General features: G+C 62.3%; 47 protein-coding genes and 1 pseudogene (2 of these 48 only partly in view). 29 read left to right on the top strand and 19 right to left on the bottom strand.

The annotated features are described in order from the left end of the window. Positions 1 to 618: the 3' portion of a LysR family transcriptional regulator gene (locus DNK50_RS18880; protein ID WP_099586886.1), read on the top strand. Its footprint begins 264 nt before the window's first position; only the last 618 of its 882 coding nucleotides appear in the window; the start codon falls outside the window, past its left edge; it ends in the stop codon at positions 616 to 618. Here DNK50_RS18880 and DNK50_RS18875 read toward each other — a convergent pair. Further along, on the bottom strand, positions 605 to 1,642 hold the full coding sequence (locus tag DNK50_RS18875) for an AraC family transcriptional regulator (protein ID WP_112195760.1): 1,038 nt from the start codon (positions 1,640 to 1,642) through the stop codon (positions 605 to 607). The two genes, DNK50_RS18880 and DNK50_RS18875, sit on opposite strands and share 14 nt — an antisense overlap. A gap of 1 nt (position 1,643) precedes the next feature. Further along, a complete protein-coding gene (locus DNK50_RS18870; RefSeq protein ID WP_112195758.1) occupies positions 1,644 to 2,558 on the bottom strand; it encodes a GGDEF domain-containing protein in 915 nt (304 codons plus the stop codon). 417 nt (positions 2,559 to 2,975) lie between these two features. On the opposite strand from DNK50_RS18870, the gene DNK50_RS18865 reads away from it, so the two are divergent. From DNK50_RS18865 to DNK50_RS18845, 5 genes are all read left to right on the top strand, one after another. Further along, the gene (locus tag DNK50_RS18865; protein ID WP_112195756.1) at positions 2,976 to 5,489 is read left to right on the top strand and encodes a TonB-dependent receptor; all 2,514 of its coding nucleotides are present in this window, start codon (positions 2,976 to 2,978) and stop codon (positions 5,487 to 5,489) included. A gap of 143 nt (positions 5,490 to 5,632) precedes the next feature. Then, entirely contained in the window at positions 5,633 to 7,498 is a 1,866-nt protein-coding gene (locus DNK50_RS18860) for a phytase (RefSeq protein WP_112195754.1), read from the top strand. Between the two features lie 46 nt (positions 7,499 to 7,544). After that, entirely contained in the window at positions 7,545 to 8,237 is a 693-nt protein-coding gene (gene tolQ / locus DNK50_RS18855; RefSeq protein WP_099586881.1) for a protein TolQ, read from the top strand. Positions 8,238 to 8,251: 14 nt separating this feature from the next. After that, on the top strand, positions 8,252 to 8,698 hold the full coding sequence (gene tolR, locus DNK50_RS18850) for a protein TolR (protein WP_112195752.1): 447 nt from the start codon (positions 8,252 to 8,254) through the stop codon (positions 8,696 to 8,698). Then, the gene (locus tag DNK50_RS18845) at positions 8,695 to 9,462 is read left to right on the top strand and encodes an energy transducer TonB (RefSeq protein ID WP_112195750.1); all 768 of its coding nucleotides are present in this window, start codon (positions 8,695 to 8,697) and stop codon (positions 9,460 to 9,462) included. The genes tolR and DNK50_RS18845 overlap by 4 nt, the downstream gene beginning before the upstream one ends. 237 nt (positions 9,463 to 9,699) lie before the next feature. On the opposite strand, the gene DNK50_RS18840 is transcribed toward DNK50_RS18845, so the two are convergent. The 6 genes from DNK50_RS18840 to DNK50_RS18815 form a co-directional block, all read right to left on the bottom strand. Then, complete coding sequence (locus DNK50_RS18840; protein ID WP_112195748.1) at positions 9,700 to 10,647, bottom strand: D-isomer specific 2-hydroxyacid dehydrogenase family protein; 948 nt, start codon at positions 10,645 to 10,647, stop codon at positions 9,700 to 9,702. Then, positions 10,644 to 11,822, bottom strand: a complete 1,179-nt coding sequence (locus DNK50_RS18835) for an acyl-CoA dehydrogenase family protein (protein ID WP_112195746.1) — start codon at positions 11,820 to 11,822, stop codon at positions 10,644 to 10,646. Before DNK50_RS18835 ends, DNK50_RS18840 begins: the two co-directional genes overlap by 4 nt. Beyond that, the gene (locus DNK50_RS18830) at positions 11,819 to 13,162 is read right to left on the bottom strand and encodes an LLM class flavin-dependent oxidoreductase (RefSeq protein WP_112195745.1); all 1,344 of its coding nucleotides are present in this window, start codon (positions 13,160 to 13,162) and stop codon (positions 11,819 to 11,821) included. The genes DNK50_RS18835 and DNK50_RS18830 overlap by 4 nt, the downstream gene beginning before the upstream one ends. Positions 13,163 to 13,173: 11 nt before the next feature. Next, positions 13,174 to 14,148 (bottom strand): ABC transporter substrate-binding protein, encoded by a 975-nt coding sequence (locus DNK50_RS18825; protein WP_112195743.1) that lies wholly within the window; start codon positions 14,146 to 14,148, stop codon positions 13,174 to 13,176. Positions 14,149 to 14,491: 343 nt separating this feature from the next. After that, positions 14,492 to 16,075 (bottom strand): rhodanese-related sulfurtransferase, encoded by a 1,584-nt coding sequence (locus DNK50_RS18820; RefSeq protein ID WP_112195741.1) that lies wholly within the window; start codon positions 16,073 to 16,075, stop codon positions 14,492 to 14,494. Then, positions 16,072 to 16,683, bottom strand: a complete 612-nt coding sequence (locus DNK50_RS18815) for a cysteine dioxygenase (protein WP_112195739.1) — start codon at positions 16,681 to 16,683, stop codon at positions 16,072 to 16,074. Before DNK50_RS18815 ends, DNK50_RS18820 begins: the two co-directional genes overlap by 4 nt. Before the next feature lie 213 nt (positions 16,684 to 16,896). Here DNK50_RS18815 and DNK50_RS18810 point away from each other — a divergent pair, with 213 nt between their 5' ends. Then, entirely contained in the window at positions 16,897 to 17,802 is a 906-nt protein-coding gene (locus DNK50_RS18810) for a LysR family transcriptional regulator (protein ID WP_099586870.1), read from the top strand. Positions 17,803 to 17,909: 107 nt separating this feature from the next. Continuing rightward, a complete protein-coding gene (locus DNK50_RS18805) occupies positions 17,910 to 18,704 on the top strand; it encodes a class II aldolase/adducin family protein (protein ID WP_099586869.1) in 795 nt (264 codons plus the stop codon). Positions 18,705 to 18,768: 64 nt separating this feature from the next. Here DNK50_RS18805 and DNK50_RS18800 read toward each other — a convergent pair whose 3' ends face one another. The 3 genes from DNK50_RS18800 to DNK50_RS18785 form a co-directional block, all read right to left on the bottom strand. Further along, positions 18,769 to 19,851 (bottom strand): LLM class flavin-dependent oxidoreductase, encoded by a 1,083-nt coding sequence (locus tag DNK50_RS18800; RefSeq protein ID WP_099586868.1) that lies wholly within the window; start codon positions 19,849 to 19,851, stop codon positions 18,769 to 18,771. 278 nt (positions 19,852 to 20,129) lie between these two features. Next, positions 20,130 to 20,555, bottom strand: a complete 426-nt coding sequence (locus DNK50_RS18795) for a phage infection protein (RefSeq protein ID WP_112195737.1) — start codon at positions 20,553 to 20,555, stop codon at positions 20,130 to 20,132. 146 nt (positions 20,556 to 20,701) lie between these two features. Next, positions 20,702 to 21,424, bottom strand: a complete 723-nt coding sequence (locus DNK50_RS18785; RefSeq protein ID WP_112195735.1) for a pirin family protein — start codon at positions 21,422 to 21,424, stop codon at positions 20,702 to 20,704. A 181-nt stretch (positions 21,425 to 21,605) separates the two neighbouring features. On the opposite strand from DNK50_RS18785, the gene DNK50_RS18780 reads away from it, so the two are divergent. Further along, positions 21,606 to 22,556 carry a GlxA family transcriptional regulator gene (locus DNK50_RS18780; RefSeq protein ID WP_112195733.1) on the top strand — a complete coding sequence of 317 codons (951 nt, stop codon included), beginning with the start codon at positions 21,606 to 21,608 and terminating at the stop codon, positions 22,554 to 22,556. 150 nt (positions 22,557 to 22,706) lie between these two features. Further along, positions 22,707 to 24,176 carry a winged helix-turn-helix domain-containing protein gene (locus DNK50_RS18775; protein WP_112195731.1) on the top strand — a complete coding sequence of 490 codons (1,470 nt, stop codon included), beginning with the start codon at positions 22,707 to 22,709 and terminating at the stop codon, positions 24,174 to 24,176. On the opposite strand, the gene DNK50_RS18770 is transcribed toward DNK50_RS18775, so the two are convergent. Both DNK50_RS18770 and DNK50_RS18765 read right to left on the bottom strand, forming a co-directional pair. Further along, positions 24,123 to 26,885, bottom strand: coding sequence for a winged helix-turn-helix domain-containing protein (locus DNK50_RS18770; protein WP_112195729.1), 2,763 nt, complete (start codon positions 26,883 to 26,885; stop codon positions 24,123 to 24,125). The genes DNK50_RS18775 and DNK50_RS18770 overlap by 54 nt on opposite strands. Positions 26,886 to 26,943: 58 nt before the next feature. Further along, positions 26,944 to 27,342 (bottom strand): helix-turn-helix domain-containing protein, encoded by a 399-nt coding sequence (locus tag DNK50_RS18765; protein WP_099586840.1) that lies wholly within the window; start codon positions 27,340 to 27,342, stop codon positions 26,944 to 26,946. 204 nt (positions 27,343 to 27,546) lie between these two features. Between DNK50_RS18765 and DNK50_RS18760 the strand changes: the two genes are divergently transcribed. The 7 genes from DNK50_RS18760 (at position 27,547) to uvrA (ending at position 39,405) form a co-directional block, all read left to right on the top strand. Then, positions 27,547 to 28,458, top strand: a complete 912-nt coding sequence (locus tag DNK50_RS18760; RefSeq protein WP_112195727.1) for a LysR family transcriptional regulator — start codon at positions 27,547 to 27,549, stop codon at positions 28,456 to 28,458. A gap of 908 nt (positions 28,459 to 29,366) precedes the next feature. Further along, entirely contained in the window at positions 29,367 to 29,984 is a 618-nt protein-coding gene (lexA, locus tag DNK50_RS18755) for a transcriptional repressor LexA (RefSeq protein ID WP_112195725.1), read from the top strand. Next, positions 29,984 to 30,598, top strand: coding sequence for a translesion DNA synthesis-associated protein ImuA (gene imuA / locus DNK50_RS18750; RefSeq protein ID WP_099583175.1), 615 nt, complete (start codon positions 29,984 to 29,986; stop codon positions 30,596 to 30,598). The genes lexA and imuA overlap by 1 nt, the downstream gene beginning before the upstream one ends. A 7-nt stretch (positions 30,599 to 30,605) precedes the next feature. Then, the gene (locus DNK50_RS18745; protein ID WP_112195723.1) at positions 30,606 to 32,018 is read left to right on the top strand and encodes a DNA polymerase Y family protein; all 1,413 of its coding nucleotides are present in this window, start codon (positions 30,606 to 30,608) and stop codon (positions 32,016 to 32,018) included. Continuing rightward, entirely contained in the window at positions 31,994 to 35,086 is a 3,093-nt protein-coding gene (locus DNK50_RS18740) for an error-prone DNA polymerase (protein ID WP_218565068.1), read from the top strand. Before DNK50_RS18745 ends, DNK50_RS18740 begins: the two co-directional genes overlap by 25 nt. Positions 35,087 to 35,176: 90 nt before the next feature. Then, on the top strand, positions 35,177 to 36,877 hold the full coding sequence (locus DNK50_RS18735) for an ATP-binding protein (protein ID WP_112195719.1): 1,701 nt from the start codon (positions 35,177 to 35,179) through the stop codon (positions 36,875 to 36,877). A gap of 8 nt (positions 36,878 to 36,885) precedes the next feature. Further along, positions 36,886 to 39,405, top strand: a complete 2,520-nt coding sequence (uvrA, locus tag DNK50_RS18730; RefSeq protein ID WP_112195716.1) for an excinuclease ABC subunit UvrA — start codon at positions 36,886 to 36,888, stop codon at positions 39,403 to 39,405. 171 nt (positions 39,406 to 39,576) lie between these two features. Here the strand turns inward: uvrA and tkt are convergent, their stop codons facing one another. Continuing rightward, positions 39,577 to 41,631, bottom strand: coding sequence for a transketolase (gene tkt / locus DNK50_RS18725; protein WP_112195714.1), 2,055 nt, complete (start codon positions 41,629 to 41,631; stop codon positions 39,577 to 39,579). A 175-nt stretch (positions 41,632 to 41,806) separates the two neighbouring features. Between tkt and DNK50_RS18720 the strand changes: the two genes are divergently transcribed. Next, positions 41,807 to 42,031 (top strand): DUF465 domain-containing protein, encoded by a 225-nt coding sequence (locus DNK50_RS18720; RefSeq protein ID WP_112195712.1) that lies wholly within the window; start codon positions 41,807 to 41,809, stop codon positions 42,029 to 42,031. A 50-nt stretch (positions 42,032 to 42,081) separates the two neighbouring features. On the opposite strand, the gene DNK50_RS18715 is transcribed toward DNK50_RS18720, so the two are convergent. Beyond that, entirely contained in the window at positions 42,082 to 43,458 is a 1,377-nt protein-coding gene (locus tag DNK50_RS18715) for a VOC family protein (RefSeq protein ID WP_099583182.1), read from the bottom strand. Positions 43,459 to 43,657: 199 nt separating this feature from the next. On the opposite strand from DNK50_RS18715, the gene DNK50_RS18710 reads away from it, so the two are divergent. After that, the gene (locus tag DNK50_RS18710) at positions 43,658 to 46,285 is read left to right on the top strand and encodes a glucosidase (RefSeq protein ID WP_177411549.1); all 2,628 of its coding nucleotides are present in this window, start codon (positions 43,658 to 43,660) and stop codon (positions 46,283 to 46,285) included. 126 nt (positions 46,286 to 46,411) lie between these two features. Here the strand turns inward: DNK50_RS18710 and DNK50_RS18705 are convergent, their stop codons facing one another. Both DNK50_RS18705 and DNK50_RS18700 read right to left on the bottom strand, forming a co-directional pair. Next, on the bottom strand, positions 46,412 to 46,726 hold the full coding sequence (locus DNK50_RS18705; protein ID WP_099583184.1) for an SCP2 sterol-binding domain-containing protein: 315 nt from the start codon (positions 46,724 to 46,726) through the stop codon (positions 46,412 to 46,414). 56 nt (positions 46,727 to 46,782) lie between these two features. Continuing rightward, positions 46,783 to 47,493, bottom strand: a complete 711-nt coding sequence (locus DNK50_RS18700; protein ID WP_112195708.1) for a histidine phosphatase family protein — start codon at positions 47,491 to 47,493, stop codon at positions 46,783 to 46,785. A 194-nt stretch (positions 47,494 to 47,687) separates the two neighbouring features. Between DNK50_RS18700 and sohB the strand changes: the two genes are divergently transcribed. Further along, positions 47,688 to 48,713, top strand: coding sequence for a protease SohB (sohB, locus tag DNK50_RS18695; protein WP_112195706.1), 1,026 nt, complete (start codon positions 47,688 to 47,690; stop codon positions 48,711 to 48,713). A gap of 374 nt (positions 48,714 to 49,087) precedes the next feature. Then, the gene (locus tag DNK50_RS18690; RefSeq protein WP_112195704.1) at positions 49,088 to 50,656 is read left to right on the top strand and encodes a TerC family protein; all 1,569 of its coding nucleotides are present in this window, start codon (positions 49,088 to 49,090) and stop codon (positions 50,654 to 50,656) included. Between the two features lie 85 nt (positions 50,657 to 50,741). On the opposite strand, the pseudogene DNK50_RS29605 reads toward DNK50_RS18690, so the two are convergent. Both DNK50_RS29605 and DNK50_RS18680 read right to left on the bottom strand, forming a co-directional pair. Then, positions 50,742 to 50,894 (bottom strand): annotated as a pseudogene (locus tag DNK50_RS29605) (thioredoxin); the annotation flags it as partial. Positions 50,895 to 51,040: 146 nt separating this feature from the next. Next, positions 51,041 to 51,289: a hypothetical protein gene (locus DNK50_RS18680; RefSeq protein ID WP_112195700.1), complete on the bottom strand. Its 249-nt coding sequence runs from the start codon at positions 51,287 to 51,289 to the stop codon at positions 51,041 to 51,043. A gap of 321 nt (positions 51,290 to 51,610) precedes the next feature. On the opposite strand from DNK50_RS18680, the gene DNK50_RS18675 reads away from it, so the two are divergent. From DNK50_RS18675 to DNK50_RS18640, 8 genes are all read left to right on the top strand, one after another. Further along, complete coding sequence (locus DNK50_RS18675; protein ID WP_099583189.1) at positions 51,611 to 52,459, top strand: transporter substrate-binding domain-containing protein; 849 nt, start codon at positions 51,611 to 51,613, stop codon at positions 52,457 to 52,459. A gap of 52 nt (positions 52,460 to 52,511) precedes the next feature. Continuing rightward, positions 52,512 to 53,174, top strand: a complete 663-nt coding sequence (locus DNK50_RS18670) for an amino acid ABC transporter permease (protein WP_112195698.1) — start codon at positions 52,512 to 52,514, stop codon at positions 53,172 to 53,174. Between the two features lie 11 nt (positions 53,175 to 53,185). Continuing rightward, positions 53,186 to 53,848, top strand: coding sequence for an amino acid ABC transporter permease (locus DNK50_RS18665; RefSeq protein WP_099583191.1), 663 nt, complete (start codon positions 53,186 to 53,188; stop codon positions 53,846 to 53,848). Beyond that, positions 53,845 to 54,627 carry an amino acid ABC transporter ATP-binding protein gene (locus DNK50_RS18660; protein WP_099583192.1) on the top strand — a complete coding sequence of 261 codons (783 nt, stop codon included), beginning with the start codon at positions 53,845 to 53,847 and terminating at the stop codon, positions 54,625 to 54,627. The genes DNK50_RS18665 and DNK50_RS18660 overlap by 4 nt, the downstream gene beginning before the upstream one ends. A gap of 14 nt (positions 54,628 to 54,641) precedes the next feature. Continuing rightward, positions 54,642 to 55,031 (top strand): RidA family protein, encoded by a 390-nt coding sequence (locus DNK50_RS18655; RefSeq protein WP_010210958.1) that lies wholly within the window; start codon positions 54,642 to 54,644, stop codon positions 55,029 to 55,031. A gap of 167 nt (positions 55,032 to 55,198) precedes the next feature. Further along, positions 55,199 to 55,963, top strand: a complete 765-nt coding sequence (locus DNK50_RS18650) for an IclR family transcriptional regulator (protein WP_032886547.1) — start codon at positions 55,199 to 55,201, stop codon at positions 55,961 to 55,963. An 8-nt stretch (positions 55,964 to 55,971) separates the two neighbouring features. After that, complete coding sequence (locus DNK50_RS18645; RefSeq protein ID WP_112195697.1) at positions 55,972 to 57,180, top strand: amino acid deaminase; 1,209 nt, start codon at positions 55,972 to 55,974, stop codon at positions 57,178 to 57,180. 47 nt (positions 57,181 to 57,227) lie between these two features. Further along, a protein-coding gene (locus tag DNK50_RS18640; protein ID WP_112195695.1) for a sugar kinase crosses the window boundary here: on the top strand, positions 57,228 to 57,671 show its 5' portion. Its footprint extends 465 nt past the window's final position; the window shows 444 of its 909 coding nt (coding positions 1-444); the start codon lies at positions 57,228 to 57,230; the stop codon falls past the right edge of the window.

Raw genomic sequence — 57,671 nt, 5'->3', positions numbered from 1 at the left:
GAGCCGCGGGGCACCATTCGCCTCAGCGCGCCGTTGTCATTTGCCATGGCTCACCTGGGTTGCCTGTTGCCGTTGTTCTTGCAGCGCCATCCCCAAGTGTCGGTGGAAGTCGACCTCAGCGACCGTCCCGTGGACCTGATCGGTGAAGGCTACGACCTGGTGCTGCGGATCGGCACCCTGGAAGATTCCACCCTGATTGCCCGCCGTATCGCCAGCATCCAGCGGGTGTATTGCGCCAGCCCCGACTACCTGGCCCTGCGCGGCACTCCCGTGCAACCCGACGACCTGGCTCAACACGACTGCCTGCCTTACGGCCACGGCCGCCAGGTGCAATGGCGTTTCAAGGGCAAAGTGCAGGCGCTGAACGTCAGCGGCCGCATGCGGGTCAACAACGGTGAACTGTTACGCGACACGGCCATTGCCGGCCTGGGCGTCACCTACTTGCCGACTTTTATCGTCGGCGGCGCCTTGAAGGACGGTAGCCTGGTCACGATTCTCGACGACTTTGCCCCCGAAGCCCTGACCCTGTCGGCGGTGTATCCCCAGCATCGACAAAGCTCACGGCCGGTGCAGGCGCTGGTGGAGTTCCTGCGCGAGCGCCTGGCTAGCGGCTGTTGAACAATTGGCGGATCAGGCTCGGCGTACTGCCGGTCCAGCGCTTGAATGAGCGCCGAAAGTTCGCCGCATCATTGAAGTTCAGGTACGCCGCCACTTCATCATTGCTGTAGCCCTTGACCTGGTACAGGTGCAGCGCCACCTGCTTGCGCACCCGGTCCACTTGCTGCTGAAAGCCAGTGTCGTGTTTGTGCAGCTTGCGCTTGAGGGTCGCCGGGCTCATGGCAAAGGCCTGGGCCGCCTGTTCCAGGCTCGGCGGCTGACGCACCTGCTCGCGCAGGTAGTCGTAGAGGCAATCGAGAAAACTGCCGGCAAATCCCAGTTGTTCGATCTGTTCCCGGGCCTGTCGGCGCGCAACCTGGCCGGCGGTGGCCGAAGCCCCCTGCCAGGCGCGTGTGAGGTGCTCGCGGGGGATGCACATCATGTCCAGTGGGCGCTCGAAGCGCGTGTCTTCGCCCAGGTGCACCCAATACTGTTCGACATACCGCGGTTCGGCATGGCTGAAACTGCACACCCACGGCAAGCGCTCGCCGCTGAGCCATTGGCTCATGGCAACCAGCGACGTCATGCTCGCCTCCAGCAAAAACCGCCACTGCTCGCCGGCCCCGCAACTGTCCAGCCAATACAGGTAGGCGTGGTGCTCATCCAGCTCCAGTTGCAGGGTGACCAAGGGGCTGAGCAGCACCTGTTGCTGGATCAGGATCTCCAGCGCCTGATGCAGATTCTGGGCATGGCCCAAGGCATGGCTGGCCGCACCGTAATAGCCGGGCAGCAAGCGTTGGCCGAACAGAAAGCTGCTGTCATCGGCATCCAGTAGCTTGCGACTGTTACCGATCAGCGCCAGGAATTGTTGCGGGCTCAAGCGCGCCGTGCCGGCGAGGATATCCTCGTGGAACAGCCCGGTGCCGCGCAGCAATCGGTGGCTGTCGATGTCACGGGACAGGGCCAGGTCGATCAGCGTGGCGGGTTGGTTGTGTCCTGGGATGAAGCGGCTGTCGGCCTCATACCAGTTGGTTTTTACCGCCATCTCAGGCGCTTTTCGCGAGAGGCTGCTTGGCCCTGGCCAGCGCCAGGTTCAGGCGCTTGAGCAGGTCTTGGGGCGGCTCGTCGAGGGCCATCACCACCGCCGTCGTCGCGCACAATTGCAGGCGTTCGCCCTGTTGCCGGGTCTTGTGGGCGAGGCCACGCACGGCGTGCTGCAACTCCAGGGCAAGTTCCTTGGCCTGGCGTTCGCCGGTATTGGGCAGCAGCACCACAAAGCGGTCGCCGGCCAGTCGACACAGCAAATCCTGACGACGCAGGTTGAGCAACAACAGATGGCTGAGGGCCTGGAGCACTGCGTCGCCCTCGGCATGCCCATAGGCCTGGTTGATGGCGGCGAAGTGATCCAGGTCCAACGCCAGCAACGACAGCGGTTGCTGCTGTTCGCGGCTGTCCTGCAGGCTGTCGGCGAGTTGGCGCTTGAGGTAATCGGCACCGGCCAGGGGCGTGAGCTTGTCGAACAGGCGATGTTCGCGGAACAGCCGTTCGCGTTTTTCCATCTGCGCGCTGATTGCCAGTTGTTCGCGGTGCCAATGGTAGATGCCGATGGTCAGCAGGATCATGCCCACCGGCATCGGCCCGGATTCGAGCCAGTGGTCCCAGGTGATGCTGTCGGGCAGGCGGATGAACTCGTCAAGGCTGTCGATCCACCACGAGAAAAAGATGCACGACAGCCCCAACGCCAGGTAATTGGTGACGCGCCCGGCGGGCCGGCTTTTGAGCACCAGGCCCAGCCACACCAGGGCGAGCAGGGCGGAACCGCCTTCGCCGATGATGTCCAGCCAAACCCACTCGCTGACGCTTTTCAATTCGCCACAGGCCAGGTGCAGGATCAGCCCGAGGTTGGCGGCGATCAGCAGCAAGGCGAGTTTCCAGCGGTGGGGTTTGAGCACGGAAAACATGGCCGCGAGTCCTTGGGGAAATAAGCGATGGGCGCCAGCACAGCAGATGGATGTGACCGTTGGATGACGGTGGAGGAGGGTCGAATCAGCTCATCTCACCTACGCCGCAAATTGAAAAATGTGGGAGGGGGCTTGCTGTGGTGAGGGGGCTTGCCCCCCGACGGGTTCACTGAGGATCCTCTGGGTCTGCTTCGCAGACCAGCGCGGGGCAAGCCCGCTCACCACAGCAAGCCCCCTCCCACATTTGAACTCCACAGGTCATTTCAGCTCATTCCAAGTCGAGAGCCCGGTGAAACCCCCCGGTTTACGGGCCCCGCCGCCAACCCCTGTCACAGAACCGTCATCCCCCACCCCTAGCTTGCCCTCCCAGTTGCCGGGCCACTTGCCTGGCGCCAACGGATTCTTGGGGAGGATTTCATGTACAAGCGCACCGGGCTCGTCAGCTTCACGCTCACCGCCTTGGCCCTGGCGATTGCCAGCGAACGGTTGAATGCGGCCGAGGCCACCACCACCGAGCACGTTGAAGTGGTCGGCCAGGCCGCCGCCATTGATCAGGCGCTCAAAGAGCAGCGCAGCTCTGACAGCATCAAGAGCGTGGTGCATGCCGATGGCGTGGCCCAGTTGCCGGATGAAAACGTCGCCGAAGCGGTACAGCGTTTGCCCGGTATCAGCGTCGAGCGCGACCAGGGCGAAGGCCGTTTTGTCAGCGTGCGTGGCCTTGGCCCGGACCTCAACAGCGTGACCATTAACGGCACCCTGGTGCCCGCCCCGGAAAGCGCACGCCGCGCCGTGGCCCTCGATGTATTGCCGTCGGAACTGGTGCAATCGCTGTCGGTGATCAAGACCCTCACCCCGGACATGGACGCCAACTCCCTCGGCGGCACCGTCGATGTGCAAAGCCTGTCGGCCTTCGACCACAAAGGCCTGTTCTACACCGGCAGTACCGAAGCCAGCTACGACAAGAATACGAGCCAGACCAGCCCCAAATTTTCCGGTGCCGCGAGCAATCGCTTCAGCCTCGGCGACGGCATCGACAACTTCGGCGTCGCTGCGGCCCTGAGCTGGCAGAAGCGCGACTTCGGCTCGGACAACGTCGAAACCGGCGGCGCCTGGGACTTCACCGACGGCGCCAAACTCAACGAGTTTGAACAGCGCGACTACGACATCAGCCGCGAACGCGCCGGCGGTGGCCTGAACTTCGACTACAAGCCCGATGATCTGAGCAGCTACTACCTGCGCACCCTCTACAGCCGCTACAAGGACACCGAGACCCGCAACTCCACCAGCCTCGAATTTGCCGACCCCCAGGCCGCCGGTGAACTGGGCGATGCCGAAGCCAAGCGCAAGCTCAAGAACCGGGAGGAAACCCAGGAAATCCAGTCCTACGTGTTTGGTGGCGAGCGCATGCTTGGCCTATGGACCCTCAGCGGCCAGGCCGGCTACAGCCAGTCCAGCGAAGACAGCCCGGCGCATATCGCCGGGGCCACGTTCGACGGCGGCGACTTTGCCAACAGCGGGTTCTACGACAAGGACAAGCCACGCCCGATCATCGGTGCGGGCTTCTATGACCCCAGCAACTTCACTCTCGACAAGGTCGACTGGGAAAAACAGAACACCAAGGACACCGAGAAAAACCTGCGCCTGGACCTGGCCCGCGACTACGACCTGAGCGGCTACGCCTCCCAAGTCAAATTCGGCGGCAAGGTCAGCCGCCGTAACAAGGACAACGATCTGGAGGCCTGGGTCTACAAGGACTTCGACACCCTCGGCTACACCGCCGACCAGCTCAACCTGACCCAGTTCCAGAAGGGCAGCGTCGACTATCGCCTCGGTAACTACGGCCCCGGCATCAGCGCCAGCAGCATCAAGCAGTTGATCGGCAGCCTCAACGCGGCGGACTTCTATGACGAGACCGAATCCAGGGTCAACGACTTCACCATTCGTGAAGACATCAACGCCGGCTACCTGATGAACACCATCGATATCGACGACTGGCGCTTTATCGCCGGGCTGCGCTACGAGGGCACCGAGTTCGAAGCCAAGGGCACGGGCGCCACCGATGGCGTGTTCACTGCCACCGAGACCAAGCGCCAGTACCACCACTGGTTGCCGGGCCTGCATGCGCGCTACCAGATCGACAAGAACACCCAGGTGCGTGCGGCGTGGACCAAATCCGTGGTGCGCCCGACCTTCGGCCAACTGGCGCCGGGCTTTGTGATCGACGATGACGAAGCCACCTTCGGCAACCCGGACCTCAAGCCCCTGGAGTCGAGCAACCTGGACCTGGGCATCGAGCACTTCATGGGCCGCGCCGGTACCGTGTCGGCGTTCGTGTTCTACAAAGACATCAAGAACTTCGTCTACAACACCGACGTGGCCGGCACCGGCGCCTGGGCCAACTTCTCCGAGGCCCACACCTACGCCAACGGCGACAGCGCCAAGCTCTACGGCCTGGAACTGGCCTATTCGCAGAAATTCGACTGGCTGCCCGCGCCGTGGAACGGTCTGCTGATCGGTGCCAACAGCACCTTCAGCCGTTCCAGTGCGGATATCGAAGGCTTCGACGCCGCCAGCGGCACGAATCGCAAACGCAACATCAGCCTGCCCAATCAGTCGGACACCGTCGGCAACCTGATGCTCGGCTGGGAAGACGACAAACTCAGCCTGCGCCTGTCGGCCAACTACAAGTCGGCCTACCTCTATGAGTTGGCCTCGATCAACGACAAAGCCCATGACCTGCATGTGGATGCGCAGACCTTCGTCGATTTCAGTGCGCGTTACTCGCTGACCAAGAACCTGCAAGTCAGCTTCGAGGCCCAGAACCTCACGGACGAGTCGTACTTCGTCTACACCGGCCACCGCAGCTACAACGGCCAGTACGAAGAGTACGGCCCGACCTACAAAGTGGGCCTGACGTTCACCCACTTTTGAATCCAACCACTTTCCAAATGTGGGAGGGGGCTTGCCCCCGATAGCGGTGGATCAGTGAAAGATTGATCAACTGACACACCCTCATCGGGGGCAAGCCCCCTCCCACATTGGATCTCCACTGTTTTCGAAGGATTTACTTGTTCATGAGAATTTCCAAGCTGTACTTGCTGATCGCCCTGATCACCAGCGGCACTGCATTCGCCACCGATCTGGCCCTGAGCCCGTGGGCGCCGTCCTTGAACGCCGAAGCCGTGGCCTTCCTGCCCACTGGCGCCGAACGCCTGGCCGCCAGCACCCGCGACGGCCTGCAACTGCTCGACGCCAAAGGCACTGAACTGACCCGCTTCAAGGGCCACTTCAGCAGCCTCGATACCCGCGCTGGCGGTGCCCAAATCCTGGTCGCCAGCCTCGACAATGATCGGCAACAAGCGCTGCTGATCAACCTCGATCCCGCCAGCAAGACCTGGGGCAAGCCGCTGTACCTGCCGCCCCGCGATTACCCGGTGAACGGCCTGTGCCTGTACCGCGATTCGGCGGCCAACCTGTTTGTGTTTCTGGTCGGCGAAGAGGGCAAGGGCGAGCAATGGCTGGTGGGCAATGGCTCGACACTGCTAACCGAACCCCAGCGCGTGCGCGGGATCCCGTTGCCGCCGTCGGCGCAGTTCTGCCAGGTCGATGACGCTTCCAATCAGTTGGTGGTGAATGAAGAAAATGTCGGCTGGTGGGCCTACCCCGCGCACCCGGAAGCAGACGTGAAACGCACGCCGGTGGCCGTGTTCGACGATCCGAAGCGTGAAGCCGGCGCCATCGCACTGGTACCGGGCGGCCTGGTTGCGTTGGACCCGAAAACCGCACAGCTGCATCTGTTCCAACAGACCGGCGAACGTTGGGTCGAGCAATCGAGCCTGCGCCTGCCAGGTTTGAAAGAACCGGAACAATTGAGCGTCAACGGCCAGCAACTGCTGGTACGCGACGACGACAGCGGCAAGCTCTACCAGGGCAAACTCAACTGGCAGGCCAAACCGGTAGCAGCCGAGCCGGCGCTGCCGCAAGTCGCCGCCGTGCGTCAAACCGACCCGGTCGGCCGCCAGGGCGATGCGGCGGATGACCCGGCGATCTGGATTCACCCTGAGCAACCGTCGAAAAGCCGCGTGCTCGGCACCAACAAAAAACAGGGCCTGCTGGCTTACGACCTCGACGGCAAGCTGTTGCAGGAACTGGCAGTCGGGCGCCTGAACAACGTCGATGTGCGCCCCAACTTCAAGCTGGGCGCGCAGACCGTCGACCTCGCCGTCGCCAGCAATCGTGATCACAACAGCCTCAGCCTGTTCAGCATCGACCGCCAGAGCGGCGAGTTGCGCGAGGCCGGTGAAGTGCCCACGCCGCTCAAGGACATCTACGGCATCTGCCTGTACCAGCCCGCCAGCGGCGAGATCTATGCCATCGCCAACGGCAAGGACGGCACCTTTCTGCAATACCTTCTCAGCGCCCCGGACGGCCGCGTGCAGGGTGAGTTGGTGCGCCAGTTCAAGGTCGACAGCCAACCCGAAGGCTGTGTGGCCGACGATCAGCGCCAGCGCCTGTTTATTGGTGAGGAGGACGTGGGCGTCTGGGCGGTGGACGCCCGCGCTGATCAACCGGCCATGCTCACCAGCGTGATCAAGGTCGGCCCGCAACTGCATGCGGATGTCGAAGGCCTGGCGCTGTACCAGAGCAATAAACGCGACTACCTGGTGATCTCCAGCCAAGGCAACGACAGCTACCTGGTGGTGGATGCCGAGCCGCCATTCGCCATTCACGGCGGGTTTCGTGTCGGTCTGAATGCCGCCGCCGGTATTGACGGCGCCTCGGAAACCGATGGCCTTGAAGTCACCGCGATCAACCTTGGCGGGCCGTGGAGCCAAGGCATGCTGGTGGTGCAGGACGGGCGCAAGCGCATGCCGGAGCAAACCCAGAACTTCAAATTCGTACCGTGGGCCGACGTGACCCGCGCGCTGAAGTTGCCGTGAACCGTCATCACCCGGTCATCACTTTTTAATCGAATAGGACATCACCATGCACGCGACGATGGAACATATGACGATCTGGGGCCTTATCAGTGACGCCAGCCTGTTGGTCAAGGCGGTCATGATCACTTTACTGCTGGCGTCGCTGCTCAGTTGGTACCTGATCATCCAGCGCGGCAGCGTCCTGCGCCGCCTGGAGCGCCAGTTGAACGGCTTTGTGCAGCGCTTTCGCGCGGCCCCCGACTTACAACCGCTGTACCGCGAAACCGTGCAGGCAGGCGAGGGCGGGATTGCGCCGATCTTTATCGCCGGCGTCCAGGAATACCAGCACTTGCACAGCCATGACCCGGCGGTGCTCGAAGGGGTTGAGCGTGCCTTGCAGGTGGCGATCACCGAGCAGGAAATCGAGTTGGAAAAGGGCCTGCAGTTTCTCGCGACCGTGGGTTCGGTCAGCCCGTATATCGGTTTGTTTGGCACCGTGTGGGGGATCATGAATTCCTTTATCGGCTTGTCCCAGGTGCAACAGGCCACGCTGTCGACGGTGGCGCCGGGTATTGCCGAAGCGCTGATCGCCACGGCCATCGGCCTGTTTGCAGCCATCCCGGCGGTGATCGCCTACAACCGCTTCGCCGCACGCGGCCAGACCTTGCTCACTCGCTACTACGCCTTCGGCAACGAACTGCAAGTGCGCCTGCACCGTACCCTGCGCGGCGCGCCGATCAACCTGGCCGTGGCGGCCTGAACAGGAGCATTCCGATGTTAGTCAGGCCGCAACGCAAACACGGGCCCAAGGCCGAAATGAACGTGGTGCCGTACATCGATGTGATGCTGGTGCTGCTGGTGATCTTCATGGTGACCGCGCCGATGCTGACCCAGGGCGTGAAGATCGACCTGCCCAAGGTCGCCGCCGAGGCGCTGGCCACCGATACCCGCCAGCAGATCCTGACGCTGTCGGTAAAAGCCGACGGCGGCTACTACTGGAACCTTGGCGGCGAGCTCGACACCCGCCACCAGACCGACAGCGCCGTAAGCCTGGACGAAATGGGCGCCAAGGTCATGCAGGTGGTAGCGGCGCGCAGTGACACCCAGGTGTATATCCGCGCCGACGACAATGCCGGCTACGGCAGTGTGGTCGCTGCCATGGCGGTGTTGCAAAAAGGCGGTGTGAGCAACCTGGGGCTGGTGACCGAGGCCCCGCAATGACGGCGATGATCATGCACAGTCCACAGCTTGCGATGGAACCCAGGGATACGTCCGGCGTGTGGCGCAACAGCCTCGCCGCCAGCCTGGCGGTGGCGCTGCACGCGGGCGTGCTGGCGGCGTTGATGGTGGGTTGGTCGACGCAAAAGCCGCTGGTGGAGGCGCCTCGGGTGATGCACACCCAGTTGGTCATGCTGCCGCCTGCGCCTGCGCCGGTGCCAGAACCGGTGGCCGTTGCACCCGCGCCGCCAGAGCCGGTAGTGGTCCCGGCGCCGGTCAAGCCTGCGGTGGACCCACAAATCCAGGCACAAAAGCTGGAGAAAGCCGCCTTGGCGCGTAAACGTGTCGAAGAAAAGAAGGTCGAGCAACAACAGGAACGCCTGGCGAGCGAGCAACGCAACCGCGAGCTGGAACAGCAACGCGTGGCCCAAGAGCGCCAGGCCGCCGAAAAAGCCCGCGTCGCAACACCCACCCCAGCAGCGGCACCGGCTTTTGACAGCCGCCAATACCAGCCCCTGAGCAAGGAAGCACCGGACTACCCCGAGCGCGCCCTGGACAAGAACATCGAAGGCGATTGCACCCTGGAGTACAGCGTCAACACCCAGGGCCGCGTGGAAAATCCCAGGGTGCTGGACGGCTGCCATCCGTTGTTCATGCGGCCGTCATTGACGGCGGCGAACACCTTCCGCTATCAGCCCAGGATCGTTGATGGCAAGGCTGTTGCGGTGCCGGCGGTGCGCAACACGTTCCACTACCGCATCAAATAACACCGGGGTGGCAATGCTGCGGTTGTGGTGATCGGGCTTTTGTGGTGAGCAGGTTGTTAGGGTGATGGGGCTTTTGTGGTGAGCGGGCTTGCCCGCGCAGGGCTGCGAAGCGGCCCCAAAACCGGCCAATGGGTTATGACTGAAAAAACGCGGAGCCTGGATTGGGGCTGCTTCGCAGCCCTGCGCGGGGCAAGCCCGCTCACCACAACAAGCCCCCTCCCACATTTTTAAACTGCGTCAGGCGTTAACGAGATTTGCCAGTTCGGTACCCGAAATGTAGCGCTCCAGATTCGCCAAAAACGTATCGGCAATTTCATTGCGGCTGTTGGTCGAGATCGCCGACGTATGCGGCGACAACCTCACCCTTGGATGGCTGTACAACGGGTGCCCATCCGGCAACGGTTCCGGCTCGGTCACGTCCAGCGATGCCAGGCCGATCTGCCCGTTGTCCAGTGCTTCCAGCAGCGCCTCCTGATCAAGCAGGCCACCCCGCGCAATGTTGATTAAATGCAGCCCCGGCTTGGCGCTGCCCAACACGTCGCGGTCGACGATGTTGCGCGTCGCATCGGTCAGCGGCGCCGCCAGCACCAGGTGGTCGGCGCGGGCGAACAGGTCGTGGATGTCCCTTGCCGCTTCAACCCCGTCGACCCCGAACGGCGTCGGGCTCTGGCGCAGCGCCACCACGTTGATCCCCAATGCGTGGGCCTTCTGCGCCAGGCTTTCACCAATCGCACCAAAGCCGAGGATGCCCAAAGTGGTGCCCTTGAGTGGACGCAGCGCGGTGAAATTCCACTGTGAGTCTTTCACCCAGATGTCCGGCAAGTGCTTGGACGCGGCAAAGATCGCCGCCAGGGCGAACTCGGCGAGGTTGTCGGCGGCGCTGCCACGGGAGGTCGTCACCGGCGGGCCATTGAACAGCCACTGCGGGTAGAAATCGATCCCCGACGACACCAGGTGCACCCATTTCGCGGCGTACGGCCAGCCTGGGGGCGGGGTGTCCGGGGAGGTGTAGCCGCGCACATTGATCGGGCGCAGCAGCAGGATGTTCGCGTGGGGCGGCAGGTCGCTGGGGACGCCGATGGGGACGTCGATCACCTGGGCGTCGGGGTGCAGCGGCGCCAGGCGTTCGCGGATCACTTGATTGAAATCTTCGCCCAGTTGGCTGGCGATAATCACCTGAGTCATGTGCGTTCCTTCTGGCGTTGGGCGAACACGGCCTTGCCGACACCTTGCAGCACGGCGTCGTTCTGCGGGGTGTGGACGCGGCTGCACAGCACGTCGCGGTAGTGCCGTTGCAGGGGGCTGTGGCGTGACAGGCCGGGGTTGCCCGAGGCTTCGATGGCCAGCTCTACCGCACGGATGGCGTTGTTGGTGACCAGGTACTTCAACTGTGCGGCATTGGCCGCCGGGGTGTGGCCGTCGGCGGCGGCGTCGAGCAGGCTGCGGTTGGCAAACAGCAGGGTGTCGATATGCCCGACGGTTTCCTGGAAGCGCGGCAAGGTCGACAACGCGGCGCCGAGGTTGGAGGGCTGGCGCGCTTGCAGCCAATTCACCAGCCAGTCCCGCGCGGCCTGGGCCACGGCGTCGTACACCGACGACAGCAACACCGCCATCCACAGGAATCCGTCGGCGTCCAGCTCCGGCTGCGGTGCGCTCCAGGGGCTGACACTGACGGCGTGGTCCAGCGGCACCAGCACGTTGTCGAGTACCACTTCGTGACTGCAGGTGGCACGCATGCCCAGGTGATCCCAGGTGTCGATAATGGTCACGCCGGGGCTGTCCTTGGGCACCAGCCACGCGCCCACCAGCGGGTCGGCGTCATCACTGCGCGCCCACACGCTGAACCAGCTCAGGCCGTGGCTGCCGGTGGAGTAGAGCTTGCGCCCGCTGATGCGCCAGCCTTCGGCGGTGCGCACGGCGGTGGTCGCCGGCAGGCCGCCACGGGCCGGGGTACCGAGGTCGGGCTCGACGCGCAGGGCGTTGATCAGCGCGCCGTTGCGCACCGCGTCTTCGGCGACTTTCACACGCAGATGCGGGGGCCAGGTTTTGCTGTCTTGCAGGCGTGTGTGTTGCAGGTATTGCATCACCAGGATCAGCGCAGTGGACGGCTCGCCCTTGGCAATCGCACTGATCGCCTTGCGCGCCTGGGCCAGGCTGGCACCGCCGCCGCCCAGGGCCTTGGGCACGGTGAGGGCGACCAGGCCGTGTTCCTGCAATCGTTGGAAGTTGGCGTGGGGGAAGGCGCCGCTGTCGTCGTACTGCGGCGCAGTACTGGCCAGCTCGGTGGTGAGGCGTTCGAGCAGGGCTTCGAAGTTGGCGACTTCCACGGAGCGTAGGCGACCGTTGAGGGATTCGCTCATGCCAGCGCCTCTTGCGGTTCTTCCACCTCGACGCTGTAACGGTTGGCCGGCACGCCCAGGCCCAGGTTATCGCGCAGGGTGTGGCCGCTGTACTCGGTGCGGAACAGCCCGCGCTGTTGCAGCACCGGTACCACCAGCTCGGTGAAGAACTGCAAGCCATCCGGCAGCACCGAGTTGACGATGAAGCCATCGCTGGCGCCGGTCTCGAACCAGGTCTGGATCGCATCGGCGACCTGCTCCGGGGTGCCGACAAAATCCCGCTTGGGCCGCGAGAAGCGCAGGGCCACTTCGCGCAGGGTCAAGCCCTCGTCGCGGGCCAGTTGCTTGATGCGGTCGGAGCCGCCTTTCTGGCTGTTGGAGCCCAGGTCGCCGAGTTCCGGGAAGAGCTCGTCCAGCGGGTATTGACTGAAATCGTGGTCGTTGAACGGGCGACCGAGGGCGACGATGGCGTCTTCCACGGTGACCAAGTCCACGGCTTGCTGGTAGCGGCTTTCCACTTCGGCGGCATCGCGCCCGACAATCGGGCGGATGCCCGGCAGGATCGACAGGCTGTCGGCATCGCGGCCAAAGCCTTTGGCCCGACGTTTGAGGTCCTGGGAGTAGGCCAGGCCTTCTTCGATGCTTTCCACATGCACAAAGATCGCATCGGCATGTTCGGCGGCGAAGTTACGCCCGTCTTCCGAGGTGCCGGCCTGGAAAATCGCCGGCTGGCCCTGGCGTGAACGCGCAATGTTGAGCGGCCCCTTGACCGAGAAAAACTCGCCCTTGTGGTTCAGCGCATGCAGCTTGTCCGGGCTGAAAAACTCGCCGCTTTGCTTGTTGTAAGCAAAGGCATCGTCCTCCCAGGAGTCCCACAGGCCCTTGACCACGTTCAGGTGTTCCTTGGCGATGCGGTAGCGCACGGCATGCGGCGGATGCTCGGCCTTGCCGAAGTTGTCGGCGGTGCCGCTCAGCCACGAAGTGACCACGTTCCAGCCGGCGCGACCGCCGCTGATATGGTCCAGGGACGCAAACTGACGCGCCACTTGGTAGGGCTCGGTGTAACTGACGGTCACCGTGGCGACCAGGCCGATATGGGTGGTCAGGGCCGCGAGGGCTGAAAGGATCGTCAGCGGCTCGAAACGGTTGAGGTAATGGGGGCTGGATTTGGCGTGGATATGCAGGCTGTCGGCGATGAACACGAAGTCGAATCTGGCGGCTTCGGCCAGTTCAGTCTGCTGCTTGTAGAAGCCGAAATCGGTACTGGCATTCGGTAGGGCCTGCGGGTGGCGCCATTCGCCCCAGCCGTGACCGACACCGTGGACCATTGCTCCCAATTTCAAATGACGTGGCTTGCTCATGTTCTGCTCCTTCAGCGCGAGGCTTGGTTGTTGGGTGCACGCTTGGCGTTAAAGCTCTTGTCGAAGCCCTGGGACACGTCGATGTGTTTGGTCAGCAGGCCTTCTTTTTGATAGGTGTCGGCGGTGGCTTGCAGGCCACTGATCACGCTGTCATCGATCAACACCGGGCTCAGGCGGGTTTCCTTGGCCACGGCCACATGCACCGCCAGTGGCAGGCCGGTGATTCTGGTCTGGGCGGCGGCGTATTCGTCGGGGTGCGTATTGGCCCAGGCGTAGGCGCGGTCGACACGGGCGACAAAGTCGTCGAGTTGTGTGCGTTTGTCGGCGATGGCCTGGCTGGTCGCCGCGAGATACAGGTGGTTGCTCAGCAGCGTGTTGCCGCTGGCGATGATTCGCGCCTGGCTTTGGGAGGTGACCACCGTGGTGTAAGGGTCCCAGGTCGCCCAGGCGTCAGCGGTGCCGTTGTCCAGCACCAGACGCGATTCGGCAGGCAGCAGGAAGATGAACTGCACATCCTGGCTGGTCAGACCGGCAGTCGCCAATGCCTTGATCGCCAGGTAATGCCCGATGGAGCCGCGGCCGGTGACGATTTTCTTGCCCTTGAGGTCGGCTGCCGTCTTGATCGGCGAGTCCTTGGGCACCAGCAGTGCGGTGGTATTGCGCCCTTCGGCGTGGATGATGCTGACCACTTTGAGCGACGCCCCGGCACCCAGCGCGAACACATAGGGCGCGTCGCCCAAGGCCCCGATATCCACCGCGCCGGCATTCAGGGCTTCGCCGAGGGGCGAGGCGGACGGGAACTCCGACCACTGGATGGTGTAGGGCACGTCTTTGGTTTCGCCGGAGGCTTCGAGCAGGGCCTTGATCGTCGATTTTTGATTGGCCACCCGCAGTGGTTGCAGGTCGGCGGCTTGGGCGGTGGTGGCGAGGCCAAGGGCCAGGGCGGTGCTCAGGAGCAGGTGTTTGAAAGGGTTGGTAAAGACCATGGGATGCTGGCTCCAGGCAGATCGTGAAAGGGTTCGGTTACCTCCGCCTGGAGAAGGGGTCGGTGAGGACTTCACGTTATTCTCATAAAAACCTGCTGTGAAAGTCTTTTTGGTTATATGTTAATTATTAAAATAATTGATTATGTATTGATTGATTATTCTCTAATTGCATTTGATTTCGGCCTCCCGGAATACGCCGCAGATTGCTCAAGGTAGATACGGTCCATGTGGGAGGGGGCTTGCCCCCGATAACGGTGTGTCAATATCAGATGGACTGACTGACACGCCGCAATCGGGGGCAAGCCCCCTCCCACAGAGACCTGTGCTGGACTTGGAAAAGTGATCAGATCACATAGAACCCATGCGTACCGTCGCGGGCCAGTTGGTCCACCAGCCCAAACTCCCAATCCAGATACGCCTGCATGGCTTCCTTGGGGTTGTCGGTGCCTTCATAGGGTCGGCGGTAGCGGTCGATGCGCGGGGAGGCCAGGTGGGTTTCGCCTTCTTCCAGGGGCAGTTGCGCGTTGATCCAGCCCGCGGTGCCGTCTTGCAGCAGGAACACTTGCCTGCCGGTAATGGCTTCGACTTCGGCCACCGCCAGGCGCGCCAGTTGGCTGCTGCCGCAGGTCAGCACATAGCGCTCGGCGGTCGGTACTTTTGCGAGGGCGTCGGGCAGTTGTGCACGCAGGGCCCACCAGGCGCCGGGGATGTGGCGTTTGACGTAGTTGGCGCTGGCGGTGAAGTCCAGCACCAGGGTGTCGCCGTGGGCCAGCCAGTCGGCGAGGGTGTGGGGGCTGATCAGTTCGGCCTGGGGCGGCGTGGGCACCGGGGCGACCCAGGCGCCTTTTTCGCTGAAGTGCGCCGTCTGCAGGTCGTCCAGTACGTGCACCTCCCAGCCCAGTTGGGCAAGCCAGGACGCGGACATATTGGCGCGCACGCCGTCGTCATCGGCCAGCACCAGCCGTGCGCCACGCACACTGGCCACGTGATCGGTTTCCTGGACCAATTGGCCGCCCGGCGTGGAGCGTGCGCCGGGCAGGTGGCCGGCGTCGAATTCTTCCGGGGTGCGCACATCGAACAGGTAGGTGGTGCGGCTCGGCTCCTGCTGCCAGCGTTGCAGGTCGCCGAGGGTGGCGCGGCCGACGCGGGCCTTGTCGGCGACGCGGCGGGCGTCCTGGGCAGCGATGTGGCGGTGTTCTTCCGACGTCGGCGCAAAGCGGCGCGACTGGTCATGGGCGAGCTTCTGACCGGCCAGGGTCCAGCCGATGGTGCCGTTGCGCAGCGCCGACACCGGGTTGGCCACGCCCGCGTTGATCAGCGACTGGGTGCCGATGATGCTGCGGGTGCGCCCGGCGCAGTTGACGATGATGCGCGTGGCCGGGTCCGGCGCCAGTTCACGGGCGCGCAGCACCAGTTCGGCACCGGGCACGCTGATGCTGGTGGGGATGCTCATGGTCTGGTATTCGTCGAAACGGCGGGCGTCGAGCACCACCACGTCTGCCTGGCTGTCGAGCAGGGCCTGCACTTCTTCGGCGGCCAGGGACGGCGTGTGCCGCTCACTCTCTACCAACTCGCCAAAGGCCTTGCTCGGCACGTTCACGTCGATAAACAACTCGCCGCCGGCGCTGCGCCAACCGTCGAGGCCGCCGTCGAGCAGGCTGACCTGGGTGTAGCCCAATGCAGCCAGGCGCTCGGCGGCGCGCACGGCCAGCCCTTCACCGTTGTCGTAGACGGTGACCTGGGTATCGCGCCGTGGGATGCGCGCAAACACCTCCAGTTCCAGTTTGGACAGCGGGATATTCGCGGCGAACAACGGGTGGGATTCAGCAAACGGCGCTTCTTCGCGCACGTCGATCAGGGCGACTTCCGCATGGTCCAACAGGGCCTGGCGAATCTGCGCGAAACTGCGGGTCGGTACGGTGCTCATAGGGCAGGGCTCTTTTCTTTGGACAAATCCCAGATCTTCGGGAGGTAGGCGTTGGAATAACCGGAGATAAACAGTTTCTCGCTGCCGTCAGGCTGGTACACCGCGCGGCGTACCGCGCCGATATTGGCGCCGTACACGTGAATGCTGATGGACACTTGGTCGCTGTGGGCGTTGCTCACCTGATGGATATCGCCGACCTTGGGCGACACCGCCTCGACCTGGCCTGGCAGCAGCTCAATGGGCTTGCCTTCGGCGACCAGGCTGCCGTCGGGGGCGCGTTCAAAACCTTGGGAAAACTCCGCGCCGCGCAACATGCCGATCAGCCCCCATACCCGGTGGTCATGAATCGGCGTGGTTTGCCCCGGTCCCCATACAAAACTGACAATGCTGAAGCGCTGGCGCGAATCGGCATGCAGCAGGAACTGCTGGTAACGCTCCGGGTTGGGTTGGGCGAATTCATCGGGGAGCCAGTCATCATGGCTGACCAGTTGCGCGAGCAGCTTGCCGCCACGGTGCAGCAGGTCACCTTCACGGGGATTGCCGTCGATCAGTTCCGCCAGGGCGCCAATAAAGGCTCTGAGTCTCTCGGGGTGTCGGGCCTGGGTCATGACAATTCCATCAGTCGGTGTTGATGGGTTTATCTAAGCATAATGTTTATAGTTAATATGCTATTTTTTAATGATTAGCTTATAGCTGAAGGTAATTTAGAACCGGTCTGAATAGCGTTAGACGTTATCGATCACAGCCTGGGCTATTCAGATAACGTTCCTGCAACTATGCTTCGCACACATCTTAATGACTGTTCTCTATGTGCGGCCCAAATGAAAATTGACGATATCGATGCCTTTGTCGAAGTGATTCGTTGCCAGTCCATCAGCCATGCCGCCGAGTCGTTGCAACTGACCCAGCCGGCCATTACCCGCCGCGTGCAGAACTTCGAGCAGGCGCTGGGGGTAGAGCTGTTCGACCGCAACACCAAACCCCTCAAGCCGACGCTGATCGGCACCCGCGTGTATGAACAATGCCGGTTGATCCTGCGCGAGATGGATGCGTTGCGTGAACTGGTCGCCACCGACGCTCCCCCCACTGGCGTACTGCGCCTGGGCGTACCGCAGACCATCGGTGATGTGGTGCTGCTGGACGCGCTGAAGCTGCTGCGCAGCGAGTACCCCGAGCTGCGCGCCCAGGTCGCGACCGGCTGGGGCAGCCAGTTGGTTGGCAAGATCGAACGCGGCGAGCTGGATGCGGCGGCGGCGTTGTTCCCGGCGGGCAAGATATTCCCGGACAACATCGTTGGCGAGTCCATCGGCAAGATGGAACTGGTGGTGGTGTGCGCCAAGGCGCAGTTGCCGAAGAAGCCGTGCAAGCTCGCGGATGTGTACCAGAATGGTTGGATCCTCAATCCGGACGGCTGCGGGTTCCGCGCTGGCCTGCAGCGCACCTTGTCTGACCAGGGCTTGGCGCTGCGGGTCAACCTGGAGACGTTCGGCACTGAGTTGCAATTGGGATTGGTCGCCGATGGGTTGGGCTTGGGCCTGGTGCCGCGCCCGCTGCTGGAACGCAGTGCGCACCGTGAGCAACTGGCGGTGATGCCGCTCAAGGACTTCAAGCCGGTGATGGATTTGTGGCTGATCTATCCGCACTTCCTGGGCAACCTGCAGGGGCCGGTGGATGCGTTTGGCAAGTGGGTGGCTGCGTCGTTGCACAAGATTCGAGACGCCGCTTGATATGAAAAAAAATAATAATTAGCTTAGATTAAAATGTGCTTTTTATTATTTTTGAGCATCCCCTAGGCTTGCCTGGAAGTCTTTAAGGCCATCCAGGAAGTTTTGCCATGAGCAGCGTCACCTCGATTTCCAGCGTTTCCAACAACGTTCGTCAACGCGTCACGCCAGAAGAGTGGGACGTGCGCGTCAAACTGGCCGCCGCCTACCGCCTGGCGGCCTTGTACAAGTGGACTGACCATATCTACACCCACTTCTCCGCCCGTGTACCGGGCCCGGAGGAGCATTTCCTGATCAATGCCTTTGGCCTGTTGTTCGATGAAATCAACGCTTCCAACCTGGTCAAGGTCGACCTCGACGGCACCATCGTCGACGATCCTACCGGCCTCGGTATCAACTACGCCGGTTACGTGATCCACAGCGCCATCCACGGCGCACGCCATGATCTGCAAGCGGTGTTGCACACTCATACTCGCGACGGTATTGCGGTGTCGGCGCAGAAGGACGGCCTGTTGCCGATTTCCCAGCACTCCATCGCCTTTTCCGGGCGTGTGGCGTACCACGGCTACGAAGGCATCGCCCTCGACCTGGACGAGCGCGAGCGGCTGGTGGCGGATTTGGGCGACAAGAGTGTGATGATCTTGCGTAACCATGGGCTGTTGACGGCGGGCATCAGCGTCGAACATGCCTTCCAGCAACTGCAAGGGTTGGAGCGCGCGTGCAATATCCAGATTGCGGCGCAGGCGGCGGGGAATGCGGAGTTGGTCTTTCCGCCACAGGAGGTGGTGGCGAAGGTAGAAGAGCAGGCCAAGGCGCATAGCAGCGGTGAAGGCCCGGGCGTGGCGCGGCATTGGAATGCATTGATTCGGCAGTTGGAGCGTACGGATACCGACTACAAGAACTGATCCCGAGCCAAATGAAGAATGTGGGAGCAAGCCTCCTCCCACATTGGTTTTGTAGTGTTCCCGCTTACGCGACCTGTTTGGCCTGTTCGCGTTCAGCAATCAGTTGGCGGGTGAGGGGGATCAATTGCTTGCCGTACTCAATCGCATCATTGAGCGGATCAAACCCACGGATCAGGAACGTGGTGATACCCAGGTCGTAATAATCCACTAACGCTTCTGCCACCTGTTCGGCGGTGCCCACCAACGACGTGGAGTTACCCTGCGCGCCCAGCAACCCCGCAATGCCTGTCCACAAACGCTTATCCAACCTTGAGCCTTGCGCCGCTGCCGCGAGCAACCGGCGCGAGCCTTCATTCGGCGGTTCGCGGCGTACAAAACCGTTCTGTTCGGCCAGTGCCGTGGCTTGCTGCAAGATACTGTCAGCACGCGCCCACGCCAGTTCTTCGGTCTCGGCGAGGATCGGTCGCAGCGACAGGCTGAAGCGAATCGTGCGGCCATGTTTGGCCGCTTCGGCCCGAACCTGGGTCACGGTCTCGCGCACTTGCTCGTAGGTTTCGCCCCACAGTGCGTACACGTCGGCATGCTTGCCGGCCACTTCAATCGCGGCCTTGGAAGAACCCCCAAAGTACAGCGGAATATGCGGCTGCTGCGGCGACTTCACGCTGGAGTGCGCGCCTTCGACCTGATAGTAGGTGCCGGCGAAATCGAAGGGCTGTTCGCGGGTCCATTCCTGGCGCACTACGCTCAGGTACTCGTCGGTGCGTGCGTAGCGTTCGTCCTTGCCAATGTGGCTGCCATCGGCGCGCAGTTCGCGGTCGTCGCCACCGGTGATGATATGCACGGCGGTGCGCCCGCCGTTGAACACATCCAGGGTGGCGAACTGGCGCGCTGCGAGGGTGGGCTGGGCGAAACCGGGGCGGTGGGCGATCAGGAATTGCAGCTTTTCAGTGACGCTGGCCGCATGGGAGGCGATCAGCGTGCTGTCCGGGCTGTTGGAATGGAAGGCCACCAGAGCGCGGTCGAAACCGGCCTCTTCGTGGGCGCGGGCCACGGTTTCCACGTAGTCCGGTTGCAGGGTCGGACCGCTGCGTGGGTGGATTTCGGATGCATGGTGGCCGCCGATATAGCCGATGAATTCGATGCTCATGGTCTGTCCTTGTCGAGTAGGGAGTGTGTACCTCCGCCGGGCAGGGGGTCGGTCATGCTCGTCCAAGGTAGGGGGCGCGACAGCCGCTGTAAAATGCCGTTTGGTTCTATCCTAATTATTAAAATTATGAATTATATATACGTTATATATCAGCAAATAACATTATTCAGGTCTGCAGCCAGGCGCGTCCAAGCGTTTGCTGGTTGAGTGCACAATTGAACAGACGAAAAAAAACCGGCTGATCAGGCCGGTTTGGGGTGCCCCTCGAACAGAGAGGGTTATACGTGGTTTTCCATCAGGCGATCCGAACCGCCTTCGGCAACACGGTTTTCCATCAGGCGATCCGAACCACCTTCAGCCACACGGTTTTCCATCAGACGATCCGAACCGCCTTCAGCCACACGGTTTTCCATCAGGCGGTCCGAACCACCTTCAGCCACACGGTTTTCCATCAGGCGATCCGAACCACCTTCAGCCACACGGTTTTCCATCAGGCGGTCCGAACCACCTTCAGCCACACGGTTTTCCATCAGACGATCCGAACCGCCTTCGGCAACACGGCGTTCCAACAGACGGTCCGAACCGCCTTCAGCCACACGGTTTTCCATCAAGCGATCCGAACCGCCTTCAGCAACAACAGGGTGGGCAAATGCGTTTGCAGCGAGTACCGAGAAAGCGAGGCTAAGCAAGATTTGGCGTTTCATGAGGGTGTGCTCCGAGTGTTTAAGTTTGGGTGTTGCCTGGTATGGGTTTGATGTTACGCGTTGCATTTTTTTAGAGAACTTCATTGCGCTGATGGTGACTATCGATGCCAGCGATGGTCCGTTTCGAAGGGCCATCGCCAGGCCCGTCAAGGCATCTGCGGCAGTTCCTGGGGGCGCAAGTCGAATACCAGCACTTCGGCATCCTGGCCTTGGCTGACGTGAATATGCTGCTCGTCACGCAGTCGGGCACCGTCGCCTTCCTGCAAGCGCTGGCCGTTGATCTCCACGCTGCCCCGGGCCACGTGGATGTACACGTGGCGATCCGGCGGCAGGTCGAGGGTTGCGGCTTCGGTACCGTTGAACAGACCTGCGTAAACCCTGGCGTCTTGGCGCACGGTCAGCGAACCGTCGCTGCCGTCCGGCGAGATGATCAACTGCAGGCGCCCGCGTTTCTGTGCCTCGCTGAAGTGCTCTTGTTGATAGCGCGGTTCGGCGCCGGCCACGGCGGGCACGATCCAGATTTGCAGGAAGTGCACACCACGGCTTTGGCTGTGGTTGAACTCGCTGTGGGCCACGCCGCTGCCGGCACTCATCAGTTGCACGTCGCCAGGGCGGATCACCGAGCCGGTGCCCAGGGTGTCCTTGTGTTCCAGGGCGCCTTCGAGCACATAAGAGAAAATTTCCATGTCGCGGTGTGGGTGCTGGCCGAAACCTTTGCCTGCGGCGACGCGGTCATCGTTGATCACCAACAGGTCGGAAAAACCCTGCTCGTTGGGGTTCCAGTAGTTGGCGAACGAGAAGGTGTGGAACGACTTCAACCAACCGTGATTGGCGGCGCCGCGTTCGGAAGCTTTGCGTAGGGTCAGCATGGTGATGTCCTCAAGTGGGCGCTGGCTGCGAGATGCAGGGCGCTTGCGTTGAGAAGAAGGTTACTGGTTACTGAAATATTCATTAAGAAGCTGAAATCTGAATAACTGTCTCTCTTAGATTGACAGTCAAAGGCATGCCATAATGCCTCCCGCTTTCTTCCCCTCGATGGATCCTTCTTGTATGAAAACCGTGGCCATGGCGCTGTTCCCGGACTTCCTCCTGCTCGACATGGCCGGGCCGCTCGAAGTGTTTTCCATCGCCAACCGCTACCTGCCGGCGGCGGCGCATTATCAGATCCTTACCATCGGCACCGAACCCGGCCCGTTGCGTGCATCCAATGGCGTGGTGGTGCAGACCGACCTGTTGCTGGAACACGCAAACGGCGCCTATGACCTCTTGCTGGTGCCCGGCGGCCCCGGTGCCTATAACGAATGCCATCCGGCGCTGCTGCCTTGGCTCAAGGCGGCGGCGCCCCGGGCGCGGCGCTTCGGCTCGATCTGCACTGGCGCCTTTGTGCTGGGCCACGCCGGGTTGCTGGACGAGCACCGCGTGACCACCCACTGGCACTACACCGAGCGACTGATTAAAGCGTTCCCCAAGGCCATCGTCGAGACCGACCGCATCTACCTGCAGGACGGGCGGTTGATTACCTCGGGCGGGGTCACGGCCGGTATCGACCTGGCGCTGTCCATCGTTGCCCAGGACCATGGCAAGCAGGTGGCCGTGGAGGTGGCCAAGGTGCTGCTGGTGGTGATGAAACGCCAGGGCGGCCAGGCGCAGTTCAGCCCGATGACGGCCGCCGTGGCGCCTCAGGAAACTGCGATCACCCGCGTGCAGAACCACGTGCTTGCACACTTGGAACAGCCGTTCACCATCGAGTCCATGGCCGCGTTGGCCGGCATGAGTGCGCGCCACTTTGCCCGGCTGTTTGCCAAGGACGTGCAGATGACGCCCATGGCCTTCCTGCAAGGGGCGCGCATCGACCGTGCCCGGCAATTGCTGGAAACCACCGACCTGCCGCTCAAGACTGTGGCGTTTCACGCAGGCTTCGGCAGCGTGCGGCACATGCGCTTTTTATTCAGTGAAAAACTCGGCCTTAACCCTACCCAATACCGACAGCAGTTCAGTTAACGACAGGATGTCCGTCTCGCACACCCGATTGTCCGTATCGCTCCCTGTGCCAGCATTGTCCTGTCATGGGTAGCTGGCAAGAATAGCGTCGAGCCCACGGAAAAGGATGCGCGAACGCCCAAGGCCGGGTGTTTCAGCGCGATTGCAGACATGAACGACCCTCAGGCGATGGACGCGGATAGCACGGTGCGCTTCGGTGCCTATGCCTTTCACCGGCAGCAGCGGCTGGTGAGCAAGGCGGGTTGGCCGGTGCCGTTGGGCGGGCGTGCGCTGGATATCCTCGCGGTGCTGCTGGAGGCGCCTGGGCAGTTTGTCAGCAAGGCCATTCTGATCGAACGGGTCTGGCCGCACAGCGTGGTGGAAGAGAACAACCTGCGGGTACACATCGCCGCGCTGCGCCGTGCCCTCGACGGGCAACGCTTCATCCTCAATGATCCCCAGCGCGGCTATTGCTTTGCCGCGCCCGTGCAGGGTGTGGCTGCGGCGGTGCTGCCCCGGCACAACCTGGCTGCGCGGCTCAGCCCGGTGATGGGGCGGGATGAACTGCTGGGGGTGCTGGTGCGGCGTTTGTCCGGACAGCGCCTGATGACCCTCACCGGGTGCGCCGGCGTGGGCAAAAGTACCTTGGCCCTGGCCCTGGCCGAGCGTGTATTGCCGCGCTACCGCGACGGGGTGTGGTGGGTCGACCTGGCCACCGTCGAGTCGCCGTTGATGATGCTGCGCCACCTGGCCACGGCATTGCACCTGGAACCCAGCGGCAGCGCCACTGAGCTGTGCCGCCAACTGGTTTCCCGGCAATTGCTACTGGTACTCGATGGCGCCGACTTGCTGCTTGGCGCCTGTCGACATCTGCTGCGTGTGCTGCACGAAAACGCGCCCCAGGTCAGCGTGCTGGTCAGCAGTCGTGAAGTTTTGAAGGCCCCCGGCGAATGGGTGCAGCGTGTGCCCCCACTGGGTGTGCTGGCTCCGTCGGCACTGGGCAGTGTCGAGCAGGCAATGGCGTTTCCCGCCGTGCAACTGTTCGTCGCGCGGGCGTGCGCCGGTCAACAGGGCTTTGTATTGCGAGACCCTGACCTGGCTCCGTTGCGGGATATCTGCCGGCGCCTCGACGGTATTCCCCTGGCCCTAGAACTGGCCGCTGCCCAAGTGGATGCCCTCGGTGTGCGCGGTGTGCAGATGCAAGTGTGCCGGGGCTTGCAGGTTCTCACGCGGGGTCGTCGTACGGCGGTGGAGCGCCACCAATCCCTGAGCGCCGCGCTGGATTGGACCTACCAGCGCCTCTGCCTGCCGGAACGCTGGCTGTTTCTGCAAATGAGCCTGTTCAAGATGGCGGTGACCTTGCCCACCTTGAGTGAGCTGGTGGCCGGCACAGAACTGGAGCATGCCGACCTGACTTACTTGCTGACGCGGTTGGTCGACACCTCGCTGCTGAACCTTGAACCCGGCCCCGGATACCCGCGCTATCGCCTGCTCAACAGTGTGCGCAGTTATGCCTTGGCACTCCTGCGCGACCCGCAGCAGGTGGCGCGTTTGCAACAGGGTTATGGGCATTACCTGGGGCCGTTTTCAGGCCGGCCGTTTGTCTTGCAACTCGTCGAGCAGGCGGCGTACGCGGATTAGATCCTGGGTAGCGAAGCCCTCGGTAAACCGCGCATAGACGCCACCCAGCAGGTCGCGGGCGGCCGGCACACGGCCTTGGGTGCGCCACAGCCGCGCCAGGCTGTCCGCGCATCGCAATTCCCAAGCCAGCGCGCCTTGCTGGTGCGCCAGGCCCAGGGCTTCAAGCAGCAAGGTTTCGGCTGCCTGTGCATCGGCCATGTGCTGGGCGCGCACGCGCAGAATCTCCGGAGTGCACCAGCCGGCCGCACCGCTTCTGGCGCGCTCGAACAGAGTGTCATTCACCGCGATGGCATTGAAGGTCACCAGGATGTCCTCGACCAACCCCAGCCCCTGCACTTCGGCAATCTGCATCGTGCCCTCGTAGCACTGCGCCCAGGCGTGGAACAACGGAACCGAGTGTTTTTGCGCCTGCTGCAACAGCAGGTCCAGCTGATCGCGGGCCACAACGGTGTCGCCGTTGTACTGGGCGATCACCACTCCGGCCAGGGCCAGGGTGTAGCAGATCGACGTGCCGTGGTTGATCTGCAACGCCAGCGCCAGTGCCTGGCTTGCGGTGCGCCATGCCTGTTCGGGAAAACCACGCAGCCACAGGATACGCGCGAGGATGGTCAGCGACGCCACGCTCTGGTCGTACTGCACGCCAAAACCATGGGTAAACCGATTGAGATGGCCGCTCTGGGCCATGCGCTGGATCACCTGCTCGGCATTGTGCTGCGCCAGTGCCTGGTGGCCGGCGAAGTGCTGCGCCAGCACTCTCAGGCGCTGGGCGCTGAGGTCCAGCAGCGGTGCGGCGTGCGGCCCCAATTGATCGAAATGCAGGCTTTGCTTCAAGGCCTCGCGGTAATTGCCGCCGCACAGGCTGACCGCCATTTGCCCTGACACCGCACGCAATTGGCCAGTCAGGTTTTTGTCCGCTTCAGCCAGGCGCCGTGCACAGGCAAAGGCTTCGATCGTCTGCGACGTCCCCCCTTGGGCATGATAGGAAAAACTGCCGAAAGCCAGCTGCAACGCCATGTGCAAGCGCTGGCTCGGCGCACTCGATTGCGCCAGCCGCGCCAGGGCTTTGCCCACGTAAAGGCCATGCTCACGCAGCAGCGACAGCTCCTGCCATAACGGCATGGCGCTGACCGTGAGACGAATGCCCAGCAAGTGCACGCCCTGGTCGCCCAGGCCCCAATCGAGGGCGGCACGGATGTCTTCGCGCAGCGGGGCATAGCGGTCGATCCACGACTGGGTCGCGATCAGCTCCCAATCGTCCTGCGCCTGGTCCATCAACGCCAGGCAGCGGTTGGCGTGGCGTTCACGGGTGGCGTCGAGCTCGTTGGCGACACTGAGTTTTTCCAGGGCGTAGGTGCGGGTGATATCCAGCAGACGGTAGACCATCTCTTCATCGCCGGGCTCTACATTGAGCAAGGATTTGGCGACCAGTTGAGTGATCGAACCGAGCACTTCGGCCGGTGCGATCTGCTCCCCGGCAATCACCGCCGCCGCGCTGGCCAGGCTGAAACCGCCCCGGAACACCGCGAGACGGCGCAGGCAGATTTGCTCGCACGCCGTGAGCAGGTCGAAGCTCCAATCCAGGGTCGCGCGCAAGGTTTGATGCCGGGGCAGGGCGCTGCGCCGGCCACGGGTGAGCAGGCGAAAATTGTCCTCCATCTGCACCAGCAACCCCGGCAGGCCGAAGCGCTCGATCTGCGCTGCCACTAATTCAATCGCCAGGGGAATGCCGTCCAGGCGCTGGCAGATATCAATCGCCAGAGGCAGTTCGGCTTCGCTGAGTGCGAAGCTGTCCTGATGGGACATGGCGCGCTCGATCAGCAGTTGCAGGGCCGGATAGCCCAATGCCTGGGCGCGGTTGCCAGTGGCGGGCGGGCAGGCCAGGGGTTGCAGGCGTTGCACCGACTCGCCTTCGGCGCGCAAGGCTTCGCGGCTGGTGGCCAGGATGTGCAGTTTGGGCGCGTGGCGCAGCAGGGTTTCGCTGATCAGCGCGATGTCGTCCAGCAGGTGCTCGCAGTTGTCGATCACCAGCAGCACTTGGTGCTCTTGCAGGCGGCGCGCGAAGGTGGCCAACGGTTCGTGCTCGGTATGGGTCACGTCGAGCAGGGCCGCGAGGTTGGGCAAGATCATCGACGGCGCGCTGAGGGGCGCCAGGTCCAGCAGCCGGATACCGTCGCGGTAATGCCCGATCAACAATTCCGCCACGCGCAACGCCACGGTGGTCTTGCCGATGCCGCCAGCGCCGGTCAGGGTGATAAAGCGTTGCTCGGGCAAATGCTGCACCAACGTGTCGATCAGCGCCTGGCGGCCGAGCATGCGGGTGCGGCGCAGCGGCAGGTTGTGGCAGGGGCGTTGGGGCGCGCCTTCGGTGGGTAGGCTCATTGGCTCGATGCTCAGTGGCGCGACAAAACTGTAGCCACGCTGGGCCACCGTGACGATATAGCGCTGCCCGGCCTGGCCATCGCCCAGCGCCTTGCGCAACGCCGCCATATGCACCCGCAGGTTGCCGTCTTCCACCACGCTTTTGGGCCAGACCCGGGCAATCAGTTCCTGTTTGCTCACCACATTGCCGGCCTGCTCCAACAGAATCAGCAGGATATCCACGGCCCGCCGCCCCAGGCGCAACGGGCGACCGGCCTCCAGCACCAGGCGCTGGCGCGGGTGGATACGGTAGGGCCCGAAGTGCACGGCCTGATCGCGTGGGTCACTCATGGGTGGCCATGCTCTGGAGAAAGTAAGCGGCCAGCATATTCCAGGTGCGTGCAGACCACTAGGCAGCGATCTCTTGAGGCTTGTGACGCAGTTGGTGGTTTCGCCAGGTCATCGGGTTGACGCCTACGCTGCGAGTGAACATGTGGCAGAAATGCGCCTGGTCGCAGAACCCGCATTCCAGGCTGATCTGGGTCAGGCTCAGGGACGATTGCGTGATTAATTCCTTGGCCCGCTGGATGCGTTGCAGGCGTATCCATTCCTGGGGCGACAGCCCGGTGGTGCACTTGAATGCACGGGAAAAATGGCTGCGCGACAACGCGCAGGCCTGGGCCAGGTCGGCAATCGCCAGGCTTTCGCCGAGGTTGGCGAGGATCAATTGCTTGGCGATACGCTCGCGCCGGGGGCATAGGCCGCCGGTGGCGGATAAGCGAGGAGCGCAGTGCTCGGTTCGGGCCATGACGAATATCCGCAGTCGATGGGAGCGTTCCCGGTGAATGGGTGCAGTGTAGATGGCGTCAATCTTGTTGCCGGACCGTCTGGCTGACGAGTTAATCGTTGTTAATTTCGTCAGGTGCAGTCACCGAAAAGACAGCACAGGCATGCAATCAAGCCAGTGTTTTGCGTGCTTAGCTGGCAGTCTGCCAACCGTTTGGATATCGCCATGAACCGCAACGACCTGCGCCGCGTCGACATGAACCTGCTGGTGATTTTCGAGGCGCTGATGTTCGAGAAGAACCTGACCCGGGTCGCCGAAAAACTCTTCATGGGCCAACCGGCGGTGAGTGCGGCGTTGGGCCGGTTGCGCGACCTGTTTGACGACCCATTGCTGCTGCGCAACGGACGAGGCATGGAACCCACGCCACGCGCCCTGGCGATCCTCAAGGAGCTGCAACCGGCTATGGACACCATCTCCGGCGCGGTCAGCCGCGCCAAGGATTTCGACCCTTCCACCAGCTGTGCGGTGTTCCGCATCGGTTTGTCCGACGACGCCGAATTCGGCCTGTTTCCGCCGTTGCTCAGCCAGCTCCGCGAAGAAGCCCCCGGCATCATCGTGGTGGTACGCCGTGCCAATTACCTGCTGATGTCTGCGTTGCTGGCCAGCGGCGAGATTTCCGTGGGAGTGAGCTACACCACCGAACTGCCGGCGAATGCCAAGCGCAAGAAACTGCGGGATATTCCGTGCAAGGTATTGCGTGGGGATGATGGGGTGGCACCGCTGACACTGGATGATTACTGCGAGCGGCCCCATGCGATGGTGTCGTTCTCCGGGGACCTGAGCGGCAACATCGACCTGGACCTGGCCCGCATCGGCCGCGCACGGCGGGTGGTGCTGGCGGTGCCGCAATTCAGCGGGTTGCGCGCGTTGTTGGCGGGGACGCAGATCATTGCGACCGTGCCGGATTATGCGGCGTGTGCGTTGACCGAGGGCACCACGTTACGGGCGGAGGATCCGCCGTTTGCGATTGATGCGGCGGAGTTGTCGATGGTGTGGAGTGGGGTGCATGACAATGATCCGGCGGAGCGGTGGTTGAGGATGAGGATTGCGGAGCATATGGCGGGTGGGGTTGGTTGATTGGCTGATTGGTTGAGTACATATCCGTTGCTGCGGTTACGGCGGCTTATGGTTCCGCCCTTACGGCGGCTCACTTTTGGAAAGACCCAAAAGTAAGCAAAAGGTCTTCGCCCCACCACTCGGTGCCTCGCCTAGGCTCGGCATGCCCGGAATCCGACATTGATTTGGGGGGCCGCCGCCACGCGCCATCCATGGCGCAGGGCGGCTAAACCGGCATCCCTGCCGGTTTACCCCCCAAATCAATATCGAATTCCGGCCAGCGTGGTTGACGGGGCGATTCCCGATCAAAAGCAAGAGCGCGGCGGCCTTAGAGCCGACCGGTGTTGTGTCGGATGTACTGGGTTAAAAATGTGGGAGAGGGCTTGCCCTCGATAGCTGTGGATCAGTCACAGCTGCATCAGCTGACACTCCCCCATCGGGGGCAAGTCGAATCGTCGCACCGCCCCTCCCACATTTCGATCTCCATATATCAGATAGATCTCAGCCTGCTTTGGATCTGCTTTTGATCTGGCTCTTACATCCTTTTCGCTGACGAAGTCAGCGGTCTTTTGATCTGCGCTTTTGATCTTGATCTTAGGCGCCCCGTTAAACACGCTGGCCGAACGCAGGCTTGAATCCGTGGGTAACCCGGCAGGACGCCGGGTTAGCCGCGCTGGGCCAAGGATGGCCCATCGCGGCGGCCCACGGATTCAAGCCGGAGTGAGGGCACACCGAGCCTAGGCGAGGTGCCGAGTGTTGGGGCAAGAGCCCTTTGGTTACTTTGGGGCTCTTTTCCAAAGTGACCCGCCGTAAGGGCGGAACCAATATCAGCCATTACTCAAATAACGGATATGTCCCCAACCCAACCCAACCCAACCCAACCCAGCCCGACTACCGGCTCTTGTAAGAAATTTCCCACAAGAGTACAAATGTACTCCATGACAACCCTGACCCCCCGCCGCACCGCCATCCTGACCTTCATCCGCGACCGCATCGCGCAACAAGGCCAGCCCCCCAGCCTCGCCGAGATCGCCGAGGCGTTCGGCTTCGCCTCCCGCAGCGTCGCGCGTAAACACGTCGTGGCCCTGACCGAAGCCGGCTTCATCGAGGTCAACCCCAACCAGGCGCGCGGTATTCGCCTGCTCAACCAACCCGCGCGCCCAGAATGGCTGGACGTGCCCGTGCTCGGCCGAGTCGCCGCCGGCCTGCCCATCGGCGCCGATGCCGAAGTGCACAGCCGCCTGCAACTCGACCCAGGCACCTTCGCGAAACCCCCCGATTACCTGCTGCGCGTGCAGGGCGATTCGATGATCGAAGACGGTATCCTCGACGGCGACCTGGTCGGCGTACGCCGCAGTGCCGAGGCGTTGAACGGGCAGATCGTGGTGGCGCGCCTGGATGGCGAAGTCACCATCAAGCGTTTCGAACGCAGTGGCGACCGCGTGCGCCTGCTGCCGCGCAACCCCGCGTATCAACCCATCGTGGTGGGCCCTGACCAGGACCTGGCCATCGAAGGGGTGTTCTGCGGCCTGGTGAGGCAAGGCTGATGGGTGCCGTCGTTGCCCTGGATGCGCTGTTCAATGGCGGTCGCGTCTGGAAGGGCCGGCCGGTCGCGCCTGCGGCCAGTGTTCATCCCACCGGGCTGGCTGCGCTGGATGCGGTGCTGCCCAGCGGCGGCTGGCCGGAATCGGCCTTGAGTGAAATCCTTATGGCCAAGGAGGGCATCGGCGAACTGCAACTGGTGCTGCCGACCCTGGCACGCTTGTCAAAGGCGGGGGAGCGGATTGTGCTGGTGGCGCCGCCCTACACGCCGTATCCCCACGCGTGGCAGAACGCCGGCGTGGATGTGCGTCAGCTCTCGGTGATCCAGGCCGAGGAGCGCGATGCGCTGTGGGCCGTGGAGCAGTGCCTGCGCTCCGGCAGTTGCGGCGCGGTGCTGTGCTGGCCGCGCAAGGCCGATGACCGGGCGTTGCGGCGCTTGCAGGTGGCGGCGGAAACCGGCCAGACCCTGGCGTTTGCCTGGCGCGCCTTGAGTGAGGCGATCAACGCATCGCCTGCGGCCCTGCGTCTGGCGGTCGAGGCAAAACCCGCGCAAGTGCGGGTGATCAAGTGCCGTGGCGGCTTGGCCCATCCGGCGCCGATTGCGCTGGCCGGGCATTGAGGTTGCCATGCGCTGGGTGTGTATTGTCTTCCCGCAATTGGCGCTGGACGGGGTGCAGCGTGTGCACCCCGAGCCCGACCAACCCCTCGCACTGCTGGCCGGTACGCCGCAGCGGCGCGTGCTGCAAACCGTCAACGAGGCTGCCCGCGCCTTGGGCCTGCGTCCGGGCCTTTCCCTGACGGCGGCCCATGCCCTGGCCAAGACCTTTGCCAGCGCCGAATACGACCCCGTGGAAATCGAACGCTGGCAGCAGTTCCTGGCAGCCTGGGCCTATCGCTTCAGCTCCCAGGTCAGTGTGCATTACCCGCGTGCGTTGCTGTTCGAGATCGAATCGAGCCTGGGCCTGTTCGGGCCCTGGCCGCAGTTTGAAGCGCGCTTGCGCAAGGAGTTGACCGAACTGGGCTTTCGTCACCGCATCGTCGCCGCGCCCAACCCGGCGGCGGCGCGGGTGCTGGCCAATATCTATGATGGCATGGCCATCGACGATGAGGCGTTGATGCAGGCCCTGGCACCGCTGCCCATCGACCGCGCCGGCCTTGAACCTCAGGCTGCTATCGCCTTGTCACGCATGGGCCTGCGTACCCTGGCCCAAGTGCAAGCCTTGCCCCGGCACACCCTGGCGCGACGGTTTGATGCCGGCCTGCTCAAACACCTGGATGCATTGACGGGGCAACGCCCGCTGGCCCTGGGGTTTTACCAGCCGCCGGACCAGTTCGATGCGCGCATCGAATTGAATTTCGACGTGCAGTCCCACCAGGCGCTGCTGTTCCCGCTGCGACGCTTGACCGGTGATCTATCCGCCTTCCTCTGCGGACGCGACAGTGGTGTGCAGCGTTTCGACCTGCACCTGGAACACGCCCAGATCCCCGACAGCGTGATCAAGGTCGGCCTGCTCAGCGCCGAGCGCGAACCGGCGATGCTGTTCGAACTGGCCCGTGGGCGCCTGGAGCAGGTGCAAGTCAGCGCACCGGTGCGCGGCTTTCGCCTGGTGGCCCAGGACCTGCCGGTGTTTGTGCCGCAGCGCCAGGACCTGTTCGACGACCGCCCGCAACAGACCCTGCCCTGGGAGCAACTGCGCGAACGCCTGCGCGCACGCTTGGGGGATGAGGCCGTGCAAGGCCTGCGTTTTCATGCCGACCACCGCCCGGAGTGCGCCTGGCAAGCCACCGCTGACAGTCGCCCATGCCAGACCTTGAACAAGGCGCAACGCCCCGGCTGGCTGCTCAGCGCACCCACCTTGCTGGCCGAGCAGGGCGTGCAGATCCTGATGGGCCCGGAACGTATCGAGTCCGGCTGGTGGGACGGCGCCGATATCCGCCGCGACTATTACCTGATCCAGACCCGCGCCGGCCAGCGTGGCTGGGCCTATCGCAGCGTGGGGCAGGGCGATGGCTTGTGGCTGCAAGGCTGGTTTGCATGAGCTACGCCGAGCTGCATTGCCTGTCCAACTTCAGTTTTCAGCGCGGCGCGTCCAGTGCACTGGAGTTGTTCGAGCGGGCCAAACGCCAGGGCTACAGCGCGTTGGCGATCACCGATGAATGCACCTTGTCGGGCATCGTGCGGGCCTGGCAGGCGGCGAAGGCGGTGGAGTTACCGCTGATTATCGGCAGCGAAGTGCGCATCGAAAACGGCCCGAAACTGGTGCTGCTGGTGGAAAACCTCAGCGGCTACCAGCAACTATGCCGCTTGATCACCCTGGCGCGACGGCGTGCCGAAAAAGGCCACTATCGCCTGCTGCACGAGGACTTCGATCAACCCCTCAATGGCCTGCTGGCGCTCTGGGTCGCCGACGACAGCGACACCCAGGCCTCGATTCAATGGCTGCGCCGCACCTTCGCCGAGCGCCTGTGGCTGGCGGTGCACCTGCATTGCGGCCAGGACGATGCGCGCTATCTGGAGCAGCGCCTGCGCCTGGCCGCCAGCCTGGATATCCCGGCAGTGGCCTGCGGCGATGTGCATATGCATGCGCGCGGCCGCCGCGCCCTGCAAGACACCATGACCGCCATCCGCCATCACGTCCCGGTGGCCGAAGCCGGTACGCGCCTGCACCCCAATGGCGAGCGGCATCTGCGCAGTCTTGAGGCCCTGAGTGCGCTGTACCCCCAAGCCTTGCTTGATGAAACCCTGGCCATCGCCCGCCGCTGCACCTTCGACCTCGGCCAGTTGCGTTATCACTACCCGCGAGAGCTGGTGCCCGCAGGGCATGACGCCAAATCCTGGCTGCGCGCCGTTACCGAAGAAGGCATCGCCCTGCGCTGGCCTCACGGTATCGACGCCAAGACCTTGCAGCAGATCAACAACGAACTGGAACTGATCAGCGAGCTGGGCTACGAAAGCTACTTCCTCACCGTGCATGACATTGTGCGTTTCGCCCGCAGCCGCTCGATCCTGTGCCAGGGCCGTGGTTCGGCGGCCAACTCGGCGGTGTGTTTTGCCTTGGGTATCACCGAGATCAACCCGAGCCTGACGAATATGTTGTTCGAGCGCTTCCTGTCCCGCGAACGCAACGAGCCGCCGGATATCGACGTGGACTTCGAACACGAACGCCGCGAAGAAGTGTTGCAGTACGTGTTCCAGCGCTATGGCCGCACCCGTGCGGCGCTGACGGCGGTGGTCAGCAGCTACCACGCCGCCGGCGCAGTGCGCGATGTGGCCAAGGCCCTCGGGTTGCCGCCGGACCAGATCAACGCGCTGGCCGACTGCTGCGGGCGCTGGAGTGACGATGCGCCGCCGCTGGAACGCCTGCGTGAAGGCGGCTTCGACCCGGACAGCCCGATCCTGCGCCGGGTGCTCACGCTCACCCGGCAACTGATCGGCTTTCCCCGGCACCTGTCCCAGCACCCTGGCGGTTTCGTGATTTCCGAATACCCGCTGGACACCCTGGTGCCGGTGGAAAACGCGGCCATGGCCGAGCGCACCATCATTCAATGGGACAAGGACGATCTGGATGCCGTGGGCCTGCTCAAGGTGGATATCCTCGCCTTGGGCATGCTCAGTGCGCTCCGCCGCTGCTTCGATCTGCTGCGCCGCCATCGCAACCTCGACCTGGCGCTGGCGACGATCCCCAAGGAAGACCCGGCCACCTACGCGATGATCAGCAAGGCCGACACCATCGGCGTGTTCCAGATCGAGTCGCGGGCGCAGATGTCGATGTTGCCCCGGCTCAAGCCGCAGACTTTTTATGATCTGGTGATCGAGGTCGCTATCGTCCGGCCTGGGCCGATCCAGGGCGGCATGGTGCATCCGTATCTACGACGGCGTAACAAGGAACAGCCCACCACTTATCCATCGCCGGAATTGAAAACGGTGCTGGAGCGCACCTTGGGCATTCCATTGTTCCAGGAGCAAGTGATGCAGATCGCCATGGTCGCCGCCGACTACGGTCCTGGCGAGGCCGACCAGCTGCGCCGTTCCATGGCCGCGTGGAAACGTCACGGCGGCCTGGAGCCGCATCAGGCGCGCTTGCGCACCGGCATGCTGAAAAACGGCTACACCGAAGAGTTTGCCGCGCAGATTTTCGAGCAGATCAAGGGTTTTGGCAGCTATGGCTTTCCCGAGTCCCACGCGGCCAGTTTCGCCTTGCTGACCTACGCCAGTTGCTGGCTCAAATGCCACGAGCCCGCGGCATTTGCCTGTGCGCTGATCAACAGTTGGCCCATGGGGTTCTACAGCCCGGACCAGATCCTGCAGGACGCACGGCGCCATCGCTTGCAGACTCGCCCGGTGGATGTGCAGGCCAGCGACTGGGATTGCAGCCTGGAACCCATCGACGGCCAGCAACCGGCGATCCGCATGGGCTTGCGCATGATCGCGGGGTTTCGTGAGGAGGATGGGCGACGCATCGAGGCTGCGCGCCAACGCCAGCAGTTCAGCGATATTGCCGACCTGGACGAGCGCGCCGGGTTGGATGCCCGCGCCCAGGCCTTGCTGGCCGACGCCGGCGCCTTGCGCGCCTTGGCCGGCAACCGGCACCAGGCGCGCTGGGACGTGGCGGGGGTGCACAAACAGTTGGGGCTGTTCGCCGGGCTGCCCAGCCCCGACGAAGCTGTGGTCGCGTTGCCCGCGCCGACGGTCGGCGAAGACGTGCAGGCCGATTACGCCACCGTCGGTACCACCCTCGGCCCACATCCGCTGGCGTTGTTGCGCGAGGAATTGCGCCAGCGGCGTTGTCGCAGTTCCCGCGAGCTGATGGCGGTGGAGCATGGGCGCAATGTGAGTGTCGCGGGGTTGGTCACGGGGCGGCAGCGCCCAGGTACCGCCAGCGGTGTGACCTTTGTGACCCTGGAGGACGAGTTCGGCAACCTCAATGTGGTGGTCTGGCGCGACCTGGCCGAACGTCAGCGCCAGGCGCTGGTGGGGTCACGGCTGCTCAAGGTGGACGGGCGCTGGGAAGCGGTCGGCGAAGTGCGGCACCTGATTGCCGGGCGCCTCACCGACCTCACGCCATTGCTGGACGGCATGCAGGTGCGCAGCCGGGATTTTCACTGAGGTGCTCCCAAATTTATACCAGATGAAACCATCTGCGCCGTGTAAGCTCCAAAAATGGCGACTGTCCTCTCTTCTGCACTGAGCCGAACCATGCAATTTCTATCCAACCCCCATGGCTGTGACGGTTGGGCCGGTGAAATGGCCCAGCGTATTCGTACGTTCGATTGGTCGACCACCGACCTTGGCCCCATTGACCAGTGGTCCACCAGCCTGGCCTGCACCGTGCAGATGATGCTCGCGTCGCCGGTACCCATGGTGATGTTGTGGGGGCGGGCCGGTTACATGATCTACAACGACAGCTATTCGGCGTTTGCCGGTGGCCGGCACCCATACCTGCTGGGCACGCCGGTGGAGCTGGGCTGGCCGGAAGTGGCCGACTTCAACCGCCACGTGGTGGACACCTGCCTGGCTGGCGGCACTCTGTCGTTCAATAACAAAGACCTGGTGCTGCTGCGCAATGGCCAGCCGGAAACGGTGTGGCTGGACTTGTATTACAGCCCCGTCGCCGGCGATAACCAGCAGCCGGCCGGGGTGCTGGCGATTGTGGTCGAGACCACCGAACTGGTGAAGTCTGAACAGGTGCGCCAGGAACTTACCCATAACCTCGAACAACGGGTGGCCGCTGAAGTGCAGGCCCGCTCCGCTGCCGAGGACCAGTTGCGCCAATCGCAAAAGCTCGAAGCCATCGGCGGCCTCACCGGCGGCGTGGCCCACGACTTCAATAACCTGCTGCAAGTGATCGCCGGCAACCTGCACCTGCTGGCCCGCCATGAGCCGGACAACGCCCAGGTGCAGCGCCGCGTCAGCGCGGCCATTGCGGCGGTGGAGCGCGGGGCCAAATTGTCGGCGCAGTTGCTGGCCTTTGCCCGGCGCCAGCCGTTGTCGCCGGCGGTGTACAACCCGCAACGCATCTATGCTGGCCTTGGCGAACTGTTGCAGCGTGCGCTGGGTGAAACCATTCATATCGATGTGCAATTGCCCCAGGATTCCTGGCACATCAACGTCGACCGCAACCAGTTGGAAAATGCGCTGCTCAACCTGGCGATCAATGCCCGCGATGCCATGAAAGGCGAGGGCGTGATCCGCATCAGTGGCGAAAACATCATCCTTAACCCTGGCGATTGCATCGGCAAAAGCATCAGTCCCGGCGAATATGTGCGCCTGGCGGTCACCGATACCGGCGTGGGCATGCCGCCGGCGATCCAGGCCAAGGTGTTCGAGCCGTTCTTCACCACCAAGCGCGACGGCCACGGCACCGGCCTGGGCTTGAGCATGGTGTTCGGCTTTGTGCGCCAAAGCGGTGGCCATGTCGACGTCCGCAGCGAAGAAGGCCAGGGCACCGTGGTGCAGTTGTACTTCCCGCGCTGCCTGGGCGACGAATGCCTTGAGGCGTCAGTCGAGCCGGTCGAATCGGTCGGCGGCCAGGAAACCATCCTGGTGGTCGAAGACAACGAAGGCGTGCGCCTGACCGTGGTGGATGTGCTCGAACAATCGGGCTATACGGTCATCACCGCCGAGGATGGCGACCAGGCCATGTTGAAGCTTAAAACCGGCCTGCAACCCGAGCTGATTTTTACCGACGTGGTCATGCCCGGTCGCGTTAAAAGCACCGATCTGGCCGCGTGGGCCCGCGCACAAACCCCTCCAGTGCCGGTGCTGTTCACCTCCGGCCACACCCGCGACATCCTCTCCAGCAACCACCTGCTGAGCCCCGACATTCATCTGCTGAGCAAGCCCTACAGTCCCGAAGCCCTGACGCTACGGGTGCGCAGCGTGCTCACCGCACGATAAGGTTGACCATGACTTCACAGCGCAACATCCCTGCGATCACTGCCCAGCGCCCAGGCTTTGTCAGGGTGCGCGGCGCCCGCGAGCACAACCTGCAAAACGTCGACGTGGACATTCCCCGGGATGCCCTGGTGGTGTTTACCGGCGTGTCCGGTTCGGGCAAGTCGTCCCTGGCATTTTCCACGGTGTATGCCGAGGCCCAGCGGCGCTACTTTGAGTCGGTGGCGCCCTATGCGCGGCGCCTGATCGACCAGGTCGGCGTGCCCGACGTGGACAGCATCGAAGGCCTGCCACCCGCCGTGGCCCTGCAACAGCAGCGCGGCACGCCGAGTGCGCGGTCTTCGGTGGGCAGCGTCACCACCTTGTCGAGCCTGATCCGCATGCTTTACTCCCGCGCCGGCAGCTACCCGGCGGGGCAAGCGATGCTGTATGCCGAGGATTTTTCGCCGAACCTGCCACAAGGCGCGTGCCCGCAATGCCATGGCCTGGGCCGTGTCTACGAAGTGACCGAGGCGCTGATGGTGCCCGATCCTGCGTTGACCATCCGCCAGCGTGCGGTGGCGTCCTGGCCGCTGGCGTGGCAGGGCCAGAACCTGCGCGACATCCTGGTGACCCTGGGCTATGACGTGGATATCCCATGGCGCGACCTGCCGAAAAAACAGCGCGACTGGATCCTCTTCACTGAAGAAACCCCCACTGTGCCGGTGTATGCCGGGTTCACCCCGGAGCAAACCCGCGAGGCGCTTAAACGCAAGCTGGAGCCCAGTTACCAGGGCACGTTCAGTGGCGCACGGCGCTACATCCTGCACACCTTCAGCCACACCCAAAGCGCACTGATGAAAAAGCGCGTGTCGCAGTTCATGCAGGGCAGCGCCTGCCCTTTGTGTGAAGGCAAACGGCTGACCCAGGCGGCGCTGTCAGTGAAGTTTGCCGGGGTGGATATTGGCGAGTTATCCCAGTTGTCGTTGGCGCAGTTGGCCGACCTGCTGCGGCCGGTGGCGGCGGGGCAGGACACGATGAAGCTGTCGGTGGAGAAACGCCTGGCCGCCCAGCGTATCGCCCAGGACCTGCTGGAGCGGGTCAGCACCTTGATCGAACTGGGCTTGGGTTATCTGTCCCTGGAGCGCAGCACGCCGACCTTGTCGTCCGGGGAGTTGCAGCGTCTGCGCCTGGCCACCCAATTGGGCTCGCAGTTGTTTGGGGTGATCTATGTGCTGGATGAGCCCTCGGCGGGCTTGCATCCGGCGGATGGCGAGGCGTTGTTCAGCGCGCTTGAGCGCCTGAAGGCCGCAGGCAATTCACTGTTTGTGGTGGAGCATGACCTGGAAACCATGCGCCGCGCCGACTGGCTGATCGACGTCGGCCCGGCTGCCGGTGAGCATGGCGGGCATGTGCTGTACAGCGGTCCGCCTGCGGGGTTGGCGGATGTGCAGGCGTCCCAGACCCGTGAGTATTTGTTTGCCGAGCGGCGCGCGGTAGATCCAGCTCGCCGCGAACCCAACGGCTGGTTGAAATTGGAAGGCGTGACGCGCAATAACCTCAACGACCTGAGCGTGGATTTTCCCTTGGGTTGCTTCACCTCGGTGACCGGTATTTCCGGATCGGGCAAGTCCAGCCTGGTCAGCCAGGCGCTTCTGGAATTGGTAGGCAGTGGCCTCGGGCGCGTGGTGGAAAACGACGAAGAACCGAGCCTGGAAGATGACACGCCGCACACCAGTGGCGGGCAGATCAGCGCCGGGCTGGAGCAGATCCGCCGCCTGGTGCAGGTGGATCAGAAACCCATTGGCCGTACGCCGCGCTCGAATCTCGCGACCTACACCGGGCTGTTCGACAACGTGCGCAAACTGTTCGCCGCCACGCCGGCAGCCAAGAAGCGCCAGTACGATGCGGGTCAGTTCTCCTTCAATGTTGCCAAAGGCCGTTGCCCGAACTGCGAGGGCGAAGGCTTTGTCAGCGTCGAGTTGCTGTTTATGCCCAGCGTGTACGCACCGTGCCCAATCTGCCACGGCGCACGCTACAACCCCGAGACCTTGGCAATCAAATGGCAAGGCCTGAGCATCGCTCAGGTGCTGGGTTTGACCGTTGAGCAGGCCGTCGAGGTCTTTGCCGAGCAGCCAGGGGTGTTGCGCTCGTTGCAGGTGCTGCGGGATATCGGACTGGGTTACCTGAGGCTGGGCCAGCCGGCCACCGAACTGTCCGGTGGTGAGGCGCAGCGCATCAAATTGGCCACCGAGCTGCAACGCAATGCCCGTGGCGCGACCTTGTATGTGTTGGATGAGCCAACGACCGGGCTGCATCCACGGGATGTGGATCGCCTGCTCAGCCAGCTCAATCATTTGGTGGATGCAGGGCACACCGTGGTGGTGGTCGAGCATGAAATGCGCGTGGTGGCCCAGAGTGACTGGGTAATCGATATCGGGCCTGGGGCAGGGGATTTGGGCGGGCAGGTAGTGGCCAGCGGCACGCCGCAAAAAGTTGCCAAGAGCAAGAAGAGCCGGACCGCGCCGTTCCTGGCCCGCGAGTTGACCTAACCGCTATCGGGGCATAGGTATCTACACAACTCTCAAAGGCTTACACATAGCACTGTGGTGAGCGGGACAAGCCCGCTCACCACAACAGCCCATTTGCCATAGATTCAGCATCCACTGGAAGTTGTGTAGATACCTATGGCCATCGGGGGCAAGCCCCCTCCAACAGGGTGATCAGTGGCCGGCCAGGTCGATTTGTTGCTTGGCCTGGTTCACCACATGCTCAACCGTAAACCCAAACTTCTCCTGCAACTTGGCCAACGGCGCCGACGCCCCGAAGCTGTTCATCACCACCTTGGCGCCGGTCTGGCCGACATAACGGTCCCACCCCAAAGGCCCGGCCTGTTCCACCACTACCCGCGCTTTCACCGCCGGCGGCAACACGCTGTCGCGATAGGCCTGGTCCTGTTCTTCGAACAACTCCCAGCTCGGCATCGAGACCACCTGCGCGGCAATCCCGTCCTTCTTGAGTTGCTCATAAGCGGCTACTGCAAGGCTGACTTCACTGCCCGTGCCGATCAGGATCACCTGGGGTTCATCCGCCCCCGCCAGCACATAAGCGCCTTTGGCAGCTCCGCAAGCTGAAGCATAGTGCGTGCGATCCAGCGTCGGCAGCGGCTGGCGCGACAGCACCACACAGCTTGGCCGGTGGGTTTGCGCCAGGGCAACTTTCCATAGCTCCAGGGTTTCATTGGCATCGCCCGGTCGCAGGGTCAGCAACCCCGGCGTGGCCCGCAACTGCGTCAGGTGTTCGATGGGCTGGTGCGTCGGCCCATCCTCACCCACGCCGATGGAGTCGTGGGTAAACACAAACACCACCGGCAGTTCCATGATTGCCGCCAGGCGGATCGGCGGTTTCATGTAGTCGCTGAACACCAGGAAGGTCGAGGTGTACGGGCGCAGGTACGACAACGCCATGCCATTGGCGATGGCGCCCATGGCGTGTTCGCGAATACCGAAATGCAGGTTGCGCCCGCTGTAGTCATCGGCGCTGAAACGCCCGGCGCCGTCGAAGGTCAGGTTGGTCTTGGTCGACGGCGACAAGTCCGCCGAGCCACCGAGCAGCCAGGGGATTTGCTGGGCGAAGGCATTCAGCACTTCGCCGCCCGCCGCCCGGCTGGCGACGCCCTTGGCATCGGCGGCAAAACCCGGCAGGTCAGCCTGCCAGTGCTCGGGCATCTCCCCGGCACGCATCCGCTGCAGTTCATCGGCCAGTTGCGGGTCGAGACGCGACAGGGTCTGGTTCCACTGCTGGAACAACGGTTCGGCGCGGGCGTGCAGCGCATCCCGCAACAGCGTGCGCGCCTCATCCGGCACCAGGAAACTGGAATCCTGCGGCCAGCCATACGCGGCCTTGGTCAGGCGGATTTCCTCGTCACCCAACGGCTCGCCATGGGCGGCGGCGGAGTTGTGCTTGTGGGGCGAGCCGTAGCCGATCACGCTGTCGACCACGATCAGGGTCGGCGCGCCAGTGTTCGCCTGGAAGGTCTCCAGGGCCGCGCTCAGTGCCTGCAAGTCATTGGCGTCGGTGACGTGCAAGGTGTGCCAGCCATAGGCCTGGAAGCGCTTGATCACGTCTTCGCTGAACGCCAGTTCGGTGTGGCCTTCAATGCTGATGGTGTTGTTGTCGTAGATCCAGCAAAGGTTATCCAGCTTCAAATGCCCGGCCATCGACGCCGCTTCGCTGCTGATGCCCTCCATCATGTCGCCGTCGCCGCACAGGGTGTAGACGTTGTAGTCGAACACCACCTGATCGTCGCGGTTGAAACGCTCAGCCAGCCAGCGCTCGGCCATGGCCATGCCCACACTGTTGGCGCACCCCTGGCCGAGGGGGCCGGTGGTGGTTTCCACGCCGGTGGTCATGCGGTATTCCGGATGGCCTGGGGTCTTGGAGTCGGCCTGACGGAACTGCTTGATATCGTCCAGGCTGATTGCCGGCTGCCCGGTGCGCTGGCCATGGGCATCAATCTCCACCACACCGGCCACGTGCAGCAGCGAATACAACAGCATCGACGCATGCCCCACCGACAACACAAACCGGTCGCGGTTGGGCCAGTCGGGATGCTCGGGGTGATAGCGTAAAAACCGGCTCCACAGGGTGTATCCCACCGGCGCCAGGCCCATGGGCGTGCCTGGGTGGCCGGAGTTGGCCTTCTGCACGGCGTCCATCGCCAGGGTGCGCAGGGTGTTGATGCATAGGGTGTCGACAGTGGTTGCGGCATGAGTCATGAAACCGGTCTCCCTCAAGTGACGATCTACAGTGGAGGGCAGTGCGTGGCGAAGGTTTGATCCTATTGCCGTTGCCGCGACGAACGGGGATGGATTGAGCGCAAACATGACAAGACCTGCCGGAATGGGCTAGCGTCTGGTATGTAGGCCATTGATCAACTTGCGGAGGTACGTCATGCCAGTGAAACACGACCTGTATCAGGATCTGGGTTTGAGCAAGGAAGCCGTTCACGAACGCAGGGCGAGTGATAAACGTCTGGACTCGCTGCTCACGCAATATGCAGCTGCCGACGAGCATGTGCTTGAGGCGGAGTCGAGCAAGGCCGACGACAGGGAGGTGGAGCTGCTGAAGAAGAAACGTCTGTTGATCAAAGACGAGATTGTGCAGCGATTGGGTTAAGCCCAGACCGAGCGTCGTGCGGGAGCGAGCAAGCTCGCTCCCGCCGTGGTTTACGCCAGCAATGCCTGGGTGCATGCATCCATCGACCGCTGCTGCGTCTCGCCGTACAACTGCAATTCATCGATTGTCCTGCGCCCCAAGGCCTCCTCGAATTGCGCCTGGTTTGATTGGGCTGCGTAGTGACTCTGCGCGGCATCCCCCAGGTTCGATTGAAATATCCCCGCCGCACTCACCGGCAGAAAATCCTCATACACCAACGGCTCCACATCCACATGACCGGCGGCGATCAGCGCTTGCAGTGTGCGTGGTTGATCGGCGTGGCCGCGTGCTGCCAGGCCTTTTGGCGTGGCGAAGTAGCGGAAGTACGCCAGGCCTTGTTCACGCATCTGGTCGTGGTTGTCCGGGAAGGCCTGGAAGTGCTGTTCCATCAAGTGCATGTAGTGAGCGGCGTTGGATTCGTTGGGGAACGCGCCCAACTCGTCGCGGGCGGCGTTCAGCAACTGGTCGTAGAGGGCACGGCCCTTGGGCGTGAGGGCGACGCCGCGTTGTTCGATTTCACCGAAGCGCGCGCTGTGACTGCCTTGGGCGTCGGTAAAGGCGATGGCTTCGTCGAGGGCCTTGAAGCTGGTCTGGCGCAGCAGGATCGGGCACTGGCGGCGCGGTGGGCCTTCGATCACGGCCTTGGGGGTGATGCCCTTGCCGGGCATGGCGGCCTGCACCTGGTCGATGTCCAGGGTGCGTGGGGTGAGGTGGTTGATGTGCGGGCCCTTGAAAGCCACCACGTCGGCGATCAGGCGGTGCTGGTCGCTGAGTTGCTGGTATTGCGCGGCGGTGACGGTAGCGGTGTGGTGCCAGCGGAAGGTTTCCAGGGCCTGGCGGATAAATTCGTCGGCTTGGTCGGCGTTGAGGCCGCCTTGTGTTTGCGCCTGTTCGATCAACGCCAAGACGCCGGTGGTGAAGATCGAACGTTTGGCCAGTGCGCTTTCGGCGAAGGCGCGTAGCTCGGGGTTCTCAATCAATTCCAGGCGCAGCAGTGAAGTGAACACTCGAAACGGGCTGGCTTGCAGCGCGTGTTCGTGCACCGCGCGAAACGCCGTGGAGTGCACCGGCACGCCGGCTGGCGTGAGGTCGTAGTAGCCCACCGGCTGCATGCCCATCACCGCAAACAGGCGGCTGATCGTGGCCAGTTCGGCCGCCGTGCCCAGGCGGATGGCGCCGTGGCGCTCCATGTCCAGGCGCTGGATTTCGCCGGTGCGTTGCAGCTGTTGCGCCAGGCCTGGCTGGCTGTCGAGCACGCGGCCGTTAGTCTCGGCCACCAGTTCCATCAGCGCCCCGTACAAGGGGACTTCGTCCCGGTACATATCGGACATGGCCTTGGAAAAGCCCTTGCGGATCTCGTCGGGGCTGACATGTGCGGCACTGGGCATAGAAAATTTCCTGATGACGATGAAGAGGGCGATGGCCTTTTACTGGATTTTGTTGGGCTCCATGAGCGCTTGCAAACGAAGAATCCTCTGGACTTCATTCTGCAAATGAATGAATGGCAGGCTCTGCCAAGTCTTCATGTGCATCCGGGCGCCGATGGGTTCTACACTGCTCCTCACCTTGTAGGCGATGGAGGACCCCATGACGGCCACGCCCGTTACCCAAACGATTGAAGGCCAACGCTTGGCCACCGAAGACGCCGAGCGCTGGCGCGAATGGGGCCCGTACCTGAGTGAACGCCAATGGGGCACGGTGCGTGAAGACTACAGTGCCGACGGCGATGCCTGGACCTACTTTCCCCATGAACACGCGCGCAGCCGCGCCTACCGTTGGGGCGAGGACGGCCTGGCCGGTTTCAGCGACAAGGCCCAACGCTGGTGCCTGGGCCTGGCGCTGTGGAACGAGCGCGACGCGATCCTCAAGGAGCGGCTGTTCGGCCTCAATAACGCCGAGGGCAACCATGGGGAGGACGTCAAGGAACTGTACTTTTTCGTTGATGGCGTACCGAGTCATGCCTACATGCGCATGCTCTACAAATACCCCCATGGCGCCTTTCCCTACACCGACCTGATTACCGAAAACGCCCGTCGCGGGCTGGATGATGCCGAGTATGAAATCCTCGATACCGGCGTGTTTGAGGACAACCGCTATTGCGATGTCAGCGTCGAGTACGCCAAGCAGCAGCCTGACGATATTTTCATGCGTGTCACCGTGCATAACCGCTCGGAGCAGCCGACACGCTTGCAGGTATTGCCTCAGGCGTGGGCGCGTAACGACTGGAGCTGGACCTTTGATGCGCCCAAGCCGCAGTTGTCGATCGACGGCGAGCGAGTGTTGGCCCGTCATCATGAATTGCCGGATCGTCATCTGACTGCCTGGGGCCAGGATGGCGTGGAGTGGTTGTTCTGCGAAAACGAAAGCAACGTCGTCAAACTGGACGGGCAAGTGGCGTCGGGGCCGTTCAAGGATGGCATCAATGACTACGTGGTGAGTGGCACTCAATCCACGATTCGCCGGGACACCGGCACCAAGGTCGCGGCGCGCTTCATCCTTGAGCTGGCGGCGGACGAAAGCAAAACCCTGTACCTGCGTTTTGCCCCGGTTGATGCGCCTGCGGTCAATGCGCGCAAGTTGTTTGAACAGCGTCGCCAGGAAGCCGATGACTTCTACGCGGCCCTGCAACACGGCATCGCCGATGCTGATGCGCGCAACGTGCAGCGTCAGGCCCTGGCCGGTTTGCTGTGGTCCAAGCAACTCTATTATTTCGACGTGAACCAATGGCTCGACGGCGACCCGGCGCAACCCGCGCCGCCGCCTGAGCGCCTGCATATCCGCAATACCCATTGGCGGCACCTGTCCAACTTCGACATCCTCTCCATGCCCGACACCTGGGAGTACCCGTGGTACGCCTCGTGGGACCAAGGCTTTCAGGCGGTGGCGATGGCGCTGATCGATCCGGGATACGCCAAGCAACAGCTATTGTTGCTGGTGAAGGACCGCTTCATGCACCCCAACGGCCAATTGCCAGCCTATGAATGGCGCTTCGACGACGCCAATCCGCCGGTGCATGCCTGGGCCAGTTGGCGGGTATACCAGCAGGACAAGGCGTTGACCGGTGTAGGCGATATGGATTTTCTGGAGCGGATTTTCCATAAGCTGCTGTTGAATTTTTCCTGGTGGGTCAACCGCAAGGACGCCGAGGGCCGCAACCTGTTCCAGGGCGGTTTCCTGGGGCTGGATAACATTGCGCTGTTCGACCGCTCGGCGGCATTGCCGGCGGGGTATCAGTTGGACCAGGCCGACGGCACGGCGTGGGTGGCCGCGTATGCGCTGGACTTGATGCGCATCGGCCTGGAACTGGCCAAGCGCAACGCCGTGTACGTGGATATTGCGGTGAAGTTTTTCGAACATTTCCTGTATATCGCCGGCGCCATCAACCGGGTCGACGACAGCGCCGAAGGCCTGTGGGATGAGCAGGACCTGTTCTTCTACGACGTGCTCCACCGCCCCGACGGGCAGAGCGAACCGGTGCGCTTGCGCTCCATCGTCGGCCTGATGCCGCTGTTCGCCGTGTTGGTGCTGGAGCAGCGCGAACACGAAGCGCTGGAGGGGTTGCGCGAGCGATTGCTGGGTTTTATGAAACATCGACCGGATCTGGCCAGGTTGGTCTCACGCTGGAATGAGCCGGGGCAGGGCAATCGCCTGCTGCTGGCGTTGTTGCGCGGTGAACGTACCAAGGACTTGCTGCGGCGCATGCTTGATGACAAGGAGTTCCTCTCGGCCTTTGGCGTGCGCTCCCTGTCCAAGGCGTTCGCCGAGCAGCCGCTGGCGCTGAAGATGAATGGCGACACCCTGTGTGCCCGCTACCAGCCTGGCGAATCAGATTCACGCTTGTATGGCGGCAACTCGAATTGGCGGGGGCCCGTGTGGATGCCGGTCAACTACATGCTGATTGAATCGCTGCGTGAGTTTCATCGCTACTACGCGGATAACTTCTCGGTGGAGTACCCGTCTGGGAGCGGTTATTTGTCATCCCTGGAGGAAGTGGCTGACAGTCTCAGTCAGCGGCTGACCGGATTGTTTCTACGGGATGAAAATGGCTGTCGACCGTCGATGGCGGGGTATTCGCAGTTGGAAGCGGATCCCCTCAGCCGTGACCTGGTGCTGTTCCATGAGTATTTCCATGGCGAGACCGGGCGCGGGTTGGGCGCATCACACCAGACCGGCTGGAGTGCGTTGGTGGCGTTGTTGCTGCAGCCCAAAAACTGAATACCACCGACCCAATGCAGGAGGGGGCTTGCCCCCCGATAGCGGTGGATCAGTCAACTCAGAATCGACTGAAAACCGCTATCGGGAGCAAGCCCCCTCTCACAGTGATTCAAGGTTGCCCGTGAATCAGGAAGGAAACAGTTCGCTCAGCTTCATGGCCAGCATCATGTCGCCTTCGGCGCGCAGCTTGCCGCCCATGAAGGCCTGCATGCCGTCAGTCGAGCCGTCGACGATGCCTTCCAGGGTTTCGCTGTCCATGACCAGGGTCACTTGTGCGTCTGGGTTTTCGCCTTCCTGCAGTTCGCAGGTCTTGTCTTTGACGATCAGGGAAAAGTTCTTGGTGTCGTCGATACGGAAACCAAACACCAGGTCCAAGCCTTCGGCTGCGGCTGGGTTGAATTTGGCTTTCATTGCTTCTACAGCTTTGGCTACTTCAGTCATGGTTTCGATCCTTTAGGGTAGAGTCCAGTGACCTTGGGGTCACGGTTGGCCGCACTTCATCGGAAGGTGATGAGTTGCGGCGCCTTCAACAGTTGCAAGTGGGTATGCCCGTTGAAGGAAGCCAGTGCCACCTCGCGACCGCGGAATTTCAGCTGGTTGAGCGAGGTGTTAACAATTTGCCAGTTCAGTTCGAACGCCTGGGCGGCAGGCATTCGGGTAATCAGGTGGAGCAGGGCGGTGATGGTGCCGCCGGAGGTGAACACGGCGATTTTCTGTGTGTTGTCCGCGGCTTCAAGAATGCGTTGCAAGCCACCCTGGACGCGTTCGACAAACCCCAACCAGCTTTCGAGCCCCGGCGTGTCATAAGTGCCGGCCAGCCAGCGCTCGATGATCAGGGCGAAGATGCGCTGGAATTCACTGCGGTTCTGCGCGGCGTTGCGCAGGATGTCCAGGGCGTCGGGTTCGGTGGTGAGCAGGTCGGGGAGCAGGGCGCGGATGATTGCGTCGGCATCGAATTCGTTAAAGGCGCTGTCGGTTTCCAGGACCGGAACCGGCAGGCCAAGGGCACGGTATTGATCGAAGGCAGCCGTGGCAGTGTGCTGCTGGCGGCGCAGGTCGCCTGCCACGCAGCGGTCGAACACCAGGCCCATGTCCGCCAGGTGGCGACCGAGCACGTGTGCCTGCTCCACGCCGACGGGCGACAGGACGTCATAGTCGTCTGCACCGAAGGAGGCCTGGCCATGTCGAATCAGATAGATGCTGCCCACGTCCGTTTTCCCGGTACGTTGAAGTCTGGCGAGGTTATGAGGATGCCAGGGAGCTGTCAATGAAAAAACATACGCTTGTTTTAAAAGCGCATTGGAGGCTGTGCTTGCTGGCGGTTTGATCACTGGCCCGGAGGCGGTGCCGCCGGTATGCTGGGGCAATCCGCGCCGCGCGCACTGCACTTGTAAGGAGCAACATGGATTTTTTGGCCGAATATGCCAGCTTCCTGGCGAAGACTGTCACCCTGGTGGTCGCTATTCTGGTGGTACTGATCAGCTTCGCCGCACTGCGCAGCAAAGGTCGTCGCAAAGCCGCCGGCCAACTGCAGGTCAGCAAGCTCAACGATTTCTACAAAGGCCTGCGTGAGCGCCTGGAGTCGAGCCTGCTCGACAAGGACCAGCTCAAAGCCCTGCGCAAGTCCGAAAGCAAAACCGAAAAGAAGAACAGCAAGAAAAAACCCGAGGCCAAGCCACGGGTATTCGTGCTGGACTTTGACGGTGACATCAAGGCCTCGGCCACCGAGAGCCTGCGCCATGAAATTACCGCGCTGCTGAGCCTGGCCACGCCCAAGGACGAAGTGGTGCTGCGCCTGGAAAGCGGCGGCGGCATGGTGCACAGCTACGGCCTGGCCTCGTCGCAATTGGCGCGTATCCGCCAGGCGGGTGTGCCGTTGACCGTGTGCATCGACAAGGTCGCGGCCAGCGGCGGCTACATGATGGCGTGCATCGGCGAGAAGATCATCAGCGCGCCGTTTGCCATCCTGGGCTCCATCGGCGTGGTGGCGCAGTTGCCCAACGTCAACCGCCTGCTCAAAAAACACGACATCGACTTTGAAGTGCTGACCGCCGGCGAATACAAACGCACCCTCACAGTGTTTGGCGAAAACACCGAGAAGGGTCGCGAGAAGTTCCAGGAAGACCTGGATATCACCCATCAATTGTTCAAGAACTTCGTATCGCGTTATCGCCCGCAGTTGGCGATTGATGACGTGGCCACCGGGGAAGTGTGGCTCGGCGTTGCAGCCCTGGACAAACAACTGGTCGACGAACTGCAAACCAGCGACGAATACCTCGCCACCAAGGCTGCGACCGCCGAGGTGTTCCACCTGCATTATGCCGAGCGCAAAAGCCTGCAAGAGCGCGTGGGCCTGGCGGCCAGCGGTTCGGTGGACCGTGTGTTGCTGACGTGGTGGAGCCGCTTGACCCAGCAGCGGTTCTGGTAAGAGGCAGGTAATCCCCTGTAGGAGCGGGCTTGCTCGCGAAGGCGGTGTATCAGTCAAGCATGGACCGACTGGCACTCCACTTTCACAAGCAAGCCCGCGCCCACATTGGTCCTGCGGTGACTGAGGGAATACAGATCTTGTAATAGTTTTGCGTTGTAGGAAAATTACCTTTCGGCTGTACGATTCAAGTCCTTTTGTCATCGCAGGATTTGCATGAACACCCTCTCGGAGCCCCCCAGTCGTCTTTCCCCAAGACACCTACTGCTGCCGTTCCCGCTGAAACATCCCGTATTCCGACTGCTAACCTTGTCCCGGTCTCCTGACCGCGTCTTGCCGTGTCCGGCATTCTGAAACCTAGATAGAGACTGATATTAATGGAATGGTTAGCGGATCCAACGGCCTGGCTCGGCCTGTTGACCTTGATTGTGCTGGAACTGGTGCTGGGTATCGACAACCTGGTGTTTATCGCGATCCTCGCAGACAAACTGCCGCCGGAGCAGCGTGACCGCGCGCGGTTGATCGGTTTATCCCTGGCGTTGCTGATGCGCCTGGGCCTGCTGGCCAGTATTTCGTGGTTGGTAACCCTCACGCAGCCGCTGTTCGAAGTGTTCGACAAGAGCTTCTCCGGCCGTGACTTGATCATGCTGTTTGGTGGTGTGTTCCTGCTGTTCAAGGCCACCATGGAATTGCACGAGCGCCTTGAAGGGCACGTGGCCCAGCGTACGGGCAATGTGGCTTATGCGATGTTCTGGCCAATCGTGGCGCAGATCGTGGTGCTCGACGCGGTGTTCTCCCTGGATGCGGTGATTACCGCCGTGGGCATGGTCGATGAGCTGGCGGTGATGATGATCGCGGTGATCATTTCCATCGGCCTGATGATCGTGGCGAGCAAGCCGCTGACGCGCTTCGTCAACGCCCATCCGACCGTGATCATGCTGTGCCTGGGCTTTTTGATGATGATCGGTTTCGCCCTGACCGCCGAAGGCCTGGGCTTCCATATTCCGAAGGGTTACCTGTACGCGGCGATTGGTTTTTCGATCCTGATCGAGGTGTTCAACCAGATCGCCCGTGCTCGTCGCAAGAAATCGGCGCAGGGCGTGTTGCCGGTGCGTGAGCGTACCGCCCACGCGGTAATGCGCTTGCTCGGCGGTCGCAGCCTGGCAGTGGAAGAAGTGGGCGAAGAGGTGGCCGACTTGCTGGGTGAGCCGGATACCGCCCAAGGCCCGCTGTTCGACCGCCGCGAACGGGTAATGATCAGCGGCGTGCTGCAATTGGCCGAGCGGCCGATCCGCAGCCTGATGACGCCACGAGCCAAGGTCGACTTTATCGACCTGGCGGACGATGCCGAGACGATTCGCCTGAAGCTGATGCATTCGTCTTACTCACGACTGCCGTTGATCCGTAATGGCGCGGTGGATGAACCCTTGGGCTTCGTGCACAAGAAGGAACTGCTCAAGGAATACCTGGCCGGTAACGAGCCGAACCTGGAGCACCTGGCGCGTCGGGCAATCAACCTGCTGGAAAGTTTTTCGATCCTCAATGCCCTGGAGCAGATGCGCCAGGAGTCGACCCATATTGCGTTCGTGATCAACGAGTTCGGTGATTTTATGGGTGTGTTGAGCATGACCGACATCCTCGAATCCATCGCCGGTGAATTGCCGGATGCCAGTGAGATCGAAGGGCCGGACATTGTCGAGGAGGCTGACGGCTTTCGCGCCAATGGCGCCTTGAACCTCACCCAGGTTCGTCGGCGCACTGGCTTCAAGGCAAGCGCTACCGAGGATTACCAGACCCTGGCCGGCCTGGTGATGAGTCTGCTCGACCGTCTGCCGGTGGTGGGCGATAGCCTGGAGCATGAGGGTTGGCGGTTGACGGTCGCGGCGGTAGAGGAGCGGCGTGTGACTCAAGTTTGCCTGGTGCCGGTGCCTGCGCATAGCAGCTGAATATCTTGTTGACGGTTTGCTCCTGGGAATCCCAGGGGCCAAACCCTTCGAAGTGTTCTATGGACTTGCCATTGACATAAATGACCAGGGTGGGAGTGACAGTTACTCCCTCAACCTTAAAGGTTGTTAGCGTATCGAGCACCAGGCTCTTCACGGATGCTTCATATGCCTTGGCAATGGGCTCGAAGATCTGCACAGCAATCTTACAGGCTGGGCACTTTTCTGAGACAAACAGCATGAACACGGTATGGTGTGCAGCCAGTATCGACTGATAATCCTCCTTGCTGGCAATGACGTCTTTAGCGATTCCCATCTTGATCTCCTTCTTCGCTAGCGGTTTTGCCAACGCTAGGCCCGATGGACATCACCGTCTACTGTCAACTTTCACAGGTCCGCATCGCGCTCCAAGCGCTCCCGCGCCTTGCGCGCCTGGTTCGCGCACTTGCGGTATTCCTCGTTGTCACTGGACGCCTTCGCACGGCGATAGTCGTGATGATTCTGGTTGCTGTAGTTGATGTCGAAGGATTCTTTGAGCCTGCGCAGCTCTTCTTTGCATTCGCGGCGGTCGTTACTGGCCGACGCACTGCCGGCTGCCAGAAGGGCGAGCAACATCAGGGGAAGACGGAGCTTCATCGGAGCGCGATCCTTGTCATCGGGGATGTGCCAAAGGCTAGTCCAGCTCAGGAATTTTTCCACGGTGAGGGGGTGCGCAGTAACGGGGCGGAACGCACTCCCGTGGCGCTGTCACCGCTGCGTGAGGCCTTGGGTAGCAGTCCGAATCAGGGTGCTGGCGCAATGCCTCATCTCAATAGCTTATTTATCTGTCTGAATTTAAAAGACTTTATCGACATCATATTTTTCCGTTGAGAGGTATGGCACACTTTCTGCTGTCTATTCCGTTGTTACATACTAAGTTCCGGTATAGCGGAATACACAACTCCTGGAGTGCTTGTCATGCATCACCGACCTTCCGTGTTCAACGCGTGTGTTTTTCTCTTCGCCGCATCGGCTTCCCTCGCAGGCATTGTGCAAGCGGCGGACAGCAAGCTCGATAACGTGCTCAAACGTGGGCATTTGATCGTGGGTACAGGCAGTACCAATGCGCCGTGGCACTTCCAGGGAGCGGATGGCAAGTTGCAGGGGTTTGATATCGACATTGGCCGCATCGTGGCCAAGGGGCTGTTCAATGATCCGACCAAGGTCGAGTTCGTGGTGCAGTCTTCCGATGCGCGGATTCCCAATCTGCTGACCGACAAGGTCGACATGAGCTGCCAGTTCATCACCGTCACCGCCAGCCGTGCGCAGCAGGTGGCGTTCACCTTGCCGTATTACCGCGAAGGCGTGGGCCTGCTGCTGCCAAACAACAGCAAGTACAAAGAGATTGAAGACCTGCAGGCGGCGGGTGATGGCGTCACCGTGGCCGTGCTGCAAAACGTCTACGCCGAAGAACTGGTGCACCAGGCGCTGCCCAAGGCCAAGGTCGACCAGTACGACAGTGTCGACCTGATGTACCAGGCCGTGAACTCCGGGCGCGCCGATGCTGCCGCCACCGACCAGTCCTCGGTCAAGTACCTGATGGTGCAGAACCCCGGCCGCTACCGCAGCCCGGCCTACGCCTGGAGCCCACAAACCTATGCGTGCGCGGTCAAGCGTGGCGACCAGGACTGGCTGAACTTCGTCAACACCGCCCTGCATGAAGCCATGACGGGCGTGGAATTCCCGACCTACAAGGCCTCGTTCAAGCAGTGGTTCGGCGTGGACCTGCCTGAGCCGGCAATTGGTTTCCCTGTTGAATTCAAGTGATCCGGAATAACCGGGGTGCCTGTCAAGGCGCCCCAACCAGGTACTGTTGACCATGAACTATCAGTTGAACTTTGCCGCCGTGTGGCGCGACTTCGACACCTTGCTGGCGGGGCTCGGCCTGGGCCTGCAACTGGCATTGCTGTCGATCGCCATTGGCTGCGTGATCGGCCTGTTGATGGCGTTTGCCATGCTGTCCAAACACCGTGCGTTGCGCATCTTCGCCTCGGTGTACGTGACGGTGATCCGCAACACGCCAATCCTGGTGCTGATCCTGTTGATCTACTTCGCCTTGCCGAGCCTGGGCATCCGGCTGGACAAGATTCCCTCGTTCATCATCACGTTGTCGTTGTACGCCGGTGCCTACCTGACCGAAGTGTTCCGCGCCGGGCTGTTGAATATTCCCAAGGGGCTGCGTGAAGCCGGGCTTGCCATCGGCCTCGGCGAGTGGCGTATCCGTGCGTATATCACCGTGCCGGTGATGTTGCGCAACGTGCTGCCGGCGCTCTCGAACAACTTCATCTCACTGTTCAAGGACACCTCGCTGGCCGCTGCGATTGCAGTGCCCGAGCTGACCTATTACGCCCGCAAGATCAACGTCGAAAGTTACCGGGTGATTGAAACCTGGATGGTCACGACCGCGCTCTACGTGGCTGCCTGTTACCTCATTGCCATGCTGCTCCGCTACCTGGAACAGCGTCTGGCGATCCGTCGTTAAGGAGGGTTTCCATGTACGAATCCCCCAGTTGGCTGCATGAATTGTGGATCGCCCGGGACACCCTGTGGGCCGGGTTCCAGACCAGTATCTATTGCTCGGCGCTGGCGATTATCTTCGGCACCCTGATCGGCATCTTCGCCGGGCTGGTACTGACCTACGGCAAATTCTGGATGCGGGCGCCGTTTCGCCTGTATGTGGATCTGATCCGCGGCACGCCAGTGTTTGTGTTGGTGCTCGCGTGTTTCTACATGCTGCCGGCGCTCGGTTGGCAGATCAGCGCGTTCCAGGCCGGTGCCGTCGGGCTCACCTTGTTCTGCGGCTCCCACGTGTCGGAAATCGTGCGTGGTGCCCTGCAAGCCATTCCCCGTGGACAGTTGGAAGCAGGCAAGGCGATTGGCCTGACGTTTTATCAGTCCCTGGCCTACGTGCTGCTGCCCCAGGCACTCCGGCAGATCCTGCCGACCTGGGTCAATTCCTCCACGGAAATCGTCAAGGCCTCGACCTTGCTGTCGGTGATCGGCGTGGCCGAGTTGCTGCTCAGTACCCAGCAAGTCATCGCACGTACCTTCATGACCCTGGAGTTCTACCTGTTCGCCGGGTTTATGTTCTTTGTCATCAACTACGCCATCGAGTTATTCGGGCGCTACATTGAAAAGCGGGTGGCCTTGCCATGAACCAACCTCAAACAACCGAGCCACTGCTGAACATCCGCGGCCTGCGCAAGCAATACGGCGAGGTGGAAGTGCTCAAGGGCGTCGACCTGTCCATGCAGCGCGGCAACGTCGTGACCTTGATCGGCTCCAGCGGCTCAGGCAAGACCACGCTGTTGCGCTGCGTCAACCTGCTGGAAGAGTTCCAGGGCGGCCAGATCACCCTGGACGGCGAGTCCATCGGCTACAGCGACGTCGGCGGCAAGCGTGTGCGCCACCCCGAACGGGTGATCGCCCAGCACCGGGCGATGACCGGCATGGCCTTCCAGCAGTTCAACTTGTTTCCCCATTTGAGCGCGTTGCAGAACGTGACCCTGGGTTTGTTGAAAGTTAAGAAAATGCCTAAGGACGAGGCCGTTGCACTCGCGGAAAAATGGCTCGACCGCGTAGGACTTCTGGAGCGCCGCAATCACTTCCCCGGCCAGCTGTCCGGCGGCCAGCAACAGCGTGTGGCGATTGCCCGTGCGATTGCGATGAACCCCAGCCTGATGTTGTTCGACGAAGTCACCTCGGCCCTCGACCCGGAGTTGGTGGGCGAAGTGCTCAGCGTGATCAAGGGCCTGGCGGAAGAGGGCATGACCATGTTGCTGGTCACCCATGAAATGCGCTTTGCCTATGAAGTCTCGGACAAGATCGTATTTATGAACCAGGGGCGGATCGAGGAGCAGGGCTCGGCCAAAGATATTTTCGAGCGCCCGCAGTCACCGCGTCTGGCGGAATTTTTGAAGAACATTCGTTTTTAATCAGGAGCACAGGTATGAGCATTACTCGTTACGGCGCCGGCAGCACCGCCGGTGGCGGCCAACCCCGTCCTTTTGCACGCGCCGTAGAAGCGGACGGCTGGCTCTACGTCTCGGGCCAGGTGCCGGCGGTGGACGGTGAAATCATCACCGGCGGCATCATCGAGCAGACCCGGCAGACCATGCGCAACGTGGTGGCGATCCTCGAAGAAGCCGGCTACGAACTCAAGGACGTGGTGCGCGTCGGCGTGTGGCTGGAAGACCCGCGGGATTTCTGGAGTTTCAACAAGGTCTTCGGCGAATACTTCACCCCGGAACACGCCCCGGCGCGGGCCTGTGTGCAGGCCAATATGATGGTGGATTGCAAGGTCGAGATTGATTGCGTGGCCTACAAGAAAAAGGGCTAAATTGCCCCCCTCTTAAGCTTCCGCAAATCCAATGTGGGAGGGGGCTTGCCCCCGATGGCGGAGTGCCAGTCGACACATCTGTTGCTGACACACCGCTATCGGGGGCAAGCCCCCTCCCACAGGAGAATTGTGTCGTACCCAACAACTTCGACCGGACCGAAATTGCCATGACCGAAGACACCATCAAACGCCGCGCCAAAGGCCTGGACCGTGCATTCGATATCCTCGATTTCCTCAAGGAAGTCGGCCAGCCCCTGCGCCCGAATGATATCGCCAGCGGTATCGGCAGCCCCAAGTCCACCGTCTACGAATTGGTCGCGTCCTTGCTGGAACGGCGCATTCTTGAAACTGTGGGCAAGGACGGTCACGTCTACCTCGGTCGCCAGTTGTACTTCCTCGGCCAGGCGCACCTGCGCCACTTCGACCTGACCCGCGAGGCCGATCACGCCTTGCAGGAGATCGTCAGCCAGACCCACGAAACTGCACAGATGTGCCTGCTCAATGGGCGCAAATACACGGTAGCGCTGATGCGCGAAGGCGAGCGGCATTTCCGGATTTCTTCGGACATCGGCGAAAACGCGCCAATCCCCTGGACCGCCTCCGGGCGCCTGTTGCTGGGGCACCTGAGCGACCAGCAGATCGTCGACCTGATCGACCATGACGATTTCATCCTGCCGGACGGTCAGCGCCTGCCGCTGGAAACGTTCCTTGCGCAGATCCGCCAGGCCACCCTCGATGGGTTCTTTTCCTTCGACAGTGTGGCCGACACCTTTACCCATTGCTTTGCCGCCCCGGTGCGGGACGCGCAGGGCATCAGCATTGCGACGCTGTGCATCGTCGCCCCACGGGCCGATGCGCAAAAAAACTACAACGACTATCGCCGGGTGTTGATCGACAGCGCCAACCACCTGGCCCGTCGCATCAACGAATAGGAGTTTTCATGTCTGCCATCAACGCCGTTGAAAAAGGCGCCGCCGCCGTCGGTGCCCACCTGGTCCGTGACGTCAGTTTGCCGGCCCTGGTCCTGCACCGCGACGCCCTGGAACACAACATCCGTTGGATGCAGGACTTTGTCAGCAACAGCGGCGCCGAACTCGCGCCCCATGGCAAGACCAGCATGATGCCGGCGCTGTTTCAGCGTCAGATCGCCCAAGGCGCCTGGGGCATTACCCTGGCCAACACCGTACAGACCCGCGCCGCGTATGCCGGCGGCGTGCGCCGTGTGTTGATGGCCAACCAACTGGTGGGCGCGCCGAACATGGCGTTGATCGCCGACCTGCTGGCCGACAAGAATTTTGACTTCCACTGCATGGTCGACCACCCGGACAACGTCGCCGACCTGGGCCTGTTTTTCGCCGCCCGTGGCCTGCGCTTGAATGTGATGATCGAATACGGCGTGGTCGGCGGCCGCTGCGGTTGCCGCAGCGAGCAGCAAGTGCGCGACCTGGCCAAGGCGATCAAGGCCCAACCGGCGCTGGCCCTCACGGGAATCGAGGGTTATGAAGGCGTGATCCATGGCGAGCACGCCATCAGCGGCATCCGCGAATTTGCCGCCAGCCTGGTGCGTCTGGCGGTGGACCTGCAAAACAGCGGCGCTTTCGATTTGACCAAGCCAATCGTCACCGCTTCGGGCTCAGCCTGGTATGACCTGATCGCCGAGTCCTTTGAACAACAGAACGCCGCCGGGCGCTTCCTCAGCGTGCTGCGCCCTGGCAGCTATGTAGCCCACGACCATGGCATCTACAAAGAGGCGCAGTGCTGCGTGCTCGACCGTCGTAGCGACCTCAATGAAGGCCTGCGTCCGGCGCTGGAAGTCTGGGCCCATGTGCAGTCGTTGCCTGAGCCGGGTTTTGCAGTCATTGCCCTGGGTAAGCGTGACGTGGCCTACGACGCCGGGTTGCCGGTACCGCTCAAGCGCTACAAGGCCGGCATCGTACCGGCGCAAGGCGATGATGTGAGCTCCTGCAAGGTTACGGCAGTGATGGACCAGCATGCCTTCATGGTCGTGGCGCCCGGGGTTGAACTGCGCATTGGCGACATCATTTCCTTTGGTACGTCCCACCCATGCCTGACCTTCGACAAATGGCAGGTGGGTTGCCTTGTGGATGAGCAACTGCAGGTGGTCGAGTCCCTGCACACTTGCTTCTAGACCGCGTCGTTCCTATCGGGGCCCTCAGCCCCACCGAGAAAGCAGCCATGACCACCCAACCCCGCATCGCCCTGATCGGCGAGTGCATGATCGAACTGCAACACCGCGCCGACGGCAGCCTGCAACAAAGCTTCGGCGGCGACACCCTGAACACGGCGGTGTACCTGCGCCGCGAGCTGGGCGATATCGGCGCGGTGGACTACGTCACTGCCTTGGGCGACGACAGCTTCAGCGACGCCATGTGCCAACAATGGACCGACGAAGGCCTGGGGCTGGGCTTGGTCCAGCGTCTGCCGGGGCGATTGCCGGGCTTGTATTGCATCCAGACCGACGCCCACGGCGAGCGTAAATTCCTCTACTGGCGCAACGAAGCCGCCGTGCGCGACTGTTTCACCACGCCGGCAGCCGAGCCGGTCCTGGCGGCTTTGCCCAGCTATGACGTGGTGTATTTCAGCGGCATTACCCTGGCGGTACTGGGCGAGGTCGGGCGT

It is taken from the genome of Pseudomonas sp. LG1E9 (genome assembly GCF_003290225.1).
Lineage (GTDB): Bacteria > Pseudomonadota > Gammaproteobacteria > Pseudomonadales > Pseudomonadaceae > Aquipseudomonas > Aquipseudomonas cyclaminis.
This window is presented reverse-complemented; position numbering and strand designations above follow the sequence as displayed.

Coding starts and splice junctions, on each gene's coding strand:
- DNK50_RS18875 (WP_112195760.1), bottom strand. CDS start 1,642: ATGGCGGTAAAAACCAACTGGTATGAGGCCGACAGCCGCTTCATCCCA.
- DNK50_RS18870 (WP_112195758.1), bottom strand. CDS start 2,558: ATGTTTTCCGTGCTCAAACCCCACCGCTGGAAACTCGCCTTGCTGCTG.
- DNK50_RS18865 (WP_112195756.1), top strand. CDS start 2,976: ATGTACAAGCGCACCGGGCTCGTCAGCTTCACGCTCACCGCCTTGGCC.
- DNK50_RS18860 (WP_112195754.1), top strand. CDS start 5,633: ATGAGAATTTCCAAGCTGTACTTGCTGATCGCCCTGATCACCAGCGGC.
- tolQ (WP_099586881.1), top strand. CDS start 7,545: ATGCACGCGACGATGGAACATATGACGATCTGGGGCCTTATCAGTGAC.
- tolR (WP_112195752.1), top strand. CDS start 8,252: ATGTTAGTCAGGCCGCAACGCAAACACGGGCCCAAGGCCGAAATGAAC.
- DNK50_RS18845 (WP_112195750.1), top strand. CDS start 8,695: ATGACGGCGATGATCATGCACAGTCCACAGCTTGCGATGGAACCCAGG.
- DNK50_RS18840 (WP_112195748.1), bottom strand. CDS start 10,647: ATGACTCAGGTGATTATCGCCAGCCAACTGGGCGAAGATTTCAATCAA.
- DNK50_RS18835 (WP_112195746.1), bottom strand. CDS start 11,822: ATGAGCGAATCCCTCAACGGTCGCCTACGCTCCGTGGAAGTCGCCAAC.
- DNK50_RS18830 (WP_112195745.1), bottom strand. CDS start 13,162: ATGAGCAAGCCACGTCATTTGAAATTGGGAGCAATGGTCCACGGTGTC.
- DNK50_RS18825 (WP_112195743.1), bottom strand. CDS start 14,148: ATGGTCTTTACCAACCCTTTCAAACACCTGCTCCTGAGCACCGCCCTG.
- DNK50_RS18820 (WP_112195741.1), bottom strand. CDS start 16,075: ATGAGCACCGTACCGACCCGCAGTTTCGCGCAGATTCGCCAGGCCCTG.
- DNK50_RS18815 (WP_112195739.1), bottom strand. CDS start 16,683: ATGACCCAGGCCCGACACCCCGAGAGACTCAGAGCCTTTATTGGCGCC.
- DNK50_RS18810 (WP_099586870.1), top strand. CDS start 16,897: ATGAAAATTGACGATATCGATGCCTTTGTCGAAGTGATTCGTTGCCAG.
- DNK50_RS18805 (WP_099586869.1), top strand. CDS start 17,910: ATGAGCAGCGTCACCTCGATTTCCAGCGTTTCCAACAACGTTCGTCAA.
- DNK50_RS18800 (WP_099586868.1), bottom strand. CDS start 19,851: ATGAGCATCGAATTCATCGGCTATATCGGCGGCCACCATGCATCCGAA.
- DNK50_RS18795 (WP_112195737.1), bottom strand. CDS start 20,555: ATGAAACGCCAAATCTTGCTTAGCCTCGCTTTCTCGGTACTCGCTGCA.
- DNK50_RS18785 (WP_112195735.1), bottom strand. CDS start 21,424: ATGCTGACCCTACGCAAAGCTTCCGAACGCGGCGCCGCCAATCACGGT.
- DNK50_RS18780 (WP_112195733.1), top strand. CDS start 21,606: ATGAAAACCGTGGCCATGGCGCTGTTCCCGGACTTCCTCCTGCTCGAC.
- DNK50_RS18775 (WP_112195731.1), top strand. CDS start 22,707: ATGAACGACCCTCAGGCGATGGACGCGGATAGCACGGTGCGCTTCGGT.
- DNK50_RS18770 (WP_112195729.1), bottom strand. CDS start 26,885: ATGAGTGACCCACGCGATCAGGCCGTGCACTTCGGGCCCTACCGTATC.
- DNK50_RS18765 (WP_099586840.1), bottom strand. CDS start 27,342: ATGGCCCGAACCGAGCACTGCGCTCCTCGCTTATCCGCCACCGGCGGC.
- DNK50_RS18760 (WP_112195727.1), top strand. CDS start 27,547: ATGAACCGCAACGACCTGCGCCGCGTCGACATGAACCTGCTGGTGATT.
- lexA (WP_112195725.1), top strand. CDS start 29,367: ATGTACTCCATGACAACCCTGACCCCCCGCCGCACCGCCATCCTGACC.
- imuA (WP_099583175.1), top strand. CDS start 29,984: ATGGGTGCCGTCGTTGCCCTGGATGCGCTGTTCAATGGCGGTCGCGTC.
- DNK50_RS18745 (WP_112195723.1), top strand. CDS start 30,606: ATGCGCTGGGTGTGTATTGTCTTCCCGCAATTGGCGCTGGACGGGGTG.
- DNK50_RS18735 (WP_112195719.1), top strand. CDS start 35,177: ATGCAATTTCTATCCAACCCCCATGGCTGTGACGGTTGGGCCGGTGAA.
- uvrA (WP_112195716.1), top strand. CDS start 36,886: ATGACTTCACAGCGCAACATCCCTGCGATCACTGCCCAGCGCCCAGGC.
- tkt (WP_112195714.1), bottom strand. CDS start 41,631: ATGACTCATGCCGCAACCACTGTCGACACCCTATGCATCAACACCCTG.
- DNK50_RS18720 (WP_112195712.1), top strand. CDS start 41,807: ATGCCAGTGAAACACGACCTGTATCAGGATCTGGGTTTGAGCAAGGAA.
- DNK50_RS18715 (WP_099583182.1), bottom strand. CDS start 43,458: ATGCCCAGTGCCGCACATGTCAGCCCCGACGAGATCCGCAAGGGCTTT.
- DNK50_RS18710 (WP_177411549.1), top strand. CDS start 43,658: ATGACGGCCACGCCCGTTACCCAAACGATTGAAGGCCAACGCTTGGCC.
- DNK50_RS18705 (WP_099583184.1), bottom strand. CDS start 46,726: ATGACTGAAGTAGCCAAAGCTGTAGAAGCAATGAAAGCCAAATTCAAC.
- sohB (WP_112195706.1), top strand. CDS start 47,688: ATGGATTTTTTGGCCGAATATGCCAGCTTCCTGGCGAAGACTGTCACC.
- DNK50_RS18690 (WP_112195704.1), top strand. CDS start 49,088: ATGGAATGGTTAGCGGATCCAACGGCCTGGCTCGGCCTGTTGACCTTG.
- DNK50_RS18680 (WP_112195700.1), bottom strand. CDS start 51,289: ATGAAGCTCCGTCTTCCCCTGATGTTGCTCGCCCTTCTGGCAGCCGGC.
- DNK50_RS18675 (WP_099583189.1), top strand. CDS start 51,611: ATGCATCACCGACCTTCCGTGTTCAACGCGTGTGTTTTTCTCTTCGCC.
- DNK50_RS18670 (WP_112195698.1), top strand. CDS start 52,512: ATGAACTATCAGTTGAACTTTGCCGCCGTGTGGCGCGACTTCGACACC.
- DNK50_RS18665 (WP_099583191.1), top strand. CDS start 53,186: ATGTACGAATCCCCCAGTTGGCTGCATGAATTGTGGATCGCCCGGGAC.
- DNK50_RS18660 (WP_099583192.1), top strand. CDS start 53,845: ATGAACCAACCTCAAACAACCGAGCCACTGCTGAACATCCGCGGCCTG.
- DNK50_RS18655 (WP_010210958.1), top strand. CDS start 54,642: ATGAGCATTACTCGTTACGGCGCCGGCAGCACCGCCGGTGGCGGCCAA.
- DNK50_RS18650 (WP_032886547.1), top strand. CDS start 55,199: ATGACCGAAGACACCATCAAACGCCGCGCCAAAGGCCTGGACCGTGCA.
- DNK50_RS18645 (WP_112195697.1), top strand. CDS start 55,972: ATGTCTGCCATCAACGCCGTTGAAAAAGGCGCCGCCGCCGTCGGTGCC.